General features: G+C 74.8%; 53 protein-coding genes, 1 pseudogene and 1 riboswitch (2 of these 55 only partly in view). Of the genes and pseudogenes, 28 read left to right on the forward strand and 26 right to left on the reverse strand.

Going from position 1 to position 56,451, the window contains the following annotated elements; all coding sequences use genetic code 11:
* Positions 1-399 carry the 3' portion of a nucleoside hydrolase gene (locus tag Q5694_RS09175; protein WP_333932018.1) on the forward strand. Its footprint begins 576 nt before the window's first position, so only the last 399 of its 975 coding nucleotides appear in the window; the start codon falls outside the window, past its left edge; the stop codon is at positions 397-399.
* Between the two features lie 70 nt (positions 400-469).
* Complete coding sequence (locus Q5694_RS09180) at positions 470-2,152, forward strand: glycoside hydrolase family 13 protein (RefSeq protein WP_333932020.1); 1,683 nt, start codon at positions 470-472, stop codon at positions 2,150-2,152.
* A gap of 172 nt (positions 2,153-2,324) precedes the next feature.
* Here the strand turns inward: Q5694_RS09180 and Q5694_RS09185 are convergent, their stop codons facing one another.
* Both Q5694_RS09185 and Q5694_RS09190 read right to left on the reverse strand, forming a co-directional pair.
* Complete coding sequence (locus tag Q5694_RS09185) at positions 2,325-2,813, reverse strand: hypothetical protein (protein ID WP_333932021.1); 489 nt, start codon at positions 2,811-2,813, stop codon at positions 2,325-2,327.
* Positions 2,814-2,877: 64 nt separating this feature from the next.
* Positions 2,878-3,252, reverse strand: coding sequence for a DUF6479 family protein (locus tag Q5694_RS09190; RefSeq protein WP_333932022.1), 375 nt, complete (start codon positions 3,250-3,252; stop codon positions 2,878-2,880).
* 345 nt (positions 3,253-3,597) lie between these two features.
* On the opposite strand from Q5694_RS09190, the gene Q5694_RS09195 reads away from it, so the two are divergent.
* Positions 3,598-4,149 (forward strand): tellurite resistance TerB family protein, encoded by a 552-nt coding sequence (locus tag Q5694_RS09195; protein ID WP_333932023.1) that lies wholly within the window; start codon positions 3,598-3,600, stop codon positions 4,147-4,149.
* 30 nt (positions 4,150-4,179) lie between these two features.
* On the opposite strand, the gene Q5694_RS09200 is transcribed toward Q5694_RS09195, so the two are convergent.
* Positions 4,180-5,052, reverse strand: a complete 873-nt coding sequence (locus Q5694_RS09200; RefSeq protein WP_333932024.1) for a serine hydrolase — start codon at positions 5,050-5,052, stop codon at positions 4,180-4,182.
* Positions 5,049-6,215 carry a LysR family transcriptional regulator gene (locus tag Q5694_RS09205; protein ID WP_333932025.1) on the reverse strand — a complete coding sequence of 389 codons (1,167 nt, stop codon included), beginning with the start codon at positions 6,213-6,215 and terminating at the stop codon, positions 5,049-5,051. Before Q5694_RS09205 ends, Q5694_RS09200 begins: the two co-directional genes overlap by 4 nt.
* Positions 6,216-6,329: 114 nt before the next feature.
* Between Q5694_RS09205 and Q5694_RS09210 the strand changes: the two genes are divergently transcribed.
* The 3 genes from Q5694_RS09210 to Q5694_RS09220 are packed head-to-tail and all read left to right on the forward strand — an operon-like array spanning position 6,330 to position 9,341.
* Positions 6,330-7,979, forward strand: coding sequence for a penicillin-binding transpeptidase domain-containing protein (locus Q5694_RS09210; protein WP_333932026.1), 1,650 nt, complete (start codon positions 6,330-6,332; stop codon positions 7,977-7,979).
* A gap of 17 nt (positions 7,980-7,996) precedes the next feature.
* On the forward strand, positions 7,997-8,953 hold the full coding sequence (bla, locus tag Q5694_RS09215) for a class A beta-lactamase (RefSeq protein ID WP_333932027.1): 957 nt from the start codon (positions 7,997-7,999) through the stop codon (positions 8,951-8,953).
* A gap of 25 nt (positions 8,954-8,978) precedes the next feature.
* Positions 8,979-9,341 (forward strand): DUF952 domain-containing protein, encoded by a 363-nt coding sequence (locus Q5694_RS09220; RefSeq protein WP_333932028.1) that lies wholly within the window; start codon positions 8,979-8,981, stop codon positions 9,339-9,341.
* A gap of 88 nt (positions 9,342-9,429) precedes the next feature.
* On the opposite strand, the gene Q5694_RS09225 is transcribed toward Q5694_RS09220, so the two are convergent.
* The 6 genes from Q5694_RS09225 to pip form a co-directional block, all read right to left on the reverse strand.
* Positions 9,430-9,963, reverse strand: a complete 534-nt coding sequence (locus Q5694_RS09225) for a hypothetical protein (RefSeq protein WP_333932029.1) — start codon at positions 9,961-9,963, stop codon at positions 9,430-9,432.
* The gene (locus tag Q5694_RS09230; RefSeq protein WP_333932030.1) at positions 9,947-10,438 is read right to left on the reverse strand and encodes an RNA polymerase sigma factor; all 492 of its coding nucleotides are present in this window, start codon (positions 10,436-10,438) and stop codon (positions 9,947-9,949) included. The genes Q5694_RS09225 and Q5694_RS09230 overlap by 17 nt, the downstream gene beginning before the upstream one ends.
* Positions 10,435-11,079, reverse strand: a complete 645-nt coding sequence (locus tag Q5694_RS09235; RefSeq protein ID WP_333932031.1) for a class F sortase — start codon at positions 11,077-11,079, stop codon at positions 10,435-10,437. Before Q5694_RS09235 ends, Q5694_RS09230 begins: the two co-directional genes overlap by 4 nt.
* Positions 11,076-11,474, reverse strand: a complete 399-nt coding sequence (locus Q5694_RS09240; RefSeq protein WP_333932032.1) for a sortase-dependent protein — start codon at positions 11,472-11,474, stop codon at positions 11,076-11,078. Before Q5694_RS09240 ends, Q5694_RS09235 begins: the two co-directional genes overlap by 4 nt.
* A gap of 217 nt (positions 11,475-11,691) precedes the next feature.
* On the reverse strand, positions 11,692-13,332 hold the full coding sequence (locus Q5694_RS09245) for an alpha/beta hydrolase (RefSeq protein ID WP_333932318.1): 1,641 nt from the start codon (positions 13,330-13,332) through the stop codon (positions 11,692-11,694).
* 175 nt (positions 13,333-13,507) lie between these two features.
* On the reverse strand, positions 13,508-14,488 hold the full coding sequence (pip, locus tag Q5694_RS09250) for a prolyl aminopeptidase (protein WP_333932033.1): 981 nt from the start codon (positions 14,486-14,488) through the stop codon (positions 13,508-13,510).
* A 71-nt stretch (positions 14,489-14,559) separates the two neighbouring features.
* Here pip and Q5694_RS09255 point away from each other — a divergent pair, with 71 nt between their 5' ends.
* Complete coding sequence (locus tag Q5694_RS09255; protein ID WP_333932035.1) at positions 14,560-15,042, forward strand: MarR family winged helix-turn-helix transcriptional regulator; 483 nt, start codon at positions 14,560-14,562, stop codon at positions 15,040-15,042.
* Between the two features lie 105 nt (positions 15,043-15,147).
* Here the strand turns inward: Q5694_RS09255 and Q5694_RS09260 are convergent.
* Positions 15,148-15,569: pseudogene (locus Q5694_RS09260) on the reverse strand (DinB family protein); the annotation flags it as partial.
* Between the two features lie 179 nt (positions 15,570-15,748).
* Complete coding sequence (locus tag Q5694_RS09265) at positions 15,749-16,099, reverse strand: winged helix-turn-helix transcriptional regulator (protein WP_333932037.1); 351 nt, start codon at positions 16,097-16,099, stop codon at positions 15,749-15,751.
* 41 nt (positions 16,100-16,140) lie between these two features.
* Between Q5694_RS09265 and Q5694_RS09270 the strand changes: the two genes are divergently transcribed.
* The gene (locus Q5694_RS09270; protein ID WP_333932038.1) at positions 16,141-17,073 is read left to right on the forward strand and encodes an NAD(P)-dependent oxidoreductase; all 933 of its coding nucleotides are present in this window, start codon (positions 16,141-16,143) and stop codon (positions 17,071-17,073) included.
* A 59-nt stretch (positions 17,074-17,132) separates the two neighbouring features.
* Entirely contained in the window at positions 17,133-17,321 is a 189-nt protein-coding gene (locus tag Q5694_RS09275) for an RICIN domain-containing protein (RefSeq protein ID WP_443040835.1), read from the forward strand.
* Between the two features lie 91 nt (positions 17,322-17,412).
* Here Q5694_RS09275 and Q5694_RS09280 read toward each other — a convergent pair whose 3' ends face one another.
* Positions 17,413-18,846: a DEAD/DEAH box helicase gene (locus Q5694_RS09280; protein WP_333932039.1), complete on the reverse strand. Its 1,434-nt coding sequence runs from the start codon at positions 18,844-18,846 to the stop codon at positions 17,413-17,415.
* Positions 18,847-18,997: 151 nt separating this feature from the next.
* Positions 18,998-19,201, reverse strand: a complete 204-nt coding sequence (locus tag Q5694_RS09285) for a cold-shock protein (RefSeq protein ID WP_003991681.1) — start codon at positions 19,199-19,201, stop codon at positions 18,998-19,000.
* 348 nt (positions 19,202-19,549) lie between these two features.
* Here Q5694_RS09285 and Q5694_RS09290 point away from each other — a divergent pair, with 348 nt between their 5' ends.
* The 3 genes from Q5694_RS09290 (at position 19,550) to Q5694_RS09300 (ending at position 23,997) form a co-directional block, all read left to right on the forward strand.
* Positions 19,550-21,760 carry an MMPL family transporter gene (locus Q5694_RS09290; RefSeq protein ID WP_333932043.1) on the forward strand — a complete coding sequence of 737 codons (2,211 nt, stop codon included), beginning with the start codon at positions 19,550-19,552 and terminating at the stop codon, positions 21,758-21,760.
* A gap of 324 nt (positions 21,761-22,084) precedes the next feature.
* Complete coding sequence (locus Q5694_RS09295) at positions 22,085-23,323, forward strand: sensor histidine kinase (RefSeq protein WP_333932044.1); 1,239 nt, start codon at positions 22,085-22,087, stop codon at positions 23,321-23,323.
* Entirely contained in the window at positions 23,320-23,997 is a 678-nt protein-coding gene (locus tag Q5694_RS09300) for a response regulator transcription factor (protein WP_333932045.1), read from the forward strand. The genes Q5694_RS09295 and Q5694_RS09300 overlap by 4 nt, the downstream gene beginning before the upstream one ends.
* Positions 23,998-24,105: 108 nt before the next feature.
* On the opposite strand, the gene Q5694_RS09305 is transcribed toward Q5694_RS09300, so the two are convergent.
* Entirely contained in the window at positions 24,106-24,798 is a 693-nt protein-coding gene (locus Q5694_RS09305; protein WP_333932046.1) for an SRPBCC family protein, read from the reverse strand.
* 81 nt (positions 24,799-24,879) lie between these two features.
* Positions 24,880-25,914 (reverse strand): medium chain dehydrogenase/reductase family protein, encoded by a 1,035-nt coding sequence (locus tag Q5694_RS09310; RefSeq protein WP_333932047.1) that lies wholly within the window; start codon positions 25,912-25,914, stop codon positions 24,880-24,882.
* Between the two features lie 100 nt (positions 25,915-26,014).
* On the opposite strand from Q5694_RS09310, the gene Q5694_RS09315 reads away from it, so the two are divergent.
* The 8 genes from Q5694_RS09315 to cobM all read left to right on the forward strand — a co-directional run bounded on the left by Q5694_RS09315 (position 26,015) and on the right by cobM (position 35,020).
* Positions 26,015-26,689: a TetR/AcrR family transcriptional regulator gene (locus Q5694_RS09315; RefSeq protein ID WP_333932048.1), complete on the forward strand. Its 675-nt coding sequence runs from the start codon at positions 26,015-26,017 to the stop codon at positions 26,687-26,689.
* A gap of 159 nt (positions 26,690-26,848) precedes the next feature.
* A complete protein-coding gene (locus tag Q5694_RS09320; protein WP_333932049.1) occupies positions 26,849-27,361 on the forward strand; it encodes a hypothetical protein in 513 nt (170 codons plus the stop codon).
* Between the two features lie 198 nt (positions 27,362-27,559).
* Positions 27,560-29,056 (forward strand): SPFH domain-containing protein, encoded by a 1,497-nt coding sequence (locus Q5694_RS09325; RefSeq protein WP_333932050.1) that lies wholly within the window; start codon positions 27,560-27,562, stop codon positions 29,054-29,056.
* Between the two features lie 712 nt (positions 29,057-29,768).
* Positions 29,769-31,151, forward strand: coding sequence for a cation:proton antiporter (locus tag Q5694_RS09330; protein ID WP_333932051.1), 1,383 nt, complete (start codon positions 29,769-29,771; stop codon positions 31,149-31,151).
* Positions 31,138-32,241, forward strand: a complete 1,104-nt coding sequence (locus Q5694_RS09335) for a PucR family transcriptional regulator (RefSeq protein ID WP_333932052.1) — start codon at positions 31,138-31,140, stop codon at positions 32,239-32,241. The genes Q5694_RS09330 and Q5694_RS09335 overlap by 14 nt, the downstream gene beginning before the upstream one ends.
* Positions 32,242-32,423: 182 nt before the next feature.
* Positions 32,424-32,867, forward strand: coding sequence for a hypothetical protein (locus Q5694_RS09340; protein WP_333932053.1), 444 nt, complete (start codon positions 32,424-32,426; stop codon positions 32,865-32,867).
* Between the two features lie 130 nt (positions 32,868-32,997).
* Entirely contained in the window at positions 32,998-34,239 is a 1,242-nt protein-coding gene (gene cbiE, locus Q5694_RS09345) for a precorrin-6y C5,15-methyltransferase (decarboxylating) subunit CbiE (protein ID WP_443040836.1), read from the forward strand.
* A 31-nt stretch (positions 34,240-34,270) separates the two neighbouring features.
* Positions 34,271-35,020, forward strand: a complete 750-nt coding sequence (gene cobM, locus Q5694_RS09350) for a precorrin-4 C(11)-methyltransferase (RefSeq protein ID WP_333932054.1) — start codon at positions 34,271-34,273, stop codon at positions 35,018-35,020.
* 795 nt (positions 35,021-35,815) lie between these two features.
* Here the strand turns inward: cobM and Q5694_RS09355 are convergent.
* Positions 35,816-36,955, reverse strand: coding sequence for a cobalt-precorrin-5B (C(1))-methyltransferase (locus Q5694_RS09355; RefSeq protein ID WP_333932056.1), 1,140 nt, complete (start codon positions 36,953-36,955; stop codon positions 35,816-35,818).
* 30 nt (positions 36,956-36,985) lie between these two features.
* Here Q5694_RS09355 and Q5694_RS09360 point away from each other — a divergent pair, with 30 nt between their 5' ends.
* Positions 36,986-37,798, forward strand: a complete 813-nt coding sequence (locus Q5694_RS09360; protein ID WP_333932057.1) for a cobalt-precorrin-6A reductase — start codon at positions 36,986-36,988, stop codon at positions 37,796-37,798.
* Here the strand turns inward: Q5694_RS09360 and Q5694_RS09365 are convergent.
* From Q5694_RS09365 to cobG, 3 genes are read right to left on the reverse strand one after another with little or no spacing between them, the layout of a single operon-like run.
* Positions 37,783-39,270, reverse strand: coding sequence for a precorrin-2 C(20)-methyltransferase (locus Q5694_RS09365; RefSeq protein WP_333932058.1), 1,488 nt, complete (start codon positions 39,268-39,270; stop codon positions 37,783-37,785). The genes Q5694_RS09360 and Q5694_RS09365 overlap by 16 nt on opposite strands.
* Positions 39,267-39,941 carry a precorrin-8X methylmutase gene (locus Q5694_RS09370; protein WP_333932059.1) on the reverse strand — a complete coding sequence of 225 codons (675 nt, stop codon included), beginning with the start codon at positions 39,939-39,941 and terminating at the stop codon, positions 39,267-39,269. The genes Q5694_RS09365 and Q5694_RS09370 overlap by 4 nt, the downstream gene beginning before the upstream one ends.
* Complete coding sequence (gene cobG / locus Q5694_RS09375) at positions 39,938-41,230, reverse strand: precorrin-3B synthase (RefSeq protein WP_333932320.1); 1,293 nt, start codon at positions 41,228-41,230, stop codon at positions 39,938-39,940. The genes Q5694_RS09370 and cobG overlap by 4 nt, the downstream gene beginning before the upstream one ends.
* A gap of 105 nt (positions 41,231-41,335) precedes the next feature.
* Positions 41,336-41,409, forward strand: a riboswitch (cobalamin riboswitch).
* A gap of 85 nt (positions 41,410-41,494) precedes the next feature.
* Here cobG and cobN point away from each other — a divergent pair.
* On the forward strand, positions 41,495-45,106 hold the full coding sequence (gene cobN / locus Q5694_RS09380) for a cobaltochelatase subunit CobN (RefSeq protein ID WP_333932060.1): 3,612 nt from the start codon (positions 41,495-41,497) through the stop codon (positions 45,104-45,106).
* A gap of 221 nt (positions 45,107-45,327) precedes the next feature.
* On the opposite strand, the gene Q5694_RS09385 is transcribed toward cobN, so the two are convergent.
* Positions 45,328-46,110 (reverse strand): sulfite exporter TauE/SafE family protein, encoded by a 783-nt coding sequence (locus Q5694_RS09385; RefSeq protein ID WP_333932061.1) that lies wholly within the window; start codon positions 46,108-46,110, stop codon positions 45,328-45,330.
* Positions 46,111-46,282: 172 nt separating this feature from the next.
* Here Q5694_RS09385 and Q5694_RS09390 point away from each other — a divergent pair, with 172 nt between their 5' ends.
* Together Q5694_RS09390 and Q5694_RS09395 are read left to right on the forward strand one after the other, a co-directional pair.
* Positions 46,283-46,417 carry a hypothetical protein gene (locus tag Q5694_RS09390; RefSeq protein ID WP_333932062.1) on the forward strand — a complete coding sequence of 45 codons (135 nt, stop codon included), beginning with the start codon at positions 46,283-46,285 and terminating at the stop codon, positions 46,415-46,417.
* 341 nt (positions 46,418-46,758) lie between these two features.
* Positions 46,759-47,313: a CGNR zinc finger domain-containing protein gene (locus Q5694_RS09395; protein ID WP_333932063.1), complete on the forward strand. Its 555-nt coding sequence runs from the start codon at positions 46,759-46,761 to the stop codon at positions 47,311-47,313.
* A gap of 104 nt (positions 47,314-47,417) precedes the next feature.
* On the opposite strand, the gene Q5694_RS09400 is transcribed toward Q5694_RS09395, so the two are convergent.
* Together Q5694_RS09400 and Q5694_RS09405 are read right to left on the reverse strand one after the other, a co-directional pair.
* Positions 47,418-47,702, reverse strand: coding sequence for a DUF4190 domain-containing protein (locus tag Q5694_RS09400; RefSeq protein WP_333932064.1), 285 nt, complete (start codon positions 47,700-47,702; stop codon positions 47,418-47,420).
* Positions 47,703-47,945: 243 nt separating this feature from the next.
* Positions 47,946-49,454, reverse strand: coding sequence for a SulP family inorganic anion transporter (locus Q5694_RS09405; RefSeq protein WP_333932065.1), 1,509 nt, complete (start codon positions 49,452-49,454; stop codon positions 47,946-47,948).
* A gap of 376 nt (positions 49,455-49,830) precedes the next feature.
* Between Q5694_RS09405 and Q5694_RS09410 the strand changes: the two genes are divergently transcribed.
* The 4 genes from Q5694_RS09410 (at position 49,831) to Q5694_RS09425 (ending at position 52,273) form a co-directional block, all read left to right on the forward strand.
* Positions 49,831-50,235, forward strand: coding sequence for a MerR family transcriptional regulator (locus Q5694_RS09410; protein WP_333932066.1), 405 nt, complete (start codon positions 49,831-49,833; stop codon positions 50,233-50,235).
* 116 nt (positions 50,236-50,351) lie between these two features.
* Entirely contained in the window at positions 50,352-51,704 is a 1,353-nt protein-coding gene (locus Q5694_RS09415) for a phosphatase PAP2 family protein (protein ID WP_443040837.1), read from the forward strand.
* Positions 51,705-51,770: 66 nt separating this feature from the next.
* Positions 51,771-52,004 carry a hypothetical protein gene (locus tag Q5694_RS09420; RefSeq protein ID WP_333932067.1) on the forward strand — a complete coding sequence of 78 codons (234 nt, stop codon included), beginning with the start codon at positions 51,771-51,773 and terminating at the stop codon, positions 52,002-52,004.
* A gap of 44 nt (positions 52,005-52,048) precedes the next feature.
* A complete protein-coding gene (locus Q5694_RS09425; protein ID WP_333932068.1) occupies positions 52,049-52,273 on the forward strand; it encodes a hypothetical protein in 225 nt (74 codons plus the stop codon).
* A gap of 17 nt (positions 52,274-52,290) precedes the next feature.
* Here the strand turns inward: Q5694_RS09425 and Q5694_RS09430 are convergent, their stop codons facing one another.
* The 3 genes from Q5694_RS09430 to Q5694_RS09440 all read right to left on the reverse strand — a co-directional run.
* On the reverse strand, positions 52,291-52,509 hold the full coding sequence (locus Q5694_RS09430; RefSeq protein ID WP_333932069.1) for a hypothetical protein: 219 nt from the start codon (positions 52,507-52,509) through the stop codon (positions 52,291-52,293).
* 98 nt (positions 52,510-52,607) lie between these two features.
* On the reverse strand, positions 52,608-53,150 hold the full coding sequence (locus Q5694_RS09435) for a hypothetical protein (protein WP_333932070.1): 543 nt from the start codon (positions 53,148-53,150) through the stop codon (positions 52,608-52,610).
* A gap of 211 nt (positions 53,151-53,361) precedes the next feature.
* Positions 53,362-56,451 carry the 3' portion of an FG-GAP-like repeat-containing protein gene (locus Q5694_RS09440; protein ID WP_333932071.1) on the reverse strand. The gene runs 693 nt beyond the window's last position, so 3,090 of the gene's 3,783 nt are visible here — the last part of the coding sequence; its start codon lies off the right edge, out of view; the stop codon is at positions 53,362-53,364.

Below are 56,451 nucleotides of genomic sequence, written 5' to 3' on the forward strand. Positions count from 1 at the left end.
CTCGACGTGTTCACCCGGGTCGTCGTCCCGGCGGCGGACGTACGTCGCCTGCGCGCGAGCGGTGAACCGGGCGCGCGGCTGGCCGGCGACCTGCTCGCCCACCGCCCGGCACATCCCGGCAGCCGCCCCGACGACCCGTCCGAGACGGCCGGCGGCCTCGGCGATGCGGGCGCGGTGTGCGCGGTGGCCGACCCGGAGGGCCTGACCACGCACCGCCTCCCGGTGGAGGTCTCCCTCGCGCCCGGTCCGACCCGCGGCATGACGGTCGTGGACCGCCGCCCCCGCCCCGGCGAGTCCGAACTGCACGAGGGCATCCGCGAACAGGCCCTGGTCGACGTGGGGCTGGACGTGGACGTGGACCGCTACGTGAAGCTGTACCTGCGGACGATCGAGCGGTGACGCGCGTCCTTTCGCCGACACGGTGGTTCCTTTTTCCGGCATTCTGGACAGATTTAATGCTGTCGCCCGTATGCCCGGCCAAGGAGACCGCGTGACCGATCGCTCCGCCCCCGACCTGTCGTCCCGCGACCCCTACTGGTGGCGGCAGGCCGTCGTCTACCAGATCTATCCCCGCAGCTTCGCCGACGCCGACGGCGACGGCCTCGGCGACCTGCGCGGCGTCACCCAACGCCTCGGTCACCTCGCCGCCCTGGGCGTGGACGCCCTGTGGCTGAGCCCGTTCTACCCGTCCGAGCTCGCCGACGGCGGCTACGACGTCGCCGACCCGCGGGACGTCGACCCGCGCCTGGGGAGCCTGGACGACTTCGACGCGCTGGTGGCCGAGGCGCACCGGCTCGGCCTGAAGGTGATCGTCGACATCGTCCCCAACCACTCCTCCCACCAGCACGTGTGGTTCCAGGAGGCCCTGCAGGCCGGGCCCGGGTCGGCGGCCCGCGACCGGTACGTCTTCCGCGACGGCCGCGGCGAGCGCGGCGAGCTGCCGCCCACCGACTGGCAGTCCGTCTTCGGCGGCAGCGCCTGGAAACGGGTGCCCGACGGGCAGTGGTACCTGCACCTGTTCGCCCCCGAACAGCCCGACCTCAACTGGGACAACCCCGAGGTCCGCGCCGACTGCCGCACCACCCTGCGCTTCTGGTCCGACCGCGGGGTCGACGGTTTCCGCATCGACGTCGCCCACGCCCTCGTCAAGGACCTCGGGGAACCGCTGCGCGACCTCGGCCGCCCCGAGCTGAGCCGCGAGGAGGCCCTCACCGCGCTGCCGCCCGGCACGCACCCCTTCTACGACCGCGACGAGGTGCACGAGATCTACCGCGACTGGCGCAAGATCTTCGACTCCTACCGGCCGCCCCGGATGGCCGTGGCCGAGGCGTGGGTGCCGGGAGCACGCCGTGCGCTGTACGCCCGCCCCGACGAACTGGGCCAGGCGTTCAACTTCGAGTACCTGCAGGCGAACTGGGACGCCGGGGAACTGAGGCGGGTCATCACCGACTCGCTCGACACCGCCCGGGCGGCCGGGGCCTCGGCCACGTGGGTGCTGTCCAACCACGACGTCGTGCGGCACGCCTCGCGCCTGATGCTGCCGCCGGACACCGACCTCAACGCCTGGCTGCTGTCCGGCGGGCACGCGCCGGCCGTCGACCGGGCGGCCGGGCTGCGCCGGGCCCGGGCGGCCACGCTGCTGATGCTGGCACTGCCCGGCTCGGCGTACCTCTACCAGGGCGAGGAGCTGGGACTGCCCGAGGTCGCCGACCTGCCCACCGAGGTGCTCCAGGACCCGATCTGGGAGCAGACGGGTCATGTCCGCAAGGGGCGGGACGGGTGCCGGGTGCCGCTGCCCTGGACGACGACCGGGCCGTCGTACGGCTTCGGGCCGGCCGGGGCGTGGCTGCCGCAGCCGGCCGTCTTCGGGGAGCTCGCCGTCGAGGCGCAGGACGGGGCCGAGGGGTCGACGCTGGAGCTGTACCGGACGGCGCTGAAGCTGCGGCGCAAGCTGCTGGAGGGGGAGGAGCTGACGTGGGCCCCGGACGCCCCGGAGGGAGTGCTGCAGTTCGACCGCTGCGAGGGGTGGCGGTGTGTGGCGAACCTGTCCGGGGCGGCGGTGCCGCTGCCGGCCGGTGAGGTGCTGCTGAGCAGCGGGCCGCTGGAGGAGGGGCGGCTGGGGCCGGACACGGTGGTGTGGCTGGGCCGCTGAGCGCGTGGGTTCGGCCGGGTTCTGCGGTGAGGCCGGTTGCGGTGCCGGCCGGGCCCTTGGCCGCGGTGCCGTGGCGGCGTGTCGCGCGATCCCCTCCGCCCCTGAGGGGCTGGAGGGGATCGCGCGGTGGCCGGGTGCGGCCGCGTCGTGGCCGGGCCGCGGACCGCGCGTGTCAGTAGCGCACCGCGCGGGCGACCGCCGTGCCGACCTCGCCGGACAGGTCGTGGGTGCTGCGGGCCGTGGCCGTCGCGGACTCGCCGGGCTGGACGTGGTCCACCGTCACGATGACCGTGTCGCTCACGCGGCCCCCGCCGTCGGTGAAGTTGACCTGCACGGCGAAGGAGCGGGCGGTGCCGTCCGAGTTGGTGACCGTGACCTCGGCGCGGGCGCGGCCGCCGGGGGTGACGGACGGGGCCGCGACCTTCACGTCGCCCTTGGCGTCGACCCCGCCCTGGATGTCGTCGAGCCGGCGTCCGGCCTCCGCCGTCGCCGACTCCACCGCCTCGGTGGCCTGCGAGGCGATCGAGCCGACCGCCGACTCGGCCTCGCGGGCGGTGTCCGCGGGGCTGTCGCCGCTGCAGCCGGTGAGCGCGGCGGCGGCCAGGCCGAGGGCCAGCACCGCCCCTCCCGTCGCCCGGCGCGTCCGGTGGCGGGCAGCCATGTCCGTCCTCCCTGGGGTGCGGGGGCGCTGCCGGGAGGCCCTGCTGCCTCCCGTTCTCACGGCATCACGTACGTCCGAGGCCGCCGCCGCCGAACGATCCGCTGGATCCGGGGGACCAGCGCCGGGGTTGCTGGTCCTTGCCGGTCCTGGTGCTCGCGCGGTGCAGCTCGTGCGGCATGAGCCGCTGCCCGTCGCGCGTGACGACCGGCACGTCGTCGGGCTCCCGCATCTCCCGCGCCTCGCGGACCGGCCCGGTGTCGGGAAGGTGCGGCTGTTCCTCGGGGGTGGGGTGGCGGGTGTCCTTGTCCATCACCCGCATCCCGACCCGCACGGCCCAGATCAGCGCGCAGGCCACGATCAGGCCGGCGACGAAGGCGATGGTCACGGCGACCGCGTGATCCGACGACGCCGCCAGCGAGTCATACGTTGCCGTATTCATGTTCCGATTATCGCCGACGGAATGCGATAAAGCGTCCGGAATGTCCCAGACCGTTGGAGGACCCCGTTCGGGTCGTCCCGGGAGGCGCGGCGGCCTCGCGGGTGGCAGATTGCGGCCAGAGGAAGTCCGGGGCGGGCCGTCGCGTCCCCGCGTGTGCCGCTCGGGAGCCCGTCCCGGCCTTCCCGCCGTCCGGCGGCGGCCCGCTCCCCTTCACCGGGAGCGGGCCGCCGCCGTTCGGGCCCATCGGTGGGTTTGCGGAACCTTTACCCGGGGGCAGGGCGTTGGAGGAGTGCGCGCGCTGAGCGGGTGCGCCAGGTGATGCTGACGAAGACCGAGGTGGCGGCAATGGCAGTGTGGGACCGGCTCAAGGACCAGGCGAAGGCCCTCCAGCAGGGACAGGCCGGGCGTGGTGCGGCGCCCGGCGGGCACGGTGGCGGGGCGCGGTCCGGGGGTGGCGGCAAGGCGCAGCTGATCGGCCTGTTCAAGTCGCAGCTCGGCTCGCTGAAGAGCGAGCTGAAGAGCGGGGCGTACCGGGACGCGAGCATGGCGATGTGCGCCCTCGTCGCGGCGGCGGACGGGCAGGTCGACCCGTCGGAGCGGCAGCAGGTCGAGTCGATGATCCTCAGCAACGAGGTGCTGCAGAACTTCCCGCCGGAGCAGCTGCGGCAGCGCTTCAACAAGCACGTGGACCAGCTGACCATGAACTTCCAGCACGGCAAGGCCGAGGCGATGCAGGAAATCGCCAAGGCCGCGAAGAAGCCCACCGAGGCCAGGGCCGTGATCCAGACCGGCATGGTCGTCGCCGGTGCGGACGGCCACTTCTCCCAGGCCGAGGCGTCGGTCCTGCGCGAGGCCTGCGCGGCACTGGGGGTGTCCCCGGCGGAGTTCCAGCTCTGACCCCCCGGCAGGCCGGGTGCGGCGGCCCGCTCACGGGGCGCGCAGGGCGTCCACGGCGAGGCGGGCCGCCGTGCCGATGACGGCGTCGGCGGCGGGCAGCAGCGCGGAGGTGCGGGCCGTGCGCGTGAAGACGGCGACGGCGTAGCGGCCTCCGTCGGGGTACTCGACGACGCCGACCTCGTTGCGCACGGTCGGCAGGCTTCCCGTCTTGCCCGCGACGTGCACGTCGTCGAAGGGGAAGCCCGAGGCGAGCCGGTGCGGCCACACCTGCAGGCCCAGCACGCGCCGGACGGCCGCCCCGTACTCGGGCGGGAACGCCTCGTCGCGCCACACCGCCGCGAGCAGCCGCGTCATGTCGCGCGGGGTGCTGCGGTTGGTGCGCGCGGGGTCCAGGGCGCGCAGCCGCGTGACGACGAGCGGGTCGGCCAGGGCCCGAGCGCCCTCGGGGCCGGCGTCCTCCTTGATGGTGGTGAACAGCTCGCCGAAGGTGTGCACGGCGTACGTGTGCGTGAGGCCGAGGCGGGCCGTGGTGCGGTTGACGGCGTCGAGGCCGACGCGGCCCAGCAGCAGGTCGGCGGCGGCGTTGTCGCTGACGGACATCATCAGGAAGGCCAGGTCGCGCAGGGACAGCCGGGCACCGTCGAGCATCGCGGCGAGCCCCGTCGGCCCGGCCGTGCGGTCCTGCGGCGGGCATTCGACCTGCTCGGTGAGGTCCAGCACACCGGCCGCGGCCTGCTCGTACAGCGTCACGAGCAGGCACAGCTTGTGGACGCTGGCGGTGCACACCGGCCGGTCCGCCCCGGCGTCGAGCTGGGCGCCGGAGTCGATGTCGCAGGCGTGCAGCCACCCGGTGACCCCGGCGTCGGCGAAGGCCGCGTTGATGCGGGCGAGGGCGTCGGTCACAGCCAGTACTCCGAGGCCGGGCGCAGGTGCAGGGGGCGGGAGGGCAGGTCGGGCAGCGCCCCGGCGGTGGTGCGCAGCGCGTGCGTGGCGGCGTCGGCGAACGCGGCCACGGCGGCGTCGCCGCGCCCGCCGGGCCAGGCGACGGAGTGCCGCAGCGCCAGGGGCGTACCGCTGAGCGGCCGCCACACGACGCCGGGGCCAGCGGTGGCGGCACCCTCCGCACCGCGGCCGGCGCGGCCGGCGCCGTGCGGTGCCACTCCCGCCGGGGTCCCGAAGCCGGCCTCCGGTCCGGAGCCGGACCCCGGTGCGGAGCCGGACCCCGGTGCGGAGCCGGACCCCGGTGCGGAGCCGGACCCCGGTGCGGAGCCGGACCCCGGTGCGGAAGCGCCCCCCGGTCCGGAGATCCCCGGTCCGGAGCCGGCCCCGGGTGCGAACGCGTTGCCGGTGTCGTGCGCGTCGCGCGGGCTGAAGGCCACCGCCTCAGCCGACAGCACCAGGCCGCGGACGAAGCTCGCGCCCTGGGCGTGCCGGACGGCGGGCGGGGTGTAGCCGTTGCGGGCGCAGGTGGTCAGCAGGTCGTCGTAGACGGCCGGGGCGCCGGCGCGAGGGAAGAGGATCAGGTCGTAGCCCGTGAGGGAGGCCAGGGGCACCTCGGGCAGTGCGGCGGCGGGCGCGCCCGCGGGCAGCAGGACGCCCAGTTCGCGGCGGAGCACCGGGCCCAGCTCCAGGCCAGCGACGTCGCAGGGATGGTGGATCAGCCCGACGTCCAGCTCGTGCGCGGCGAACCGCTGAAGCTGCTGGGCGGTGGGCAGTTCGTGCAGCTCCAGTTCCAGTCCGGAGGCGGCCGCGGCGAAGCGGGCCAGCAGCGCGGCGACGGTCTCGCCGGAGATGTCGGGCGGCAGCGCGGCCCGCAGCAGACCGGTCTCGCCGTCGCGGATCCGCCGGGCCGTGGCCATCAGTGCCTCGGAGCGGGCGAGGACCTCCCGGGCCTCGTCGAGCAGCAGCGCCCCGGCCTCGGTGATGGTGACCTGGCGGCTGGTGCGCTCGAAGAGCCGGACGCCGAGATGCCGCTCCAGACGCTGGATGCGCTGCGAGAGCGGCGGCTGGGCCATGCCCAGGCGGGCGGCGGCACGGCCGAAGTGTGACTCTTCTGCAACAGCCACAAAGCACTCCAGGTGCCGCACCAGGTCCACGAACAGCAATCATATCGATTGGATATTGATCCGACATCGATAAGGGTCTTGGACAGGATCCCCGGCCGCTGTTGGGGTCTGCGTATGGACACTCATGCCGACCACTCCTCCAGCGTCCCCACCCCCGGCGGCCCCCGGCCGCGGCGCAAGGCCCTGCGTGCCGTCACCGCCGGGGTGGTGGTGCTCGCCGTGACGGCGGGCGGTGCCTGGGCCGCGGGCATCGGGCCCTTCGCTCGGGACGCCGGTCCCGACCCGGCCGCGGGCGAGCAGGCGCGCGCGTTCCTCGCCGACTGGGCGGCCGGCCGCGTGCCGAGCGCGGCGGAACGCACGACCAGCCCGGACACCGCCCGGCGCGTGCTGGAGAGCTTCACCGGCGGCCTGGACATCGACGAACCCGCGCTCAGGGCCGGGACGGCGACCGAGGCCGAGGACGGCACGGTCACCGTCCCCTTCACCGCCCGCATGCCGGTCACCGGCCTCGGCACCTGGACCTACCGGTCCGAACTGCCGCTGCGCGAGCACAAGGACGGCGTCTGGAAGGTCGACTGGAAGCTGTCCCTGGTCCACCCGCGCCTGAGCGGCACCGAGAAGTTCCGGCTCGAACGGGAGGACTCCGAACCCCCCGAGGTCGCGGACCGGCAGGGCCGGAAACTGTCCGCCGACGCGTTCCCGTCACTGGCCCCGCTGATGACCCGGCTGGGCGGGGACGGCGGTGAGGGCACCGGTGCCCGCGGCGCGATCCGGCTGGTCGACCGGACCACCGGGAAGGTACGGCGCACGGAGGCCACCTTCGGCGCGAGGACGGTCCGGGCGGACAAGGGCCCGGTCCCCACCACCCTCGACGCCGACTGGCAGTCCGCCGCCGAGAAGGCCCTCGCCTCCCACGCCGGCGGCAGGAACGCCGCGCTCGTCGCCCTGCGCATCGACGACGGCGAAGTCCTGGCCGTGGCCAACTCCCCCGCCGGCGGCTTCAACCGCGCCCTGTCCGGCACCTACGCACCCGGCTCCACCTGGAAGATCGTCACCACCAGCGCCCTGCTGCTGACGGACGCGGTCGCACCGGACGACGTGGTCGACTGCCCCAAGTTCCTCACGGTGGGCAAGAAGTTCCAGAACGTGGAGCTCTCCGAGCACCCGGGCGCCACGTTCCGCAAGGACTTCACCGAGTCGTGCAACACCGCGTTCATCAGCCTGCGCGACCGGCTCGGCGACGGGGAGCTCGGCGACGTCGCCCGCACCTACTTCGGCGTCGGCCAGGAATGGCACGTCGGGGCGCCCACGTACGACGGGTCGGTGCCGGTGCCGAAGGACGAGACCGAGAAGGCCGCCTCGATGATCGGCCAGGGCCGGGTGCAGGCCAACCCGCTGATCATGGCGTCCGTGACGGCGACGGCCGTGTCGGGCAGGTTCCACGAGCCCTCGCTCGTCGCCGGCACCGAGGACACGACCAGGACGGAACCGCTGCCCCGGGAGGTCGTCGGCCATCTGCGGGAGATGCTGCGCGCCACCGTCACCGGCGGCACGGCGAAGATCCTGTCCGGCCTGCCCGGCGAGGTCGGCGCGAAGACCGGCACGGCCGAGGTCTCCGACGACCAGGACAACAACGGCTGGCTCGTCGCCCACCGCGGGAACGTGGCCGTGGCGTGCGTCGTGGAAGAGGGTGTCACCGGCGGCGGATCGGCCGGCCCGATCGTCCGCAGCCTGCTGGCCACGGCACCGGGCGACTCGGAATGAGTGAGGAGAATCCCCCTATGACCGCCCACCCCACGCCCTCCTCCCGCCGTGTCTTCCTGGCCGCCGCGGCCCTGCTGCCGCTCGCCGGGTGCGGCGGTGGCGGCGAGCAGGCACCGGCCCGGCCCGACCGCCCCGCCACGGCCACCGGCAAGGCACCCGGCTCCCCCTTGCCGAGCGGCTCCCCGGCACGCCGGCTGCGACTGGCGGACCTGGAACGCCGGTACGGTGCGCGCGTCGGGGTCTGGGCCCTCGCGACCGGCACCGGCGAGAGCGCCGTCCACCGGGCCGGTGAGCGCTTCGCGTTCTGCTCGACCTTCAAGGCCCTCGCCGCCGCGGCGGTCCTGCACCACCGGACCCTGCACGGCCTGGACCGGCGCATCACCTACACCCGGGCCGACCTGCGCTCCACCACGCCCGTCACCGGCCGGCACGTCGACACCGGCATGACGCTCCGCCAACTGTGCGACGCCGCCGTCCGCTTCAGCGACGGCACGGCCGGCAACCTGCTGCTGCGCGAGATCGGCGGCCCGGCCGCGCTCACCGCCTACCTGCGCCGCCTCGGCGACACGGCCAGCCGCATGGACCACTACGAGCCGGACCTGCACGACGTCCCTCCGGGCGACCCGGCCGACACCACCACCCCGCAGGCGATCGGCACCGACTTCCGGCGGCTCCTGCTCGGCACCGCCCTGCCCGCCCGTGAGCGCGCCCTGCTCACGGACTGGCTGTCCCGCAACGCCACCGAGGTCGGCGCCCGCCGCATCCGGGCCGGTCTGCCCGCCGGCTGGAGGGCGGCCGACAAGACCGGCACGGGCGACTGGGGTCGTGCCAACGACGTCGCTGTCCTGCACCCGCCGCGCGCCGAGCCGCTCGTCCTGGCCGTGCTGACCGATCGTCCCGGCCGCGACGCCGAGCCCTCCGACGCCCTGGTCGCCGAGGCGACGCGGAGGGCCCTCGCCGCCCTGGGGCACTGACACCCACCGGGGCTATAACAGGGCCATGATCTATCACGTCGTACCGCACGCCGTCTGGCACACCGACACCGGCCGGCCGTACGCGCCCGCCTCCCTCGCCGAGGAGGGCTTCGTGCACTGCTCCCCGGACGAGGCGGCGACGCTGGCCGTGGTCAACGCCTTCTACCGGGACGCGCCCCGGCCCCTGCTGGTGCTCGCCCTGGACGAGACGCGGCTGACCGCGCGGGTGGAGCGGGAGGCCGCCGCGCCCGCCCCGCCGCCCGGGATCGCCGCCGGCACCCTGTTCCCGCACGTCTACGGCCCGCTCGACCGGGCGGCGGTCGACCACGTCCTCGAGGTGCGGTGGGACGACCAGGGACGGGCGGTCGGACTGAGCACGACCAGGTGACCAGGTGACCAGGTGACCAGGTGACCAGGTGACCGGGGTGACCGGTCGTGAGGATCGCGCGCACCGGTCGGCAGGGCCCGGCGCCCCGTCACCGGCCCGGTGTCCGCTCCCCGTCCGTGGTCGGGCGGGCCGTCGGCGGGGCGGGACGGGCCGGGGTGGGGGTGACCGAGGGGGTGCGGGACGGGCCCGCCGGGGTGGAGGGCTCGCCGCGGTCGCGGGCGCCGGGGCGGGACGGCACACCGGAGGCGGTGGGTCCACGGGATTCGGCGGGGGCGTTCGAGGCGCGGGGTGCCCGGGACGGGGCCGGTGCGGGGGGCGCCGACGGGGCCGAGGGCGCCGTGCTCGGGTCGGGCGGCGCCATGGGAACGGTCGTCGGGGCCACCGGGGCGTCGGGTGCCGGGAGGCGCAGCGGGAGGGCGACCAGCGCGGCCACCGCACAGCACACCCCCGCACCCGCCGCCGTGCGCAGCAGACGCCGGCGGACCGCCCTGCGCCGGACCGCGGCGAACTGGCCGGCGGGCGCGGTGAGGTAGTCGGGCGAGGAGGGCCGCAGCAGCACCGCGAGGGGGTCGTCGGGACGGCACCCCTCGTCGCCCCGATCGCCGTCAAGCCGTGTGGTCAAGGCTCCTCCTCAGATGGACGCGGAGCAGTTCGCGGGCCGCGTGCAGATCGGCCTTGACGGTCCCTTCCTTGCGCCCGGTCAGCACGGCCACCTCCCGGATCGGCATGTCAGCGTAGTAGTGCAGCAGGATCGGCACGCGCAGGCGTTCGGGAAGCGACTGCACCAGCATCCGCACCGACGGATCGGCCTGCTCCGGGTGGGGACGTACGGCGGCCTCCGAGGTGACGCGGTGCATGGCGCGGCGTTCGCGCTCCAGCTTGCGCCAGTGGTCGCGGACGAGGTTGGCGGCGGTGACGTAGAGGAAGCCGCGGGGCTCGTCCACCTTCGTCCAGCGGGCCCACAGCCGGGTGAAGGCCTCGGAGGCGATCTCGTGGGCCGTCTCGTCGTCGTCGACGAGACGGCGGCACCAGCCGGCCAGGCGCGGGTAGAGGGCGGCGAACAGGTCGGACGCCGCCTTCTCACGGGACCGTTTCAACGCTCTCCAGGGGTGGGGGGCTCGGTGCCGCTCAGTGCCGCGAACACGATCACGTTGTCGGCGTAGCCGTCACCGGTACGCGCCCCGCCGCACGTGATCAGCCGCAGCTCGGGACGGTCCACGTTCCCGTAGACGTCGTCCGCCGGGAACGCGTGCTGGGGGACGGTCCGGACCGCCGTGACGGCGAACGCCGCCGCCGTGCCGTTCTCCAGGCGCGCCACGATCCGCTCGCCCCGGCGCAGCCGGGCCAGGTGCCGGAAGACGCCGTCGCCGTACGGGCCGACGGTGACGTGGCCCAGGAGCACCGACGGGCCGGTGCTGCCGGGGGTGGGGGAGTGCCGGTACCAGCCCGCGCGGTCGTGGGCCGTCACCGGCGGCACCTCCACGGTGCCGTCCGCCGCGAGGCCCAGCCGGATGACGGGGGTGTCGACCCCGATCGCCGGGATCTGCAGCCGGATGGGCACCGACCGGGCCGGGTCCCGCCGCCGCCCGGCGGGCACCGGCGAGGCCCCGGACCGTGACCCGCCCCCGGACGCGCTCCCGGCCCCCGTGCCCGACCCACCGGTCCCCGGTCCGCCGCACGCCGTGAGCAGCGACGCCACGGCAGCGGTCGTGAACGCGCGCCTGGAGAACGCGGTCATGCCCCGCTCGCCCGGCGGCGCCGTACGACGAGGACCGTGCCGCCGCCGAGGGCGAGCACCGCCGCGGCACCCGCGCCGACCGCCGTGCCGGTGCCGGCCGGGTCCGTGTCCGCCGCCGTCACACCGGTGTCGGGCGCACCGCTGGGCACGACGGGCACCTGCCTCTCGGCGGGCGCACGGGTCGGTGCCGGCCGCGCCGGGGCGGGGCGCGCCGGGGTGGGGCGGGCCGACTCGGCCCGGGCCGTCGGCGCGGCACTCTCGGCGGGCGCCCCGGTGGGCCGCTCCGAGGCCGGCACCGGCGAGGGACCGGCCCCGCCGTCGGCGAACGCGGGCCCCGAGGCCATGACGACGGCGGTGCCGGCGAGGGCCAGCAGGCTGAGAACAGTTCGGCGCATCGAATCGCACTCCTTCGTCGAGAACGGATCGTGCGCAGAGACGAGGCACCGGGGGGCCGGGTTGTAAAGAGACGGCAAAGTCGTCGGGGAGGGGCGGCGTGGGGGTGACGCCTCCGGAGGGCCACGGAGCGAAAGCCCCGGGCGTCCTGCCTGGTGGCGGGGCGTCCGGGGCTTCCTGGTCAGCCGGTACGGGCGGCTGAGGGCTGGTGCCGCTTGCTCAGCGCGGGGTCGTGCCGAGCAGGTCGTGCCTCTCGTTCACGCCGTTGCGCAGTTCGGTGAGGGTCGTGCCCGTGGGGGCCTTCTTCGGCGTGGCGGCCGGCGGCTGGGTCTCGTCCGCGCAGGCCGTACCGCGCGCCGGTACCGTGCCGTCGACGAGGTATCCCGTCACGGCGTCCGTGGCGCAGGCGCTGCGCCCGAACGCGGTGTGCCCCTCGGCCCGGAACGTCAGCAGCCGGCCGTTGTCGAGCTGCCGGGACAGGGCCACGGCGTCCTGGTACGGGGTGTCCGGGTCGCCGGTGGTGCCGAGGATCAGGATGGGCGCGGAGCCCTCGGCCCGGAACGGCCCGGCGTAGCGGCTGGGCTTGTCGCCGGTCCACTGGGCGCACGTGGTGGCGTGCTGGTGGTCGTAGAGCGGCGGGCCGTAGGCGAGGGCCGGACCGAGCAGCGGTGCCGCCTCGGCGTTGCGGGTGACCTGCCGCTTCAGCCGGCCGGGGCTGCTCGGGTAGTCCTTGTCGACGCACTCGACCGCGATGTTCGGGTTGAGGAAGTCGTAGCTGGCCGGGGACGGGGGCCGCAGCAGGAAGGACGTGTTGTCCCGCTGCTGGGCCTTGCGCAGGGCCGCACCGAGGGAGGGCCAGATGACCTTGCCCTCGTTGATGTTGAACAGCAGGCGGTAGACGAGGGTGTAGCCGTTGGCCTGGCCGCCGTTCGCGGTCGGCACGGGGTTCGCGTCGAGGTCCGCCTTGAGCTTCTCGAACGCGGCCCGCGGGTCGCCGTCGCCGAAGCCGCAGGTGGCCTGGTCCGTCCGGCACCAGTCGAGGAAGCGGCTCATCGCGCCGTCCAGGGCCAGGTACTGGGGGCGGTCGTAGGCGTAGGGCCGGTGCGCGTAGCGGCGCGGGTCGTAGGCGCCGTCGAGCACCAGGGCGCGGACCCGCTCGGGGTACATGGCCGCGTAGACGGTGCCGATGTAGCTCCCGAACGAGCGGCCGTAGTAAGTGAGTTGCTCCTCGCCCAGGGCCTGGCGCAGCAGGTCGACGTCGCGGGCGACGTACCCGGTCCCGATGTAGGGCCGCAGCTCGCCCGCCCTGTCCTGGCAGGCCCGGTCGAACGCGGCGCCCTGGCGCACGGCCTCCTCGTAGGCGCCCGGCCCCGGCACGCCCTTGGCGGCCCGGACGGCGGCGGTGTACGTCGCGTCGTCCCAGCACTCCACCTGCGAACTGCGGGCGACGCCCCGTACGTCGTACCCGAAGACGTCGAAGGAGTCCTTCAACCGGGCGGGCAGGTCGGCGTAGTTGTTGCGGACGAAGTCGACGCCCGAGTTGCCCGGTCCTCCCGGCTGGAGGAACAGGGTGCCCTTCTTCAGGCCCTGGTCGGGGGCCTTCTTGCGGATCACCGCGAGGGTGAGCTTCCTGCCCTGCGGATCACGGTAGTCCAACGGCACTTCGGCGTTCGCGCACTCGAAGCCGCCCTGGCAGTCGGACCAGGTCAGGTTCGGTACGGCGGGCTGCGCCGGTGCCGGGTCGGGCTGGGCCGTCGCCTGGACCCCGCTCCCGGCGACGACGAAGGCGGCCGCGGTGGCCAGGGCGATCCTGATGCGGGGGACGCGTCTGCGCCCCCCGGTGCCGGAGCGGCCCGTCATGTGGTCGTGTGTGGTCACTCTTCCTGTTCCCCCTCGGACGGACGTGCCTGCGGGCACGTCCTGATGCCGACGTGTTTCCGCCGCATGTCTAGCCCAATCCGGGAGGGCGCGCGACCGTATCCGGCAACTCCTTGCACGTTATCCGCCCGGTACCTGACGGTAGTTGATGCGTCGTTCACTCGCGGAGGGACGAACTCCGGCCGCCGAAGCGGTCGGTGGCGGCCAGCACGGCGCGGGTCGTGCCACCGCCGGACAGGCCGTGTCCCTCGTCGCCGATCAGGACCAGTTCGGCGTCCGGCCACTCCTGCGCCAGCCGCCAGGCGACGTCGACGGGCCCGCTGATGTCCAGCCGGCCGTGGATCAGCACGCCCGGGATGCCGGCGAGCCTCCCCGCGTCGCGCAGCAGTACCCCGTCGTCCAGGAAGGCGGCGTGCCGCCAGTAGTGCGTGACGAGGCGGGCGAAGCGCATCCGGAAGCGCGGGTCCTCGAAGCGGGGGTCGGGGCGGTGCCCCGGGTGGGTGGAGACGTGCACGTCCTCCCACCGGCACCACTCCCGCGCGGCCCGTTCCCGTACGGCCGGATCGGGGTCGGCGAGCATCCGGGCGTAGGCGTCCACCAGGCTGCCGTCGCGCTCGGCCTCGGGCACGGCGTCCCGGAACCGGGCCCATTCGGCGGGGAAGATCCGCCCCATGTCCCGTGTCACCCACTCCACTTCGCGGCGAGTGGTGTTCGTGACGCTGAACAGCACCATCTCGGAGACGGCCCCGGGGTGCCGCTGGGCGTAGGCCAGGGCCAGGGTCACGCCCCAGGAACCGCCGAGGACGAGCCACGTGTCGATGCCGAGGTGCCGGCGCAGGCGCTCGACGTCGGCGATGAGGTGGGGCGTGGTGTTGACGGCGAGCGAGGTCGCCGGGTCGGCGGCGTCAGGGGTGCTGAGCCCGCAGCCGCGCTGGTCGAACAGCACGATCCGGTACGTCCGCGGGTCGAACAGCCGGCGCCAGAACGGTCCCGCCCCCGACCCCGGCCCGCCGTGCAGCACGAGGGCGGGCTTGCCCGCCGGGTTGCCACAGGTCTCCCAGTGGACGAGGTTGCCGTCGCCGACGTCGAGCATGCCCTGTTCGTACGGCTCGACGGGAGGATGGAGTTCCCCGGCCATGCCCCTCGCCCTCCCGTCCCGCGCGCACCGCCGCGATCCGCGATATCTGACAGTGCTGTTAGATTAACAGCATGACCGGTCGCCCCGACCCCTGCGCCGTCGGCACGCTGCTGCGTCACGTCCTGGAACTGCTGGACGGTGACGTGGCCCGGGTCTACGAGGAGCAGGGCGTCCCCGAGTACCGTCCGCGCTTCTCCCCGGCGGTCCGGGCCCTCCTGGCCGAAGGGCCGCTTCCGGTACGGGACTTGGCGCAGGCGATGGGCGTCACGCACTCGGCGGCGAGCCAGACCGCGGCCCAGATGGCCCGCGCGGGCCTGGTCACCCACACCCCCGACCCCTCGGACGCCCGCCGGAGACTGGTGGGCCTCACCGCGAAGGCGCGGGCGCTGCTGCCGCGGATCGAGGCGGAGTGGGAGGCGACGAGGGCGGCGATGGCGGAACTGGACGCGGAACTGTCCGTACCGCTGGCACAGGTGCTGACGGAGGCGGTGGAAGCGGTGGCCCGCCGCCCGTTCCGGGAGCGCATCGCCTCGGCGCAGGACCGGCGCGGCTGAGCGGGAGCGTGCCCGGCGCACTCGGCGGCTCGGGCAGCGGCCGGCTGCGGCTCCCCGCGCCGTCGTCCTGCGGGACGGTTCCCTCCGGCGTCCGCCCCGCGGGACTCAGACGCCGGTCCGGCCGTCGACGAGCTCGCGCACGACGTCGAGGTGCCGTTGTGACGGGAGGTCTCCTCGATGAGGTGGAGCAGCACCCACCGCAGGCCGACGTGGCGGCCGTCGCCGAGGGGACGTTTCGCCGTCGCGTCCAGGTCGTGCTCGGACACCAGCCGGCGGTGGCGGTCGCTCTGCTCCTCGTACTCCGTCAGGAGCCGGGGCAGCGGGGCGTCGAGGGCCGTTCGCATCTCCGGGTCGGGATCGTCGCCGGTCGCCTCGGCGAGCGGTCCCTCGGGGTCCTCGCCCAGGAACACCACCCGGAACCGGTAGTACTCGACCCGGCGCAGGTGACTGATCAGCCCGCACAGGGTCATCAGCGGTGAGCCCGGGAGCGGGGCCTTGCGGGCGTCTTCGGCGGACACGCCCTCACAGGCTCCACTGCCGCGGCACCCGACCGCGCTGCCGGGAACGACGGGGCCGGACGCACCGGGCGGTGGCGTCTCATACCCACTTTTTTGTGCGTACTTGGCAGGGCGCGGCCGTCCCGGGAGTCTGGTGAACGGCGGCCGGCGACGGTGGTGGCACGAGGAGGGACGGAGGTGGGTACCGCTCAGGACACCGCCCGGCCGGAGTCGGTGAGCCGCTCCAGGCGGCGGTGGCCCCAGTCGGCCAACGGGGCCAGCGCGTCGGAGAGTTCACGGCCGAACCCGGTCAGGGAGTAGACCGTCTTCGGCGGCAGCACGTCGTACACCTCCCGGTGCACCAGCCCGTCCGCCTCCATCTCCCGCAGCGCCTCGGTCAGCACCTTCTCGGTGAGGCCGGGCAGCTTCCGGCGCAGTTCCGCCGGACGGTGCGCGCCCGACTCCAGCAGCCAGAGCAGGGCCGTCTTCCACTTCCCGTCGATCACGGCGATCGCGGCGGTCACCCCGCACACGTCCGTGTCCTGGCGTCGGCGCGTCATCCGGACCCCGTTCCCGTTCCGTCGTTTCCGAGGAGTTCCCCGTGTCCACGTACAGCACGTCCGCCTCCCCCGCGCATTCCGGCTCCCGGCCCGCCGCCTCCGACCGGAGCACGGTCACCGTCCTCGGCCTGGGGCCGATGGGCCGCGCCCTGGCCGGGGCGTTCCTTGCGGCCGGCCTGCGCACCACCGTCTGGAACCGGACCCCGGGCCGCGAGAAGGACCTCGTCGAGCGGGGCGCGCGGGGTGCCGCGTCGGTGGCGGAGGCGGTGTCGGCCAGTGCCGTGACCGTCGTCTGCGTGGTGAACTACGACGCCGCCGACGCCGTCCTGCGCCAGGGCGAGGCCGCCGCAGCGCTCCGGGACCGCACGGTCGTGAACCTGACGGCCGACACCCCGGCCCGGGCCCGCGACACCGCCGCCTGGGCCGCCGCCCACGGCATCCGCTACCTCGACGGCGCGATCATGACGCCCACCGACACCATCGGCACGGCCGACGCGGTCCTGCTGTACAGCGGACCGGCGGACCTGTTCGAGGAAACGGCCTCCGTGCGGCGGGCGTTGGGCGGCAGCCACACGCATCTCGGTGAGGACGTGGGCCGGGCCGCCGCCTACGACATCGCCCTGCTGGACATCTTCTGGACGGCGATGGCGGGCTACGCGCACGCGCTGGCGGTGGCCCGGGCCGAGGGCGTCACCGCGAGCGAACTGGCGCCGTTCGCCCAGGGCATCGGCGCGATCCTGCCCCCGCTGTTCGCACAGACCGCCGCGGACGCCGACGCCGGCACCTACAGCGGGGAGGACAACCCGCTGACCTCGGCCGCGTCGTCGATGACCCACATCGTGCACGTCTCCGAGGCGCACGGCATCGACGCGGGCGTCATGCGCGCGGCCGAGGGCATGGCCCGCCGCACCATCGGCCTCGGCCACGGCGAGGACGGCTTCCTCCGCATCGCGGAGGTCATCGGACGCCGGTGAGCAGGGGTAGGGGTGCTCGTGCACGCCCTCCGGGCGGGCGGGTGCTCGTGCGGGGGCTGGTGGCAGGCTCCGGCCGGCGGATCACGTCGACCACCGGCGACGGCACCTGGACCGTCGTCGACGCCGCGACCGGCCAGCTGCCCGACGTCTCGGGCCAGTCCACGGCCGACGGCGCACCGGTCGGCGTGTGGCAGCCCGACTCGGGCTCCGACCAGCGTCGGCGGGTGACGGACGTGACGGGCGGCTGACCCGAGGCCGGGCCGGGCCCTGGTGTGCGGCCGGGTGCCGCTTCCCTGAGCGGCCCGGGCTCCCGGGCCGCTCACCGCCCGGGGCCCGGTCTCAGCGGCGCCGGCGGCGGGACGCCCCGCTGCGCCGGGCGCCCTGGGCGGAGCCGGTGCGGGCGGGGCGGTCCGCCGCGGGCGGCGGGGTGAGGACGACCGGCACGCCGGACGGCTCCCGCGCGCCGGTGATGCGGCTCAGCTCGCCCTCGTCCGCGCGGACCCGGGTGACCTGCGGGGTGATGCCCGCGTCGGCCATCAGCCGGTTCATCTCGCGCCGCTGGTGCGGCAGGACCAGCGTCACGACGGTGCCGGACTCGCCGGCCCGGGCCGTACGCCCGCCGCGGTGCAGGTAGTCCTTGTGGTCGCCGGGCGGATCCACGTTGACCACGAGGTCCAGGTTGTCGACGTGGATGCCGCGCGCCGCCACGTTGGTCGCCACCAGGACCGTGACGTGTCCGTCCTTGAAGCGCTCCAGGGTCTTGGTGCGCTGGGACTGGGTCTTGCCGCCGTGCAGCGCCGAGGCGCGCACGCCGACCGCCAGCAGCTTCTTCGCCAGCCGGTCGGCGGCGTGCTTGGTGTCCAGGAACATGATCACCCGGCCGTCACGGGCGGCGATCCGGGTCGTCGTGGCGTGCTTGTCGTCGTCCTCCACGTGCAGCAGGTGGTGCTCCATCGTGCTGACCGCGCCCGCGGACGGGTCGACCGAGTGCACCACCGGGTCGTGCAGGTACGTGCAAACCAGTTTGTCGACGTTGCGGTCCAGCGTGGCCGAGAACAGCATCCGCTGCCCCCCGGGGAGCACCTGGTCGAGCAGTGCGGTGACCTGTGGCATGAAGCCCATGTCGGTCATCTGGTCGGCCTCGTCCAGCACGGTCACGCCGACCTGGTCCAGCCGGCAGTCACCCCGGTCCAGGAGGTCCTTGAGGCGGCCGGGTGTCGCGACGACGACCTCGGCGCCGGAACGCAGGGCGTGCGCCTGCCGGCCGATCGACAGCCCGCCGACCACCGTGGCGAGCCGGATGCGCAGCGCGCGGGCGAACGGGGTGAGGGCGTCGGTGACCTGCTGGGCCAGTTCCCGCGTGGGCACCAGCACCAGCGCCAGCGGCTGCCGGGGCTCGGCGCGCCTGCCGTCGATCCGGGCCAGCAGGGCGAGGCCGAAGGCGAGGGTCTTGCCCGAGCCGGTGCGGCCGCGGCCGAGGACGTCCCGGCCGGCCAGCGAGTTCGGCAGGGTCGCCGCCTGGATCGGGAACGGCGCCGTCATGCCCTCGGCGGCCAGCGCGGTGAGCAGCGGCGCGGGCAGGTCGAGATCGGCGAACGCCTCGACGGCCGGGAGCGCGGGGGTGACGGTGACGGGCGCGGCGAACTCGCGGCCGCCGGCCGGGCGGCGGCCGCCGCCGGAGCGCGGCGCGGGGGCGCGGCCCGCGTTCTTGCGGGTGCGGTTCCCGTGGTCGCGGGCGCGGGTGGGGTTGTTCCTGCGAGCGGTGCGGTCCATGGGGGGAGCCTTCCTCGATGCGGCACGTATCGGGGAATGCACGACGGCCCCGGAGGACCGCGGATTCGCAAGAGCGAGCCGGAACGGACGGAAACGAACCGGGGCCCGCACCGCAGGGGTGCGGGCCCCGGTCAGGGCATGCGCGTCAGCGTCAGGCGGGAACGATGTTCTCGGCCTGCGGGCCCTTCTGGCCCTGCGTGACGTCGAAGGTCACCTTCTGGCCTTCCTGGAGCTCACGGAAGCCCGAGGTGGCGATGTTCGAGTAGTGGGCGAAGACGTCGGGGCCGCCGCCCTCCTGCTCGATGAAGCCGAAGCCCTTTTCCGAGTTGAACCACTTCACGGTGCCGGTAGCCATATGAATCTCCCTTGAGGGGCAGTACTCAGGGCCCGCACCTTGCGGGCCCGTAGTCGCCGAAATGATCACCCTGTGGAGAGATCCGAAAATCCTCGGAAACAAAAAGAGTGCTCGTCGACGAAGGTCGAAAGAGCACTCGAAGTCTCTGGGAACCAAAACTGCAACGTCATCGACGGTAGCACAGGCGTCGGCGCACGGCCCGGGTTTGTCGTACCCGAGGCTGATTCTCACCCCCGTCCCTACTGCGTTTCGAGTACCGCGGATTGTCGGCAGCCGCACGACGACGGGACGGCAGCGGAACGGACACGCTGGGCGGACGATCGACACCGGATGTGGAGACCTTCTGCCGTGGCTGAATTCCTGTATCGCGTGGGCCGTCTGGCCTTCCGGCGACGCTGGTCCGTCGTCCTGGTCTGGGCGGCCGTCCTGGCCGCCGTGGGGCTGGGCGCCCTGAAGGCGCCGGGACCCGCCGACGAGGAGTTCTCGATGCCCGGCATCGAGTCCCAGGAGGCGTTCGACCTGATGGAGGAGCGCTTCCCGGGCACCACCGCCGACAGCGCGACCGCGCGGGTGGTGTTCATCGCACCGGACGGGGAGAAGGTGACCGCCGCCGCGCACCGGCAGGCCGTCGAGAAGGCCGTGCGGGACCTCGGCGACGGCACCCAGGTCGCGAGCGCCGCCGACCCGTTCCGGGCGAAGACGGTCAGCCGGGACGGCTCGACCGCCTTCGCGACCGTCACCTACGAGGTCGGGGTGAGCGATCTCACCGACGCCAGCCGCACCCGGCTGGAGGAGGCCGTCGAGCGGGCCCGGGACTCGGGGCTGACCGTGGAGGCCGGCGGCAACGCTCTGGCGAGCGAGGGCGGGCCGGGCGGCTCGGCGGAGGTGATCGGCGTCGCCATCGCCGCCGTCGTGCTCCTCGTCACCTTCGGCTCCCTGGCCGCCGCCGGGCTGCCGCTGCTGACCGCCGTCGCGGGTGTCGGCGTCAGCATGGCCACGATCCTCGCCCTGTCCGGCGCCCTCGGCCTGTCCACCACGACCGGCACCCTGGCGATGATGCTGGGCCTGGCCGTCGGCATCGACTACGCCCTGTTCGTCGTCTCCCGCTACCGCGAGGAACGCGCCCGGGGACGCACCCCGCGGGAGGCCACCGCCATCGCCGTCGGGACGGCCGGGTCCGCCGTCGTGTTCGCCGGTCTGACCGTCGTCATCGCCCTGGCCGGGCTGGCCGTGGTCGGCATCCCGATGCTCACCCGGATGGGACTGGCCGCAGCAGGTGCGGTGGTCGTCGGCGTGCTGGTCGCCCTGACCCTGGTCCCCGCGTTCCTGGGCCTGTGGCCCGACGCCGTGCTGAGCCGGCGGGCCCGCCGCAGCGGCCGGATCGAGCAGGGCGGCCGGGCCGACGGCGGCGCCCGCTGGGCCTCCTTCGTCCTGCGCCGGCCGATACCCGTGCTGCTCCTCGGCGTCGTGGGCCTCGGCGCGCTCGCCCTGCCCGCGGCCGACCTGCAGCTCGGCATGCCCGGCGACGAGGCCAAGCCCACCTCGGCCACCGAGCGCCGGGCCTACGACGCGCTCGCCGAGGGCTTCGGGCCGGGCTTCAACGGGCCGCTGACCGTCGTCGTGGACGGCCGGGGCGCCGCCGACCCCAAGGGCGCCGCCGCCCGGGTCGCCCGGGAGATCGGCGCCACCGAGGGCGTCGTGACGGTCTCGCCGGCCCGGTTCGACGAGACGGGGGAGACCGCCGTCTTCTCGGTCGTGCCCGCCACCGCACCGACCGACGAGAAGACCGAGAATCTGGTGACGGCGATCCGGGACGAGCGCCCCGGCATCGAGTCCGCCACCGGCGCGAGCTACGAGATCACCGGCACCACCGCCATGAACATCGACATCGCGGCGAAGGTGCAGGCGGCGCTGGTGCCGTACCTGGTGGTCGTGGTCGGGCTGGCGATCGTGCTGCTGATGGTGGTCTTCCGGTCCCTGCTCGTCCCGCTGAAGGCGGCGGTGGGCTTCCTGCTGTCGGTGCTGGCCTCCCTCGGCGCGGTCGTCGTGGTCTTCCAGCAGGGGCACGGTGCGGAACTCCTCGGCGTGGAGCAGACCGGCCCGATCATGAGCCTGATGCCGATCTTCCTGGTGGGCATCGTCTTCGGCCTGGCGATGGACTACGAGGTGTTCCTCGTCTCGCGGATGCGGGAGGCCCACGTGCACGGCGCGTCGCCCGCCCGGGCCGTCACGACCGGCTTCCGGCACAGCGCCCGGGTGGTGGTGGCTGCGGCCCTCATCATGATCGCGGTGTTCGCCGGGTTCGTCGGCGAGAGCGACTCCATGATCAAGATGATCGGCTTCGGGCTCGCCTCGGCCGTCCTGTTCGACGCGTTCGTGGTCCGCATGGCGATCGTGCCGGCCGTTCTGGCCCTGCTCGGCGACAAGGCGTGGTGGCTGCCGGCGTGGCTGGACCGGATGCTGCCCCGCGTGGACGTCGAGGGCGAGGCGCTCGGCCGGGCCGCGGACACCGGCCCGGCCCCGGACAGCGCGCCGGACCCGGAACCGGCCCGCACCTGAGGCCCTCCCTCGGGCCCTTCCCCGGGACCTCCCGGGGCCTTCCCCGGGCCCTTCCGGGTCCTTCCCGGCCCCTTCCGGGTCCTGCCCCGGCCCCTTCCGGGTCCTTCTCGGGGTCCTTCCGGGTCCTTCCCCGGCCCTTCCCGGGGCTCTTCCGGGCCCTCCCCGGGGCCCTTCCGGGCCCTTCCCGGGGCTCTTCCGGGCCGTTCCCGGGGGCACGTCTCGGAGCCCCCGGGCCGCCCGTGGTGAAGGGCACGGGCGGCCCCGCGGGCGGCTCCGCCCGCAGTCGCGCACGATGGTCGTCGGTCCACCCACCCGGAGAACCCCATGATCCTCACCCCGGAACGGCGCTACGCGGATCGCCTCGGCGAGTTCACCGGCCGCCACGCCTTCCTCGTCGACCTGACGACGGTGCTCGCGCTGCTGGGCTGCGCCGCGTTCGGCGGTTCGCTCACCCTGCCGGGCACCGACCCGCCGGACCGGGACGAGGCCGCCACCGTCCTGATGGTCGTCTCCTGCCTCACCCTGCTAAGGCACCGCGCCTACCCGCGCACCGGCGTCGTCGTCACCACGCTGTGCACGGTCGTCGGGGTCACCTTCGGCTACCTGGTCACCCCGCTGCTGCTGGCGCCGGTCATGGCGGCGCTCTACTGGCTGGCCGCCTCCACCGACCCGCGGACCACGCGCGCGTACGGCGTCACCACCATCGTCGCGGTGATCGTCGCCGCGGTGTTCACCGACTCCATGAACCACCTGTCGCTGCTGCTGCGGACCATCGGCCCGTTCTTCTGGCTGATGCTGCCCCTGGCCGCCGGGCGGGGCACCCAGGTGCGGCGGGCCTACCTCGCGGCCGTGCACGCCCGGGCCGAGCACGCCGAGCGCACCCGGGAGGAGGAGGCCCGGCTGCGGGTCACCGAGGAGCGGGTGCGCATCGCCCGGGAGCTGCACGACGTCGTCGCCCACCACATGGCCCTGGCCAACGCCCAGGCCGGCACGGCCGCGCACCTGGCCCTCACCCACCCCGAGCAGACCCGGAAGATCCTCACCGACCTGACCGGTACGACGTCCTCCGCGCTGCGGGAGCTGAAGGCCGCCCTCGGCCTGCTGCGGGACGACGGCGAGACGTCCGGGCCGGCGGGGCTGGAGCCGTCGCCGGGCCTGTCCCGGCTGCCCGAGCTGGTCTCCGCGTACGAGTCGGCGGGGCTGCGCGTCACCGTCACCACCGACGGCGAGCCGCAGCCGCTGTCCCCGGGCGTGGACCTGACGGCGTACCGGATCGTGCAGGAGGCTCTCACCAACGTCAGCAAGCACGCCGCGGACGACGCCGCCCACGTCTGCCTCGCCTACACCGGCTCCCGCCTGCTGATCACCGTCACCAACGAGGGCGCCGGGAAGCCGGAGGCCGGCACGGGACGCGGCTTCGGCCTGGTGGGGATGCGCGAACGCGCCCAGTCCTTCGGCGGCGAGCTGTGCGCCGGACCCCGCCCCCAGGGCGGCTTCGAGGTGACCACCGCGCTGCCGCTGTCACCCGCCGCCCCCCTCGTGGAAGGAACCACCACCGCATGAGCATCAGGGTGCTGCTCGCCGACGACCAGGCCCTGCTGCGGGCCACCTTCCGGATCCTCATCGACTCCTGCGCCGACATGGAGGTGGTCGCCGAGGCCTCCGACGGGGCCGAGGCGGTCGAGCTGACCCGGACCCACCGCCCGGACATCGTCCTGATGGACATCCGCATGCCCGGCACCGACGGCCTGACGGCGACCTCCGTGCTGTGCGCGGACCCGGAACTGTCGGCGACCCGCGTCCTCATCCTGACCACCTTCGAGACCGAGGACTACGTCGCCCAGGCCCTGCGCGCCGGGGCCAGTGGCTTCCTCGGCAAGGACGTCACCGCCGACACCCTGCTGAGCGGCCTGCGCACGGTCGCCTCCGGCGAGGCCCTCCTGTCGCCCGGCGCGACCCGTTCCCTGATCACGCGCTTCCTCACCGCCCCCGCCCCCGGCACCCAGCTGGCGCCCCCCGAGCGCCTCGCCGACCTGACCACGCGCGAACGGGAGGTGATGGCCCTGGCCGCGGAGGGACGGTCCAACGCCGAGATCGCCGACGACCTGACCGTCAGCCCGCTGACCGTACGCACCCACATCCACCGCGCCATGACGAAACTCGGCGCCCGCGACCGCGCCCAGCTGGTCGTCATCGCCTACCAGACGGGCCTGGTCCGGGCGGCACCCCCGGCGTGAGACCCCCGGCCTCCGCTCACGCAGGAAAAACGGGCGGGCGGCCGGCCGCGGCCACCACGCACCGGTCACGGCCGGCGAAGCGGAACGGCGACCCGGCGCGAGGCCGGTTCACGTCCCGGTACCGGGCGCAGAAGAGGTAGGGGTCCGGAGCCGGCCGGCCGGTGGGCGGCCGTCGGTGCGGGCCTCGGCGGTCGTCCTGAGGTCGTGCAGCCACGCGTCGAGTCCCGCATCGAGGGCCCGCGTCGCGGTCGGGACGTCCGCTTCGGCCTGCGCGCCGGTCCAGGTCTCCGCGGTGTGGACGCGCACACCGCCGCGCACCTCGCGGAACGTCCACAGGTGCACGCCCTCGTCGATGTGCGGGCCCTCTCCTGTCGCCGGTCCGCTCCACAGCAGGCAGTCGTGGTGGCGCAGTCGGCGCACGGTGGAGGTGATGCCCAGGGTGGTGGCCGGTGCCGCGGGGGTGGCGGGTGCCGGTGTCGTCCAGTGGAACCGGGAGCCCTCGCGCAGCCGTCCCGGGTCCAGGCGTTCGGCGGAGAGGACCGGCGGCTGCCAGGCCGGCCAGCGCTCCACGTCGGTCTGCAGCTCCCAGAGCGTGCTCAGCGGCGCGTCGACGACGACCTCGGACTCGTAGCGGACGAGGGCGTGCCGGTCGACGCCCTGCCCGGCGCACCGGGATGGGGGCGGGCGGGTGTCGTGGGCCGCGCGGGCGGGCGGGACGGTCGTGGCGAGGACGCCGGCCAGGGTGAGGGCGAGCGCGGCGGCGCGCAGCGGCCGGGCGGTGACGGGCTTGGCGGCGGGCATGGTGCCGGGGGTCCTCTCGTCGTGGCGTTCGCGCGCGTCGTTCGCGCCGGTCGTTCGCGCGGGCCTGGGGGGCGGTGCGCGCTACGGGATGAGGACGACCTTTCCGGCGACCGTGCCGGACTCGGCCAGCCGCAGGGCCTCGGCGGCCTGCTCCAGGGGCAGCCGCGCGGCGACACGGGCACTGACCTCGCCGCGTCCCAGGGCGGCGAGGACCTGGGTGAGGTCGGCGTGCAGCCGGGCGCGGAAGCGGCCGCGGGACAGGGCCCGCCCGGCCCAGACGTTGTAGAAGTACGCGCGACGGCGGTTCGGCAGCGCGTTCCACAGCCACACCCGGCCCAGCAGCTTCAGCACGGGCCACTGCTTGAGCCCCTCGGCGTCGCGGGTGGAAGCGGTGCCGTAGGAGACGAGCGTGCCGCCGGGGGCGAGGAGCCGCCAGGAGTCGACGATGCCGCGGCCGCCGACGTGGTCGAAGACGGCGTCGGCCCCGTGGGGTGCCAGGGCGCGGATCCGGGCGGCGAGGTCGTCGGCGCGGTAGTCGACGGGCACGACGCCCTGGGCGCGCAGGGCCTCGTGGTGGCGGGCGGACGCCGTGCCGATCACGCGGGCCCCCGCCGCCAGGGCGAGCTGGACCAGCACGGAGCCGACGCCGCCGTTCGCCCCGAGCACCACGACGGTGTGCCCGGGACGTACGCGGGCCTTGCGGTGCAGCATCTGCCACGCCGTGACGCCGTTGAGGACCAGGGTCTCGGCCTCCGCCGCCCCGACCCCGTCGGGCACCGGCACCGCGTCGGCCGCGTCGACCACGACGTGGCTCGCCCAGCCGCCGACCTTGACCAGGGCGGCGACCCGGGTGCCGGCCAGCGCCGGATCGACGCCCTCGCCGGTGGTCGAGACGGTGCCGACGAGGTCGTAGCCCGGCACGAACGGGAACGGTGGCTGGTCGTAGTAGCGGCCGCGCCGCATCTGCTGCTCGGCGAAGGAGACGCCGGTGGCCTCCGTGCGGATCACCACCTGCCCGGGGCCGGGAACGGGCACGGGGCCGCGCCGCGTGGTCAGTCCCTCCGGTTCGACCTTGCCCGGCAGGACGATCTCGACGAGTTCCCCGGTGCGGTTCATGACGGCCTCCGTACGGCTCAGCTACTGGTTCTTCTGTTAGTTATAGGTTGTAACCCACCGCCGGAGTGAGTGTCAATAACGTCAGTGATAACCTCTAACCATGACGGAGGCAGAGAAGGGCGCGACGCCCCGCGAGCGGTACCGCGCCCAGGTCCGGGCGGAGATCAAGCAGCGCGCGTGGGAGCAGATCGCCACGGCGGGGGCGTCCGCGCTCTCCCTGAACGCGATCGCCAAGCAGATGGGCATGAGCGGCCCGGCGCTGTACCGCTACTTCGGGGGCCGGGACGAGCTGATCACCGAACTCGTCCGGGACGCGTACCGCAGCCTCGCGGACACGATGGGCGCGGCCGCCGCCGACGGGCGCGCCGACGTGACCGTCCTCGCGCACGCCCTGCGCGAGTGGGCCCTGGCGGACCCGCAGCGCTACTTCCTCGTCTACGGCACGCCGATCCCCGGCTACCACGCGCCCGACGACATCACGGCGATCGCGTCGGAGGTGATGGCCACCCTGCTGGACGCCTGCGCGAAGCTGCCGGCGGGCGGCCCGCAGACCGCCATCGCCGCCCACCTCGCCGGCCACCGCGACTGGGCCCGCGACCACCCCGCCCCGCCCGCGGTCCTCCACCGCGCCCTGACCTTCTGGACCCGCCTGCACGGCGTCCTGTCCCTCGAACTGGCGGGCCACTTCACCGGCATGGGCTTCGCCCCGGCCCGGCTCTACGAGGCCGAACTCGCCGCCCTCACGAACGGGACCCCGTCCGGCGGCACCGCCTGACCCGGCCGGGGCAGGACGTCGGGGCGGTGAGCCCGGCGGCAGGAAAGGCGGCGGGAACGTTGCCGGGATCGGGCAATGTCCGCCGCCGTCCCGGCGTGTGAGCATGCGTTCACCACGGGGGAGCGGGGCAGGGACCGCACGGGGAGGCGGTGAGAACGCATGGCCTGGTTTCTGGGTCTCGGTATCACGGGGGTCGTCCTCCTCGTGCTGTCCCTGCTCCTGGACGGCGTGCTCGAGGGAGTCCTCAGCGCCGTCGACGCCTTCGACGCACTGGACGGGCTGCTGTCGCTGCCGGTCGTCGCCGCCTTCGTCTCGATGTTCGGCTTCTCCGGGGCGATCGCGCTGGAGACGACCGGGTGGGGCGTGGCCGGTGCGATCGGAGCCGGCGTACCGGCCGGTGCCGTCACGGGCTGGTTCGCCTACCGCCTCGGGCGGGCGCTGACGGACGACCGGTCCGGCGCGGCACCGCGCGACGAGGACCTGGTCGGCCTCGCCGGGTCGGTCGTGACCTCCATCCCGGCCGGGGGATACGGCGAGGTGCTGGTCCGGCTGTCCGGCCTGCCGGTGAAACTCGCGGCCAGAAGCGAGGTGCCGGTGGCCCGCGGCGCCGAGGTCTGGGTCGAGCAGGCCCTGTCGTCCACGGCGGTGTCCGTGCGCGTCGTCGAGCGGTAGACCGGGCCGGTCGACCGCGCCGCGGGCCGGCGCTCCCGGTCCTCACGCCGGGCGGGCTGTCCGGCGCGACCGCCCCGAGGTGCGGGCCGCGCCGCCCTGCCGTGACGCGCCGCGGCCCGCCGGGAGCGCACCCGTGGGCCCCACCGCCCACCGCCCATCACCATCACCGTCCTCACGGGCGGGCCGAAGGGACTTGGAATGAGTTCTGTCGTCATAGCCGCAGCGGGGGTCGTCGTCCTCCTCGTCCTCGTCGCCCTGGTCGTCGTCGGCCGGTACAAGGTCGCCGGTCCCAGCGAGGCGTTCATCGTCACCGGGCGGCGCGGCAAGAAGGCCACCGATCCGGAGACCGGACGGGTCTTCACCGACAACAGCGGCCAGAAGGTCGTGGTCGGCGGCGGGGTCTTCGTCGTGCCGTTCGTGCAGCAGAAGTTCACCCTCGACCCGTCCTCCCGGCACATCCCCGTCGCCGTGCGCGGCGCGGTCACGCTGCGCGGGGTGAAGGCCAACCTGGAAGGCGTCGCCATCGTCAAGGTCGGCGGCAGCGAGGACTCCATCCGGGCCGCCGCCCAGCGGTTCCTGATGCAGCAGGACGGCATCGTCGGCTTCACCCAGGAAGTGCTGTCCGGCGCCCTGCGCGCGATCGTGGGCCGGATGGCGGTGGAGGACATCATCCGCGACCGGGCCGCCTTCGCCGGGCAGGTCGCCGAGGAGGCCGAGGCCAGCCTGTCGGGGCAGGGCCTGGTGCTGGACGCCTTCCAGATCCAGGACATCACCACCGAGGGCTCCTACCTGGAGGACCTCGGCCGGCCCGAGGCGGCCCGGGCCAGGCAGGAGGCCGACATCGCCGAGGCGGTCGCCCGGCGCGCCGCCGAACAGGCCCGGCTGAAGGCCGAGGAGGAGATCGCCGTCGCGCAGCGGACGTTCTCCCTCAAGCAGGCCGAGATCAAGGCCGAGACCGACGAGGCCGCGGCCCGCGCCGCCGCAGCCGGCCCCCTCGCCGAGGCCGCCCGGCAGCAGGAGATCCTCGCCGAGCAGGAGAAGGTCGCCGAGCGGCAGGCCGCGCTGACCGACCGGCAGCTCGACACCCAGGTCCGCAAGCCCGCCGACGCCCAGCGCTACGCCGCCGAGCAGGAGGCCGAGGCCCGGCGGGTGGCCCGGGTCAAGCAGGCCGAGGCCGAGCGGCTGGCCCAGATCGCCGCGGCCCAGGCGGAGGCCGAGCGCGCCCGGCTCACCGGTGAGGGCGAGAAGCAGCGCCGCAGCGCGCTGGCCGAGGCCCAGGCGGTCGAGGGTCTCAAGCAGGGCGAGGCCGAGAGGTCCCGGCGCGCGGCGATCGCGGAGGCCGTCCGGCTGGAGGGCGAGGCCGAGGCGGCGGCGACCGGCGCGAAGGGCGCGGCGGAGGCCGAGGCGATGCGCAAGAAGGCCGACGCCTTCGCGCAGTACGGTGACGCGGCCGTCCTGCAGATGCTGGTGGAGGTGCTGCCGCAGGTGGTGGCCAAGGCGTCCGAACCGCTCAGCGCCGTGGACAAGATGACCGTCATCTCCACGGACGGCGCGAGCCGGTTGTCGCGCACGGTCGCCGACAACGTGGCGCAAGGCATGGAGCTGCTCGGCTCCACGACGGGCGTCGACCTCGCCGAACTGCTCCAGGGCGTCACCCGGAGGGTCAACGGCAGCGCCGAGGCGGTCTCCGGCTGACCCGCGGCCGGCGGCCGGGTGTGGGCCGGGGTGCCGTACCGGCGGCCGCGGAGCCGGGCAGGGCAGGCGCCTCTTCCTCCCGCCCGGCACCGGCGTCCGTCCGGCCCGCCCCGCCCACCTGGCAGAACACGTGAACGATCACCGTGCGTTGACGTGCGCTAGGATTCCGTCACGAGCCTCGTGCTCCGTCGAGCGCCGCCGCGCACAGTCGCCCGGGCGCTCGTCCGTTCGTCGGGACGTGGTCGCCCGGTCCCGGGCAGGCTGATGAGGGGGCGTGACATGGGTCGTGTGATGCGCGTACGCGTCCACAACGCCGCCCGTGACGGCGTTCCTGATACCGACCGGGCCGTGTGACGGTCCTCTCCGGCTCCCGGCGCGCACCCCGGCGATGACGGCCGTGGCCGAGCGCCCGGCCCACTGAACGGCACGGCCCGGCGCCGCTCCTCCGGCTCCACGGGCCGGCCCACGGCCGGGACCCCGCCGGCCGTCACATCCGTCGCCCGGCTCACCGCCACCGCTCACCCGCCGCCCACCGGCCCGCCGTTCCCGACCGCGGCCGCGGCCGCCGGCCGTACCACCGGCCTCGCAGCCGCAGCCGCAGCCGCAACCGCAGCCGCACCGCGGTGGGGTGCGAGACGGCCCGGCCCCGCGCCCGGCCGTCGCCGCCCGCCCCGGCACAGACGCCGCAGACCATCACGGAGGTCAGACGCCCGTGCACGACACCACCGCCATGCTCATCGAACTCGGGGCCATCATCCTCGCCCTGGGCCTGCTCGGACGCCTCGCCGGACGCGTGGGCTTCTCTCCCATACCCCTGTACCTGCTGGCCGGGCTCGCCTTCGGCCAGGGCGGCATCCTGCCGTTGCGGGCCAGCGAGGAGTTCGTCGCCACCGGCGCCGAGATCGGCGTCATCCTCCTGCTGCTCCTGCTCGGCCTGGAGTACAGCGCCTCCGAGCTCGTCACGACCCTGAAGACGCAGTACCCGTCCGGAGCCGTCGACTTCGTCCTCAACGCCGCCCCGGGCGCCGCCATGGCGCTCCTGCTGGGCTGGGGACCGGTGGCCGCCGTCGCCCTGGCGGGCGTCACCTGGATCTCCTCCTCCGGCGTCATCGCCAAGGTGCTCGGCGACCTGCGCCGGCTCGGCAACCGCGAGACACCGGTCGTCCTCGGCGTGCTCGTCCTGGAGGACCTGGCCATGGCGGTCTACCTGCCGATCCTCACCGCCCTGCTCGCCGGGGTGAGCCTGGCGGGCGGCGCGGTCACCCTGCTGATCTCGCTGGGCACCGTGGGCGCCGTCCTCTACGTGGCGCTGCGTCACGGCCGCCTGGTCAGCCGCGCGGTCTCCTCCGACAACGCCGAGATGCTGCTGCTGGCCGTCCTCGGTCTGACCCTCCTCGTGGCCGGCATCGCGCAGCAGTTGCAGGTCTCCGCCGCCGTCGGCGCGTTCCTGGTGGGCATCGCCCTGTCCGGCGAGGTCGCCGAGGGCGCCAGCAGTCTCCTCACCCCGCTGCGGGACCTGTTCGCCGCGGTGTTCTTCGTCTTCTTCGGCCTGCACACCGACCCCGGCGACATCCCGCCCGTGCTGGCGCCGGCCCTCGCGCTCGCCGTCGTCACCACCCTGACGAAGGTCGCCACCGGCTACTGGGCCGCCCGCCGCGCGGGCGTCTCGGCGCGGGGCCGCTGGCGGGCGGGCGGCACCCTCGTCGCCCGCGGGGAGTTCTCCATCGTCATCGCCGGGCTCGCCGTCGGCGCCGAACCGCGCGTCGGCCCCCTGGCCACCGCCTACGTCCTGATCCTGGTGATCCTCGGACCGCTCACCGCCCGCTGGACGGAACCCGTCGCCCTGCGCCTGACCCGCCGACGCCCGGCCCCCGGAGCCGGCGTCCCGGACGCCACCGCCGGACCCGCCCGGCAGGCCGCACCCGCGGAGACGGCCGGGGAGGGCGCGGAGACCGGCCCGGCCCGCACCACCGACGTGAAGGCCCCAGCCGCCGGACCGGGCGAGCAGGGCCGGGCCGCAGCCGCCGGGCCCGGCGAACAGGGCGCCACCACCCCTCCCGCGCCCGTCCAGGAGGTCGCGCATGCGCACCGCTGACGCCGGGCGGCAGGAACTCGCCGCGACCGCCGAGGTGTTCCTCGACGGTTTCGAGGAGATCCTGACCGACGCCTGCGCCACCGGGCGGCGCCTGACCCGCGACGAGATCGAGTCGCGCCGGACGCTCGGCGCCCGGGCGGCCGAGGCCGGACACGGCTGGCGGGCCCTGGTGCGCGCCCACCTCGCCGTCGGCCGCGCCCGCCGTCCCGCGGGCGCCGACCCGGACAGCGTCCTGGCCGTCGTCGAACAGGCGGTGGACGCCTTCGCCGACGGCTACGAACGCGCGCAGCGCCTCGTCGTACGCAGGGAGGAGGCCGCCCGGCGCGAGTTCATCGACGACCTGCTGCACGGGCGCGGCGACCCGGGCCAACTGGCCGCGCGCTCGGAGCGGTTCGGGCTGCGCCTGTCCCGCGCCCACGCCGTCGCCGTGGCCGAGGCGCCGGAGCCCTGCGACGAGACCGACCCCGTCGCCCGGCAGGTCGCGGGCGAGCTGTTCGCACGGTTCGAGAACCGCCGCATCCTGTTCACCACCAAGGACGGGCGGATGGTGTGCATCGCCCCCGGCGACCGGGAGGACGTCCTCACCCACTTCGCCCGGCTCGTGCACGCCGTCACCGGCGCCGGGCAGGTCGCCCTGGGCCGGCCGCGCAAGGGCGCGGTCGGCATCGGCCACAGTTACGAAGAAGCCCTCAACGCTCTGGACGTCGCCCAGCGCATGGGCTTCGACGACCCGCTGCTGCGCGCCGCCGACCTGCTGGTCTTCCCCGTCCTGGCCCGGGACCGGCAGGCCCTGATGGACCTGGTCCAGCACACGCTCGGGCCGCTGGAGCAGGCCCGCGGCGGCGCACGTCCGCTGCTCGACACCCTCACCGCGTACTTCGACTCCGGGTGCGTGGCCGCCGCGGCCGCCCGGCAGCTGTCGCTGAGCGTGCGCGCGCTGACGTACCGGCTGGAGCGCGTCCACAGCCTGACCGGCAGCGACCCCACCGACCCCGACCACCGCTACACCCTGCAGACGGCCGTCCTCGGGGCCCGGCTGCTCGACTGGCCGGCCAGGGAGCTGTACACCGGCGCGGTTCCCGAGGCATGACGGCGGGGCGGACACCGGGCGCGGGAGGCCGTGCCGCCGAAGGCACCCGGCTGGCCGGTTCGGCCGTTCCGCCCGGCACGGCGTGCTGGCACCCTGGCGAGCACCCGGGGTCCGGCCGCCCGCGCCGGCCGGACGGGCCGGGGGACAATTCCCGTCCAGGAGCACCGGAAGGGAGTACCGGCATGATCGAGTGGAAGCCGCTGGGGGCCGGAGCCAGACCCGTGCCGCAGCCCGTGGCCACCCCGCTGGTCTGGGTCGGGGCGGGCGTCGGCGCCCTGCTGCTGGTGGCCGTCCTGAACACGGTGGCCGGGCCGGGCCGTCCGGAACTCGCCCTGGCCGCGCTGTCCCTGCTCGCCGCGGTGCTGGGCCTGTGCGCCCGCTTCACGGCCGCCCCGGGCACGGCCGTCCTGTGCTGGCTGTTCCTCAACGGGTTCGCCATCCCGCCCGCCGGGGTCCTCACCTGGACCGGGCACCGGGACACCCCCTGGCTGGTCTGCCTGCTCACCGCGGCCCTCGTCGGCACGGGCCTGGCCCGTCTCGTGCACGCCCGGGCCGCCTACCGCCGCCTGGCCCCCGCTCGCCCCGGGCCGGGCGGCCGCGGCACGGACGGCCCGTACGACACCTGAGACCGCCCGGGGCACGCGGCGGGCGGCGGGTTCCGCACGGGGCCGTACAGGGCGCACCCGAGCGCGGGAGCGCAGGCCACCGCCCCGTAAAGTGCCCGGAGTCGTCCCCCGAGCCCCGAGGAACCGAGCCGTGACCCGCGAACGCCCCGCCGACCCCGCCGCGCCGGCCACCGTGACCGTCGTCGGAATCGGCGCCGACGGCTGGGCGGGGCTCCCGGACGGCTCCCGTGCCGTCCTCCTCGACGCCGAGGTCCTCCTCGGCGGCCCCCGCCAGCTCGACCTGCTGCCGCCCGAGTGCGCCGGCGAACGCGTCGCCTGGCCCTCGCCGCTGCGCCCGGCCGTCCCCGGCCTGCTCGCCGCGCACGCCGGCCGCAGGATCGCCGTACTGGCCAGCGGTGACCCCATGTTCCACGGCATCGGACGCACCCTCACCGAGGTGCACGGGCCCGTCCGTGTGCTGCCGCACCCGTCCTCGGTCTCCCACGCCTGCGCCCGGCTCGGCTGGCCCGTCGAGGACACCGAGGTCGTCACCCTGGTGGGCCGCCCGGCGGCCCGGCTCGCCGCCGCCCTGCACGAGGGGCGGCGGATCCTCGTCCTGAGCGCCGGCGCGGACACCCCCGCCGAGGTCGCCGCCCTGCTGCGGGACCGCGGCTTCGGGCCCAGCCGCCTGCGGGTGCTGGAGCAGCTCGGCGGACCGGGGGAGCAGACGAGCGGCACCGTCACCGCCGACGGCTTCTCCCGCCCGCCCGGCGACCCCCTCAACATCGTCGCCGTGGAGTGCCGCCGTGCCCCGGACGCCCCGCGCCTGGGCGCCGTGCCGGGCCTGCCGGACGAGGCGTACGAGCACGACGGGCAGCTCACCAAGCGGCACGTGCGGGCCGTCACCCTCGGCGTCCTCGCCCCCGCCCCCGGCGAGCTGCTGTGGGACGTCGGCGGCGGGTCGGGCTCCATCGCCGTCGAGTGGATGCGCACCCACCCCTCCTGCCGGGCGGTCAGCGTGGAGCGCGACCCGGTGCGGGCCGCGCGCATCGGGCGCAACGCCGAGCGCCTCGGCGTGCCCGGTCTGCGGGTCGTCACCGGTGCCGCCCCGGACGCACTGGCCGAACTGCCGCCCCCCGACGCGGTGTTCATCGGCGGCGGGCTCACCGCGCCCGGGCTCCTCGACACCTGCTGGGCGGCCCTGCCCGCCGGCGGGCGGCTCGTCGCCAACACCGTGACGCTGGAGTCGGAGGCGCTGCTCGCGGACGCCTGCCGGCGCCACGGCGGCGAGCTGGTGCGGCTCGCCGTGTCCCACGCGGTGCCCGTGGGCGGCTTCACCGGGTGGCGGCAGGCGATGCCGGTGACCCAGTGGGCCGTGCGCAAGGACGCGTAGGAACCCTCCGACCCCATCCAGGAGCAGACAGATGACCGTGTACTTCATCGGTGCCGGGCCCGGCGCCGCCGACCTGATCACGGTGCGCGGCGCCCGGACGCTCGCCGCCTGCCGGGTCTGCCTGTACGCGGGCAGCCTGGTGCCGCGCGAACTGCTGGCCGAGTGCCCGCCCGGCGCGCGGCTGGTGGACACCGCGCGGCTCGACCTGGACCAGATCACCGCCGAGCTGGTGCGCGCCCACGAGGAGGGCCACGACGTGGCCCGGCTGCACTCCGGGGACCCGTCGGTGTTCAGCGCGGTCGCCGAGCAGATGCGGCGGCTGGACGCGGCGGGAGTCCCCTACGAGGTGGTGCCCGGCGTGCCGGCCTTCGCCGCCGCCGCGGCGGCACTGAAGCGGGAGCTGACGGTGCCGACCGTCGGCCAGACCGTCATCCTCACCAGGATCGCGCAGCAGGCCACCGCCATGCCCGAGGGCGAGGACCTGGCCACCCTCGGCCGCAGCGGCGCGCTCATCGTGCTGCACCTGGCCGTCCGGTACGTGGACCGCGTCGTGGAGGAACTGCTCCCGCACTACGGCGCCGACTGCCCCGCCGCCGTCGTCGCCTACGCCTCCCGCCCCGAGGAGCTGGTCCTGCGCGGCACGCTCGACGGGATCGCGGAGCAGGTGAAGGAGGCCGGGGTGCTGCGCACGGCCGTCATCATGGTGGGCCGCACCCTGGGCGCGGAGCACTTCCGCGACAGCCACCTGTACTCACCGGACCGCGACCGCCACACCTGCTGAGACACCCGTCGCCGGTTTCCCGCGGGGTTCGGGACCGGCTGAAGCGGGGGCGGGACCGGCCGGATGGACGGCCGCGCGCGGGGCTCAGGGCCGCCGGAGGGACGGCCGCGGGCAGGGTGCGCCGGCTGGAGGGACGGCCGCGGGCCGGGTTGGGCCTGCCGGAGGGACCGGCCATGGCAGGGGTGCACCCTGCAGGAGCGCCCGGGTTCAGGGCCGTCGGAGGGACGGCCGCGGGCAGGGTGCGCCGGCTGGAGGGACGGCCGCGGGCCGGGTGGGGGCCTGCCGGAGGGACCGGCCACGGCAGGGGTGCACCGGCAGAGGCGCCCGGGTTCAGGGCCGTCGGAGGGACGGCCGTGGGCAGGGTGCACTGGCCGGATGGACGGCCGCGGGCCGGGTTGGGCCTGCCGGAGGGACCGGCCATGGCAGGGGTGCACCCTGCAGGGGCGCCCGGGTTCAGGGCCGTCGGAGGGACGGCCGCGGGCAGGGTGCGCCGGCTGGAGGGACGGCCGCGGGCCGGGTGCACTGGCCGGATGGACGGCCGCGGGCCGGGTTGGGCCTGCCGGAGGGACCGGCCACGGCAGGGGTGCACCGGCAGAAGCGCCCGGGTTCAGGGCCGTCGGAGGGACGGCCGCGGGCAGGGTGCACCGGCTGGAGGGACGGCCGCGGGCAGGGTGCACCGGCTGGAGGGACGGCCGCGGGCAGGGTGCGCCGGCTGGAGGGACGGCCGCGGGCCGGGTTGGGGCCTGCCGGAGGGACCGGCCACGGCAGGGGTGCGCCGGCAGGAGCGCCCGGGGTTCAGGCCCGGCCGGAGGACGGGCCCGCCACCTCGCTGCGTCCGACCACCGTTCCGGCCCGGTCGATGCAGATGACGTCGACCGCCACCGGGGCGCCGCGCAGGACGGCCAGGGCCTCGTCGCGGGCCGTCGTCGCGACCAGGTCGCCCAGCGGGACCCCGGCCGCCTGGCACAACTGCAGCGCGGCGAGACCCGTGTTGGCGCCGGCGATCTCCGCGGCCAGCGCCTCGTCGGCGCCGCCCCGGCGGGCCAGCTCCGCCAGGAAGCCCTTGTCGACCTGGGAGCGGGCCGAGTGCAGGTCCAGGTGGCCCGCCGCCAGCTTGGACAGCTTCGCGAAGCCGCCGCAGATGGTCAGCCGGTCCACGGGGTGGCGGCGCACGTACTTCAGTACCGCGCCCGCGAAGTCGCCCATGTCCAGCAGCGCGTCCAGGGGCAGCCCGTACTCGGCGACGACCGTCTTCTCCGACGTCGAGCCCGTGCAGCCCGCCACATGGGTGCGCCCCGCCGCCCGGGCCACGTCCACCCCGCGCCGGATGGAGTCGATCCACGCCGAGCAGGAGTACGGCACGACGATGCCGGTCGTGCCCAGGATGGACAGCCCGCCCAGGATGCCCAGCCGGGGGTTCCACGTGGAGCGGGCGATCTCCTCGCCGTGGTCGACGGAGAGGGTGATCTCCACGTCCCCCGTGCCGCCGTGCAGCCGGGCGACCTCCGCGACGTGGTCGCGCATCATCCGGCGCGGCACCGGGTTCACGGCCGGTTCGCCGACCGGCAGCGGCAGGCCCGGGCGGGTGACCGTGCCCACCCCGGGGCCCGCCCGGAAGACCACCCCCGACCCCGCGGGCAGCAGCCGCACGGTCGCCCGCACCAGCGCGCCGTGCGTGACGTCCGGGTCGTCACCGGCGTCCTTCACGACGCCCGCCATCGCCGACGCGCCGGTCAGCTCCTCCACCGCGAGCGCGAACGCCGGGGTCTGCCCCCTGGGCAGGGTGATCGTCACCGGGTCGGGAAACCCGCCGGTGAGCAGGGCGGTGTACGCGGCCGTCGTCGCCGCGGTCGCGCAGGCACCGGTCGTCCAGCCGGGCCGCAGGCCGGTGTGCTTGAGTTGGGCGCTGCGACCGCCCTCGGCCTGGCTGGTCATGGCTGGCTCTTCGGAAGGGACCGGACTGTCGTGCACGTACTCATCCTCGGCGGAACCACGGAGGCCCGCCGCCTCGCCGAGCTGCTGGCGGCCGGGGCGCCGCCCGGCACGCGGGTGACGACCTCCCTGGCCGGGCGGGTCGCCGCGCCCCGGCTGCCGCCCGGCCGGGTACGGGTGGGCGGGTTCGGCGGGGCCGACGGGCTCGCCGCCTGGCTGCGCGAGCATGAGGTGGACGCGCTCATCGACGCCACGCACCCTTTCGCCGGGACGATCAGTTTCAACGCGGCGCGGGCCGCCGCCACCGCCCATGTTCCCCTGCTCGCGCTCCGGCGTCCCGGCTGGGTCCCCGTGCCGGGCGACGACTGGCACGAGGCCGCCTCCCTGGAAGAGGCCGCGGCGCTGCTGCCCGCGCTGGGCCGGCGGGTGTTCCTCACCACCGGCCGGATGGGTCTGGCCGCCTTCGCCGGCGTGGACGGCCTGTGGTTCCTCGTACGGTCCGTCGACCCGCCCGGGCCGCCGCACCCGCCCCGCATGGAGGTGCTGCTCGACCGGGGCCCGTTCACCCTCGACGGCGAACGCGAACTGCTGCGCCGGCACCGGATCGACGTGGTGGTGACGAAGGACAGCGGGGGCGCGGCCACGGCCCCGAAGCTGACCGCGGCGCGGGAGGCGGGCGTCCCCGTGGTGGTGGTCCGCAGACCTCCGGTCCCCCAGGACGTCCCCGTCGTCCCGGACGCCGCCGGGGCCGCCGACTGGCTCACCCGGCTGACGCCGCGCCTCCCGACGCCCGGCGGCGTGGATGCGTGCCGGGCCTCCGGGCGCCGGTGTCAGTCCTCCGGATAGCGCCGGGGCGTCCAGGTGATCTCCTCGCCGTCGCCCCGGCGGACCACCCGGGTCTGGGTGGAGCCAACCAGCAGGATCGTGCGCATGTCGACCTCCTCCGGGTCGAGTTCGCCGAGCCGGACGACGCGGACCCGCTCACCGGGGCCGCCGACGTCCCGGGCCACGACCACCGGCGTCTGCGGGTCCCGGTACTCCAGCAGCAGGTCACGCGCCTTGCCCACCTGCCAGGTGCGGCTGCGCGAGCCCGGGTTGTACAGCGCCAGCACCAGGTCGGCCGAGGCCGCCGCGCGCAGCCGCTCGGCGATCACCTCCCACGGCTTGAGCCGGTCGGACAGGGAGATGGTGGCGTAGTCGTGGCCGAGCGGCGCCCCGGCCCGGGCCGCGGCGGCGTTCGCCGCGGTCACCCCGGGCAGCACCCGCACCGGCACGTCCGCGTACTGCTTCTCGGACGCGACCTCCAGCACCGCCGTCGCCATCGCGAAGACCCCCGGGTCGCCACCGGAGACCACGGCCACCCGCCGCCCCCGCTGCGCGAGCTGCAGCGCGAACTCGGCGCGCTCGGACTCGACCCGGTTGTCCGAGCCGTGCCGCCGCTGCCCGGGCCGCACCGGCACCCGGTCGAGGTAGGTGGTGTACCCGACGAGGTCGTCGGCGGCGGCGAGCGCACCCCGCGACTCCGGTGTCAGCCACAACGGCCCGGCGGGCCCGGTGCCCACCACGACGACCTCGCCCCGCTCCCGCGCGACGGGCTCGGCGTCGACCTGGCTCGGCAGCACCGCGACCGAGAAGTACGGCACCGACTCCGGGTCCACGTCCGCCAGTTCGGCCAGCCGCTCCCCGCCCATGGTGGCCCGCTCGACGTACCGCGTCTGCTCCAGCCGCCCCGAACTCTCCAGCGCGCGCCGCACCTTGGGGAAGGTGCGGCCCAGCTTCATCACGACCGCCACGTCCGTCGCGGCGAGCCGGGCGGTCAGCTCCTCCTCGGGCAGCGTGCCCGGCAGGATCGTCAGCACCTCCTCGCCCTCGGCCAGCGGCGTGCCCAGCCGGGCCGCGGCGGCGGACACCGAGGTGACACCGGGGATCACCTCGGTGTCGTAGCGGCCGACGAGCCGCTTGTGCATGTGCATGTAGGAGCCGTAGAACAGCGGGTCGCCCTCCGCGAGGACCGCGACCGTGCGCCCGGCGTCGAGATGCGCCGCGAGCCGCTCGGACGCCTCGGCGTAGAAGTCGTCCATGGCGCCCCGGTAGCCGCCCGGGTGGTCGGTGGTCTCGGTGGTGACCGGGTAGACCAGCTTCTCCTCGATGTGGTCGGCGCGGATGTGCTTCGCCGCGATCGAGCGGGCGATGGACCGCCCGTGCCGGGCGCTGTGATACGCGATCACGTCCGCCGCGGCGATGACCTCGACGGCCCGTACGGTCATCAGGGACGGGTCACCGGGGCCGAGCCCCACCCCGTACAGCTTCCCGCTCACTCTTCCTCACTCGCGATCGCGTTGAGCGCGGCGGCGGCGATGGCGCTGCCTCCGCGACGGCCCCGGACGACCAGGTGCTCCAGGCCGGACGGGTGCGCGGCCAGGGCGTCCTTGGACTCGGCGGCCCCGATGAACCCGACCGGGACACCGATGACCGCGGCGGGCCGGGGCGCACCCGCGTCGATCATCTCCAGCAGCCGGAACAGCGCGGTGGGCGCGTTGCCGACGGCGACGACCGACCCCTCCAGCCGGTCCCGCCACAGCTCCATCGCGGCGGCGCTGCGCGTGGTGCCGAGCTTCGCGGCGAGTTCGGGGACCGACGGGTCGGACAGGGTGCACAGCACGTCGTTGCCGGCGGGCAGCCGCTTGCGGGTCACGCCGCTGGCCACCATCTGCACGTCGCAGAAGATCGGCGCCCCGGCGCGCAGCGCCTCCCGGGCCCGGGCCACGACCGCCGGCGAGTAGGAGAGGTCCCGCACCAGGTCGACCATGCCGCAGGCGTGGATCATCCGGACCGCGACCTGGCTGACGTCGGCGGGCAGTCCCGCCAGGTCCGACTCCGCGCGGATGGTGGCGAAGGACCGGCGGTAGATGGCCGCCCCGTCCTTCTCGTAGTCGTACGTGGTCACGGTGGTGTTCTCGCTGCTCTCGGTCGTCGGCATACGGCTCATGGGGTGATCGCCGCCAGGGCGGTGGCGAGGTCGGACGGATCGTCCAGGGGGGCGGTGCGCGGCTGTCGGCCGGGGGCGACGGAGGACAGCTCGTAACCGCCGCCGGGTACGGCCACCACGTCGATCCGGCCGCCCCGTGGGTGCCCGCACCGCCGTTCGCAGCCCGACCAGTACAGAGGGAGGGGCGACCGGCCGGCGGCGGCCAGCGTGCGGGCGGCGTCGGCCCGTACGTCGGCCCGGGACTTGGCACACCCGGGCCGGCCGATGCACGCCCCGACGCTCAGCCAGGGCGAGCCGGGGTCGGTCACCAGGCCGGTGCCCGCCAGGCGGGACAGCGCGGCGGCCGCGTCGCCGGCACCGGCGGGCACGACCACCCCGCGCCACGGCGTGAGCCGCAGCTCGCCGTCGGCCACCTCCGTCAACTCCCGCCACTGCACGTCCGTGAGACGGCCGAGGGGGACGTGCACGGACAAGGCGGACCCGACGACCCCCGGCGACGGCGGCCCCGCGCCCCGGGCGACGGCCGGGAGGACCCCGTCCCGAAAGCCGACCCCCGCCCCGGCCAGCCGGTCACGCACCGCACGAAGCAACACGGGCCGCCCACAGGGGAGTTCGTCCACCCGCCACACCCGGGCCCCGCTCTCGCGCACGACGTCGACGAACGCCTCCGCCGCGAGCAGCGCGGCGCGCGCCGCGTCGTCCCCGGACACGTACAGCACCTCGTCGCCCGAACCCGGCGCGAGCACCGCCTCGTCGCCGGGCACCGCCCGCACGGTCACGTCGGCGCCGAGCCCGGCCACGTCCCCGCGCCCGTCGTCCAGCGCGAACAGGAATCGGCCCGACAGCGCGGTCGCGGACGTGCTCGCGCACAGCGCCGCGTCCAGCTCCGTCAGCCAGGGCCGCACGTCCCGCAACCCCCGTCCGTCCAGCCCCGACAGCGGTGAGGCGACGACGTTGCGCACGCGCTCGTGCGCGTACGACGGCAGCAGCCCGGCCGCGTCCAGCAGTCCGGCCAGTTCCGCGCCGCACGCCTCCCGCAGGCCGCGCAGCTGCACGTTGCCGCGCGAGGTCAGGTGCAGCTCCCCGTCGCCCAGCCGCCCGGCCGCCTCCGCCAGGGCCCCGGCCTGCGTGACGGTGAGCACACCGCCGGGGACCCGGACCCGGGCCAGTGCCCCGTCGTCCGCCCCGTGCAGCCGCAGCGTGCCCGGGCATGCGTCACCGCGGACCCGTGAGGCCGCTGTGGCCTGGGGCGATGGAGGTGGGGCAGCCGTGGACATGGCGGCGAGCATACCGACCATCACACCGGCTGTACGCTCTGCCCTTTTCCCCTGCCCCTTACTATGCTCGTCGGCGGATCATCAGGTCCGTCACCACCGCCACCACGGCGACCAGGGGAGGAAGCCCGGTGTGAATCCGGCGCGGTCCCGCCACTGTGAACCCGGCCACAAGCCGGGCAAGTCAGGAACTCCCTTCCCCCGGCTCCCTCCTCCGCAGGAGCCAGGGCCCCACACCACCACCCGGGGCGCGGACACCCCGAGGAAGGCCGACGCCGCATGATCCTCCTGCTGTCGACGTCCGACACCGACCTGCTCAGCGCCCGAGCGGCGAACGGCCCGGTGCCCTACCGCTTCGCCAACCCCTCCCGGCTGCCCCTGGAGGACCTGCCCGGCCTCCTCGACGGCGTCGACCTCGTCGTCGTCCGCCTCCTCGGCGGCGTCCGCGCCTGGCAGGACGGCCTCGACCTGCTCCTCGCCGACGGCCGCCCGGTGGTCGTCCTCACCGGTGAACAGGCCCCGGACGCCCAGCTGATGGCCGCCTCCACGGTCCCCGTCGGCATCGCCGCCGAGGCGCACGCCTACCTCGCCCACGGCGGCCCCGCCAACCTGGAGCAGCTCGCCCGCTTCCTCTCGGACACGGTCCTGCTCACCGGGCACGGCTTCGAGGCCCCGGCGGCCGCGCCGACCTGGGGCCCGCTGGAGCGCGAGGCCCGCGCGTCCGACGGCCCGACGGTCGCCGTGCTCTACTACCGCGCCCACCACATGAGCGGCAACACTGCGTTCGTCGGCGCCCTGTGCGACGCGATCGAGGACGCGGGCGGCCGTGCCCTGCCGCTGTACGTGGCGTCCCTGCGGGCCCCCGAGCCGGAACTGGTCGACGCACTGCGCCCGGCCGACGCCGTCGTCACCACCGTCCTCGCCGCCGGCGGCACCAAGCCGGCCGCCGCCTCCGCGGGCGGGGACGACGAGTCCTGGGACGCGGGCGCGCTCGCCGCCCTGGACGTGCCGATCCTGCAGGCCCTGTGCCTGACGGGCTCGCGCGCCTCCTGGGAGGACAACGACGAGGGCGTCTCCCCGCTCGACGCGGCCACCCAGATCGCCGTCCCCGAGTTCGACGGCCGCCTCATCACGGTCCCGTTCTCGTTCAAGGAGATCGACGCCGACGGCCTGCCCGCCTACGTGCCCGACCCGGAGCGCGCGGCCCGCGTCGCCGGCATCGCCGTACGCCACGCCCGGCTCAGGCACATCCCGGCCGCGGACAAGCGCCTGGCGCTGGTGCTGTCCGCCTACCCGACCAAGCACTCCCGCATCGGCAACGCGGTGGGCCTGGACACCCCCGCCAGCGCCGTCGCACTGCTGCGCCGGCTGAAGGCGGAGGGCTACGACTTCGGCGGCGCCGACATCCCCGGCCTGGTCTCCGGCGACGGCGACGAGCTGATCCGCGCGCTCATCGAGGCCGGCGGCCACGACCAGGAGTGGCTCACCGAGGAGCAGCTCGCCCGCAACCCCGTGCGCATCCCGGCCGCCGACTACCGCCGCTGGTTCGCCACGCTGCCGAAGGAGCTGCGCACGGCGGTCGAGGAGCACTGGGGCCCGGCCCCCGGTGAGATGTTCGTCGACCGCAGCCGCAACCCGGAGGGCGACATCGTCCTGGCCGCGCTGCGCTACGGGAACCTGCTGATCCTCATTCAGCCGCCGCGCGGCTTCGGCGAGAACCCCATCGCCGTCTACCACGACCCGGACCTGCCGCCGTCGCACCACTACCTCGCCGCCTACCGCTGGATCGCGGCCCGCGCCGAGGACGGCGGCTTCGGCGCCGACGCGATGATCCACCTCGGCAAGCACGGCAACCTGGAGTGGCTGCCCGGCAAGAACGCCGGCCTGTCCGCCGCCTGCGGCCCCGACGCGGCCCTCGGCGACCTCCCGCTGATCTACCCCTTCCTGGTCAACGACCCGGGCGAGGGCACCCAGGCCAAGCGCCGCGTGCACGCCACCCTCGTCGACCACCTGGTGCCGCCCATGGCCCGGGCCGACTCCTACGGCGACATCGCGCGCCTGGAGCAACTCCTCGACGAGTACGCCCAGATCTCCGCCATGGACCCGGCCAAGCTCCCCGCGATCCGCGCCCAGATCTGGACCCTCATCCAGGCCGCCCGCCTCGACCACGACCTCGGCCTGGAGGACCGCCCGGACGACGACGGCTTCGACGACTTCCTGCTGCACGTCGACGGCTGGCTCTGCGAGGTCAAGGACGCCCAGATCCGCGACGGCCTGCACGTCCTGGGCACCCCGCCGGCCGGCGCCGACCGCGTCAACCTCGTCCTGGCCATCCTGCGCGCGCGCCAGATCTGGGGCGGCACCACCGCCCTGCCCGGTCTGCGCGAGGCCCTCGGCCTGGACGAGTCCGCCGCGACCCGTACCACCGCCGACGAGGCCGAGGAGCAGGCCCGCGCCCTGGTCCAGGCGATGGAGGACGCGGACTGGGACCCGGCCGCCGTACCCGCGGTGGTGGAGGCGGGAGTCGGCGCCGAGCGCGCCGAACAGGTCGCGGCCGTCCTGCGCTTCGCGGCCCACGAGGTCGTCCCGCGCCTGTCGGCCACCACCGGCGAGATCGACCACGCCGTGCACGCGCTGAACGGCGGTTTCGTCCCCGCGGGTCCGTCCGGCTCCCCGCTGCGCGGCCTGGTCAACGTCCTGCCGACCGGCCGCAACTTCTACTCGGTCGACCCCAAGGCCGTGCCCTCCCGCCTGGCCTGGGAGACCGGCCAGGCCCTCGCGGACTCCCTGCTGGAGCGCTACCGCACGGACAACGGCGAGTGGCCCACGTCCGTCGGCCTGTCCCTGTGGGGCACCAGCGCCATGCGCACCGCCGGCGACGACGTGGCCGAGGCCCTCGCGCTGCTCGGCGTGCGCCCGGTCTGGGACGACGCCTCCCGCCGCGTCACGGGCCTGGAGCCCGTCCCGTACGAGGAGCTGGGCCGCCCGCGCATCGACGTCACGCTGCGCATCTCCGGCTTCTTCCGCGACGCGTTCCCGCACACCGTCGGCCTGCTGGACGACGCGGTCCGCCTGGCCGCCTCGCTGGACGAACCGGCCGAGGCCAACCACGTGCGCGCCCACGTCCAGGCCGACCTGGCCTCCCACGGCGACGAACGCCGCGCCACGACCCGCATCTTCGGCTCCCGCCCCGGCACCTACGGCGCCGGCCTGCTGCAGCTGATCGACTCCCGGGACTGGCGCACCGACGCCGACCTCGCCGAGGTGTACACCGTGTGGGGCGGCTACGCCTACGGCCGTGAACTGGACGGACGCCCGGCCCGGGAGGAGATGGAGACGGCGTACAAGAGGATCGCGGTCGCGGCGAAGAACACCGACACCCGCGAGCACGACATCGCCGACTCCGACGACTACTTCCAGTACCACGGCGGCATGGTCGCCACCGTCCGCGCGCTGCGCGGCACGGCGCCCGAGGCGTACATCGGCGACTCCACGCGGCCGGAGACGGTCCGCACCCGCACCCTCGTCGAGGAGACCTCGCGCGTCTTCCGCGCACGGGTCGTCAACCCGAAGTGGATCGAGGCGATGCGCCGCCACGGCTACAAGGGCGCCTTCGAACTCGCCGCCACGGTCGACTACCTCTTCGGCTACGACGCCACGACCGGCGTGGTCGCCGACTGGATGTACGACAAGCTCACCGAGGCGTACGTCCTGGACCCGGCCAACCGCGAGTTCCTCCAGCAGGCCAACCCGTGGGCGCTGCACGGCATCGCCGAGCGGCTGCTGGAGGCGGAGTCGCGCGGCATGTGGGAGAAGCCGGACCCGGCGGTGCTGGAAGCGCTGCGGCAGGTGTACCTGGAGACCGAGGGCGACCTGGAGGGCGAGGACTGAACCGCCCCGGGCGCCGGACCCGCCGTTCCCGCGGGGCGCCAGGCCGCATCACCGGCCTGACCGCCCGGGCGGCGGGGTGCCGGGCTGCTCGGCCGTGCCGGGTCGCCCGGGCTGCCGTGTGCCGGGTTGCCTTGGCCGCGCTGCCGTCCGTGCTGCCGGGTTCGTGTGCCCGGGCGGCGGGGTGCCGGGCTGCTCGGGCGGGCTGTGCGTCTGCGCGCACGTCAGCGCAGGGCGTGTATGGCGTAGAGCGCGCCGACCGACGCGGCCAGCGTGCCGAGCAGGAGCCTCAGGGACCGCTCGGGCAGACGGGGCTGGAGGCGGGCGCCGAGGTAGCCGCCGGTCAGGCCGCCCAGTCCGCAGGCGGACCCGAGCAGCCAGTCGGGCGCGATGTCCTCGCCGCCGGTCAGCGACAGCAGGGCGTAGGTGCCCGCGCCGACCAGCGAGGTCACGAAGGTGGCGGCGAGTGCCGCCGGGGCGACCCGGGCCACGGGCATGCCGCGGCCGACCAGCAACGGCCCGAGCACGGAACCGCCGCCGATGCCGTACACGCCGCCCACCACGCCGACCGCCACGGCCAGCGCGCTCACCGATCGGGCGGACGGCTCCGCCGGCCCGCGCCGCCGGGCCGGGCGCAGCGTGCGCGCGACGAGCCACAGCCCGAGGGGGAGCAGCAGGACGGCGACCAGGAGCCGGAAGACGACCGGGCCGGGCAGCGCGAAGACGCGGACGACCGCGCCGAGGACGACGCCCGGCACGGTCCCCGCGACCAGCCGCCGGGTGAGCGGGCCGCCGAGCACCCCGTCACGGCGGTAGCGCAGCAGCGCGCCGGGGCCGGCCACGACGTTGTAGAGCAGGTTGGTCGGCGTGACCGACGGGCTCGGCACGGCGAGCACGCTGAGCTGCACGGGCAGCAGGAACACCGCCCCGGAAACCCCGACGGGCGCGGTGACCAGCGAGATCACCACGCCGGCGGCGAACCCGAGCGCCCCGGTTCCCCACTCCACCGCGCCTCCTCCACCGACCGGGCGGCCCGGGCCGTTCGGGCTCGGGCGTCCGGCCAGTATCGGCCGCGGTGCGCCGCGGCCCGCCGCCGGCCGGGCCGGAGCGCCGGAGGGCGACCGCGTCGACGGTGACCGGGCCCTGGTGCCCCGGTGCCTTAGAGGAGGGGCGGGCGCGGTGGGCGGCGGCGCCCGGCTCGCCCGGGCGCACGAGCACCGCACCCTGCCGGGGGCCGGCCACCACGTGCCGCAGAGGCATCCGCCGTTCCCGCCCGGGACGTCGTGGGACACGGACCACCTGCTCGACAGGTGACGTCCCGGCGTCCACGGCCCGCGCGGCGCGGACGGACACCCACTCGGCGACACCTCGAAGGGAGTCCACGGTCATGCACCGGCCCGGCACCGGACCCGGTACCACGAGCACCGGCACGGCCGACACCGCCGCAGCGGCCCGCCGTGCCCGGTTCGGCTCGCCGCCCGGGCGCAGCCGGCCCGAGGGCCCGGGCGGCGAAAGGCCCGCCGCCTCCCCCACGACCCGGCCGGACACGGCTTCGACCCGAGGGCTCCCGGCGGGTCCTCGCCCGCCTCGCGGCCGACCCGGGTCCTCGGCCCCTCGCCTTGCCACCGGCGAAGCTCACCGGCCAGGATGGTGATGTGAACCTCGACCATGTCTTCGTGTGCGGGAACCCGGCCCTCGACTTCGCGGCCACGCTCCGGGCGCGCCGGACGGTGCGTTTCGAGATGTTCGCGACGCCGGACCGGCTGAACGCCTGGTACGTGGAGTCCGGCGTCGTCGACGCGGTGTCCCCGTGCCGCGAGGCGGACGTCGAGGAGGCGAAGTCCGTGAGGGAGGCGGTCTACCGGCTGGTCACGGCCCGCCGGCTCGGCGAGGAGTACGAGAAGACGGCGCTGACCGTCCTGAACAACGCGGCGCGCAGACCGCCGGCGGTCCCGCAGCTCACCCCGGCGGGCCGGTGGACGCAGGCGACGCCCGAGGAGGCCCTGTCCACGGTGGCCCGGCTCGCCGTCGAGCTGCTGAGCGGCGAGGACGTGCCGCTGCTGAAGGAGTGCGGCAATCCCGAGTGCACTCGGGTCTACATCGACCGCTCACGCGGGATGCGCCGGCAGTGGTGCGGGATGGACTCCTGCGGCAACAAGATCAAGGCTGCGGCCTACCGCGCGCGCAAGAGGACAGCCGCGGCCCACTGACGGACCCGTCCGGTCCGTCCGTGACCGCGGCTGCCGGGTGGTGCGGGGGGCGGCCGGTGTCCGGCCTGCGCCGCCCGCGAACGCCGCGCCCGCCGAGCGTCGCGTCAGCCGCCCACGTACCAGCTGAACCCGCCGTTGTTGGCGGCGACGGCGAGCAGGATCAGCCACAGGACGACGTCGACGACACCGAGGATGATGCCGGCCTTCGCCATGCCGGCGCCGTTCCTGGCCGACGCCTGGCGGCGGGCGACGGCACCGAAGACGATGGCCAGCGGGCCCAGGATGATGTTCAGGAAGAACAGGCCGATGATGCCGCAGCACAGGCTCGCGATCGCCAGGCCGTTGGTGCGCGATCCGGACGCGGCAGAGGAACCGCCGTAAGTCGCCATTGGATACTCCCAGTTGTCGGTTGCACGGACCGAACGGGCCGCACTCTCCTCACTCTTGACGCAGTTCGAATGCCCGGGTGTGGCGGTCCCATGTCCATGGATCCTCGACTGTGGAGCTCCTGCGCGGTGGTGGCGCCCACCGTGTACGGCTCGCGGCGGGCCGGACGCGGCTCGCGGCCGTACACGTCACCCTGCGAGCGCGCCGGACGGCTGCCGCCCCGGTCCTCCGGAGTCCGACCGCCCTCAACGGCCCCCCGTGAGTTCCCCGCTCAGCGTGCGGTGCATCCGGGCGCTGGCCTCGTTCAGGCCGACGATCTCGACCGTCTTGCCGCGCCGGGCGTACTTGGTCTCGACCGCGTCCAGCGCCGCCACCGACGACGCGTCCCAGATGTGCGCGGCGGACAGGTCGATGACCACCCGGTCGGGATCGGCGGCGTAGCGGAAGCGGCCGACGAGGTCGTCGGAGGAGGCGAAGAACAGCTCCCCGGTCACCCGGTACACGACGGATCCGCCGTCGGGCGCGGTGACCGCCGTGACGTCGGCGAAACGGGCGACGCGCCGCGCGAAGACCACCATCGCGGTGACCGAGCCGACGACGACCCCGACGGCGAGATTGTGCGTGGCGACCACGCACACCACGGTGACGACCATGACGGCGATCTCCCCGGCCGGCATCCGCCTCAGCGTCCTCGGCGCCACCGAGTGCCAGTCGAACGTCCCCACCGACACCATCACCATCACGGCGACGAGCGCGGCCATGGGGATGTCGGAGACCACCGGCCCGAAGACGACGCACAGCACCATCAGGAACGCCCCGGCCAGGAACGTCGACAGTCGCGTCCGGGCGCCGGACACCCGCACGTTGATCATCGTCTGGCCGATCATGGCGCACCCGCCCATGCCGCCGAACAGACCGGTGACGATGTTGGCCACACCCTGCCCGACGGACTCGCGGGTCCTGGAGGAACGCGTGTCGGTGATGTCGTCGACCAGCTTGGCCGTCATCAGCGACTCCATCAGCCCGACCAGGGCCATGGCGAGCGCGTAGGGCGCGACGGTCCACAGCGTGTCCAGGGTGAACGGCACGTCCGGCAGCCCGGGCACCGGGAGCGAGGACGGCAGCTCGCCCCGGTCGCCCACGGTGGGCACGGCGATGCCCGCGGCGACCGTGATCACGGTGAGGACGACGATCGACACCAGCGGCGCCGGCACCACGCGGGTGACCTTCGGGAACAACACCGTCAGCGCCAGCCCGGCCGCGATCAGCGGATAGACCGGCCAGGGCACGTCCGTCATCTCCGGCACCTGCGCCATGAAGATCAGGATGGCGAGGGAGTTGACGAACCCGACCATCACGCTGCGCGGCACGAACCGCATCAGCCTGGCGATGCCCAGCGCGCCGAGCACGATCTGCAGGGCCCCGGCCAGGACGACCGCGGCGACGAGATGGCCGAAGCCGTGCTCCCGGTTGAGCGGGGCGATCACCAGGGCGACGGCGCCGGTGGCCGCCGAGATCATCGCGGGCCGGCCGCCGACGATCGCTATGGTCACGGCCATGGTGAACGAGGCGAACAGCCCGACGGCCGGATCGACCCCGGCGATGACCGAGAAGGAGATCGCCTCCGGGATCAGCGCCAGGGCGACCACCAGCCCGGCCAGCACCTCGGTGCGCAGCACCTTCGGGTCGGACAGCCAGGACGGACGCCGTGCACCGCGCAGCAGGGCGGTCGGGGAAAGGGCGGAGAAGGACAAGACGGGGGACACCTGTCGTGCTCGGGGCGCACCCGGCAGCAACGGGTGAGCGGAGGAGGGGAGGAGGGGGGAGGAGGGGAGACGGCGGACGGCGGCGACGTGCGGGTCTTCGCCGGCGGCGGGGGCATCGTCGGCCCCGAGGCAACTCCCGGCCGCGGGACGGCGTCCCGCACCATGAGGACGTGGGGACCTGAGTCCCGGAACACGGGAGTACCCGAGTACGCCACGGGAACGGACACGGCAGCCAGCCAGCCAGCCAGCCAGCCAGCCAGCCGGCGGTCCGGGCCCGGGCAACTCTACCCTGACGTTAGGGTAGAGATCGAAGCGGGACTGCCGGGCCCGGGGCGGGCCCGGTGAGAGACGAGGAAGGCACGGCGTGAGCAGCGAGCACATGCAGATCGGCGAGGTCGCCGCCCGGACCGAGCTGTCGCTGCGCACCATCCGGCACTACGAGGAGACCGGCCTGGTCATCCCCTCCGCCCGCTCCCAGGGCGGCTTCCGCCTCTACACCGAGTCCGACGTCGCCCGCCTCATGGTCATCCGCCGCATGAAGCCGCTCGGCTTCACCCTCGACGAGATGCGCGCCCTGCTGGAGGCCACCGACCGCCTGGACTCCGGCGGGGACCTCCGCCCGGAGGAACGCGAGGACCTCCTCGACCGGGTCCGCGGCTTCGAACAGGCCGCTCGGCGCAGGGTGGAGGACCTGCGCGTCCAGGCGTCCAGGGCGGAGGAGTTCGCCGCGACCCTGGCGGAGCGCCTGGCCGTCTCCACACGGTCCTGACGCCGTCCTCACCCCGCCGATAGCATGTTCGAGCCCGCGATGGAGCCCCCATCGCCTCCCCATCACTCGGCGGTCCGCACGGACCGGCCGTCGGACCGACAGCAGGAGCAGCGCGCGTGGTTTCGCGAATAGGCGGCACGGCCTCGCCGGTCGTGTGGCGCCACGGGCGCGCGGTGCTCTGGGGCACGGCGGCCGTGGTGGCGCTCGGATTCCTCACCGCACTGGAGATCGCCGCCCGCCGCTACGGCGAACCCGGACCGCTCACCACCCAGGCGCAGGCCCTGGTCTTCGCTCCCAAGCCGGGCCCGCTGTACGGCGGCCTGGTGCTGATGATGGTGGTGCTCACCTGGCGGCAGCGCTTCCTCGCGGCCGGCGCGGCACTCGGCCTCGACGCCGTCCTGCTGCTGGTGCGCTGGGCGGCCGGTGCCGAGGCGCCCGACGGCCACTCCGTGGGCACCGGCGCGCTGTGGGTGATGCTGGCCACGGCCGTCGTCGCCGTCACCCGCCGCACCGGCGAGGAACGCGTCCTGCTCCTGAAGGGCGTGGGGCTGGGCCTGCTGCTGGTCGCGGCCCGCAAGACCGGCGACACCTGGTTGTTCATCACCGCCAAGACCCGCCCGGCCGTGCTCGACCAGTACGTCGCGACCGCCGACCACGCCCTGGGCAACCCGTCCTGGCTGGCGGGCCGGATCGTCGAGGCCACCCATCCGGTCAGCACGCACGTGCTCCAGCTGGTCTACGCCCAGCTCGCGGTCGCGGCCGTCGTCGTCGCCGCCTACCAGTTGCGCCACGTGACCACCGAGCGCCGCTTCCCGAGCCACCACCTGGTGCGCACCTTCCTGCTGATCGGCCTCCTCGGACCGGCCGTCTACATGCTCTTCCCGGTCGTCGGGCCCGTCTTCGCCTACGGCCCGGGCGCCTCCGGCACGGGCGGCGTCGAATGGGCCGTGGCCGACCTGTGGCCCCACACGTCACCGCGGATCACGGCCCCGCACCCCATGACGTACGACGGGATCACCCCGCGCAACTGCATGCCCAGCCTGCACACGGCCTGGGCGGTGGCGATCTTCGTCCACACCCGCAGGGCCCCGCGGCCGCTGCGCTACGCCGGCACGTTCTGGCTGGTCACCACGCTCGCCGCGACACTCGGCTTCGGCTACCACTACGGCGTCGACCTCATCGCCGGCGTGGTCTTCGCGCTCACGGTCGAGGCGGCGCTGCGTGCGACGCGGCACGGCTGGGACCGGCGCGGTGTCCGGCTGGTCGCCTACGGCTCGGCCGTCTTCGTCGCGCTGCTGCTGTCGTACCGCTACCTGCCGATGCAGCTGGCCGGGTACCCGGAGCTGTCCGGCCCCCTCCTCGTCCTGGCGATGGTCTCGGTCGTCCACGGCTACCTCCGCACCACCAGGCAGTGGGAACCGGCCCCCGCCCCGACCCCGCGCCCGGAACCCCAGCCGGAACCGGCCTGACACGCCCCGCACCCCGGCCCGGCTCCCGCTGGCCCCGAAAATCGAACACATGATTGAATCCGAAGCATGCGAACGTTTCCCGACGACCTCGTCCGGGTGCAGCGGGAGTGGAGCGCCACCTACCGTCAGCTCGCCGACCGCCCCGGCCGCACGGAACTGCGCCGGCGCCTGCACCGCCTCTCGGTCCGGGCGTTCTTCCACCCCTACTGGCGACAGCGACGCCCCACCGCCACCGCATGGTGGGAACTGCGCGAACTGGCCCACCGGGCCGCGGACACGTCCGGCCGGGTCGCCCGATGACGCGCCGGCATGCGGGTGACCACACCCAGGACGATCCTGAAGACATGGCCGGACCGATCCGGGTGATCGTGCACCCCCCGTCACCCTCCGGGGGCCGGCGCGTGCGCGTGGACGGCGAGATCCTCGGCCTCGCCCACAACCTGGCGGACGTGGCGGAGTTCCTCCGCCGGGCGGGCCTGGACATCGAGCCGTCGGACGTGGCACGGGCCCCGTGGATCGACTGGAGGGGCACGGGCCCGGACGTCTGGGGCCCGGACCCGACAGCCTGAGACCGGCCGACCAGCCTCTACGGACGACGAGGGCGGTCGGAGTCCCAGGGCAAGAACCCATTGACGGCATAGCCGATGATCTTCGCCCGCTGCTCCTGGACGTCGATCCGCCGAGCCTGCTCGATGAGCAGCCCGTCGGCGTTCTCCGTCGCGCGATTGCCCCGCCGCAGCAACACGACGACGAGCACGACGACTATCCCCGCGAGCCCGCCGAACAGCATGCCGATCTCCAGCACGCGACTTCCCCCCATCGGTCCGGCACCGCCCCGCACGAGGACGTACGGGCATCCTTCCCCACGGACGCGACGGCCACTCGCCGAAACGGGCGCGCCGTCTAAGGGGAGTCGTCGACACCGAGATCGGCACGCATGGCATCCTTCTGTGCCCCCACGCAGGGCCAGACCTGCTGATGCAGTTCATCCTCGAGAGCCTGCAGCCCGGCCGCAGACCCGGACAGGGCGGGTGCCTGCTGCTTGATCTTCCCGTACGCGGCGTTCAGCCGGTCCTTGGCCACACCACAGGCGCGCAGCACGGGTCGCGGCGCGATCATCTGCGCCTCCGAGTAGCGGTCCCGGTAGGCCGCCCGACTGGCTTCCAACTCCGCCAGCGCGGCGTCGGCATCGCCGTCGTGCCGAAGGGCGTGCAGATAGCTGTTCATGGTGGTCAGGAACTGCCGGGAGGCGGTGTTCAGCTCGACGTAACACCGCCGCCGCAACTCGAGGCTCTCTCGCTGCCGTACTTGTGCCTGCTCGGCCCGCAACAGCGCCTCGGCGTGCTGCCGTTCCTCGCGCCGCTGCTCGGCGGCGGCCTCCAGCTCCAGCCGCTTGGTGCGGTCGGCACGGTTCTGCGTCAGCAGCGCGGCCCCCAGGGTGCCCACGACACCCACCACGGCAACGACCAGTCCGGCCCAACCCCCGCCCACACTCCCTGTCTTCCACAGGCGGCAGCCGCAGCAAACCCCGACCGGCGGGACCACCACGATCAGGGCCGTGCCGGCACCGGTACGGGCGGTGTGCTCCCCCACCGGGGACGAGGAAGGCCCCGACCGCGACCGGTCGGGGCCTTCCTCGTCCTCTCACGGCGTCGGATCAGAAGAGTGCCTTGTAGCCTTGCCACCCCGTGGCGATCTTGACCCGGCCGGAGAACGAGCCGTTGCCCTTGCCGCTGTTGCGCCACAGGTTGCCGGAGGTGTCCCGGGAGACGAGGTCCGCCTTCCCGTCACGGGTGACGTCCCCGACGCCGACGACGACGTCGTACGCCGCACCCCAGTCGTCGAACACCTTCGTCCGGGACGCGAACTTCCCTGTGTCCGTGCCGTTGTAGCGCCACAGCTCGTTCGAGGCATCCTGCGCCACCAGATCCCCGTGGCCGTCACCGTTCAGATCACCGGCCCCGACGACCTTCTTGTAGCCCCGCCAGTCGTCGTACAGCTTCACCCGCGTCGCCAGCTTCCCGTCGCCGGTGCCCTTGTGCAGGTACACCGCCCCGGTGGAGGAGTTGCGGGTGACCAGATCCGCCCGCCCGTCACCGGTGACGTCCCCCGGCGAGGTCAGCACGTTGTACTGGTTCCAGCCCGTGCCCAGCGAGACGTACGACGTCGACGGCGTGACCGCCTTCCCGCAGCCCGGCCGGTACGCCCGCAGGGAGCCGTCGGCCATCCGCACCAGCACGTCGTTGCACCGGTCGGCGTTCATGTCCCCGAACGGGACCGCCCTGACCGATGCCGGCCAGCCGGAGCCGCCGGTCCTGCCCGAGAAGACACCCGTACCGGAACCATGCTGGAAGGTGAGCGAGCCGCTGGAGTTCAGCGTCAGCAGGTCCCCGACGCCGTCCGGCACCGAACCGGTGCCCGCGTGGTCCCTGGGCGCCGCCGCGACAACGCGTGCGGAGGACTCGGCCGTCGTGCTCTCCCAGCCGCTCTTGCGTGCGGTGACGGCCACGGTCACCTTCTTGCCGCGCAGCGAGGCGGGCACCAGGTACGTGGAGGCGGTGGCCCCCGAGATCACCTGGCCGTCGGCCTTCCACCGGTAGGTGTACGAGTCCGGGGCCGGCGTCCAGGAGCCGGGCGCGGCAGTGAGCTCGGAGCCGGCCCGGGCGGTGCCGTTGACGGCCGGGGCCGCGGTGTTCTTCAGCGGGGCCGGGCTGACCGTGAAGGAGCCACGCGGGTACTCCCAGCCGTTGTGCGTGAGGACGCTGAGGTTCCAGTCGCCCACGGTGAGTCCGGTCAGGTCCACAACGGCCGTCAGGGACTTCCGGTCGGAGGCCACCGAGATGGTGGTGGACTCGACGGACTTGCCGGACTTGCTGATCCGTACCTTGTCGTCCTCGTGCAGGGCGGTGCCCGTCACGGTCACCGTGGTCTTGGTGCCGCTGACGCCGCCGGCCGGGGTGACCGTGCCGACGGTGATCTTCTCGGCGCCGCAGAGTGAGGACGTGCAGACGAGTTCCGCCTTGTAGGCGGTCTGCGAGGCCTTCTCGGGCAGCCCGACGACCAGGATGCTCGGGGTGACCTCCGTCGTGTACGGCTCGTTCACGGAGCACTTGTAGCCGGTCGGGACGGACAGCGTGCAGGTGTTGTCCAGGCTGGCGTCGTACAGCGCGGGTACGGCCGTCTGGGTGCCGCCCGCGGTGTCGCTGACCACGAAGTCGAAGCGGTCGCTGTACGCGGTGGGCAGCGCCGCGCAGACCGCGGTGTGCTGCTCGTCCAGGGTGCCGGTGACCGGCCCGTACCCGTAGCTGACGTTCGAGGCCTCGGCGCACTCGGCGGCCGGTCCGGCGGGGGTCGCGATGCGCAGCGCGTCGAACCGGTAGGACCCGGCGGCCGACCGGTTCGTCGGGACGGTGACGAGAACCTGGTAGCTGGTGGAGCCGGTGACCGCGCACGCCTTGTTGCGGTACGAGCAGACGGCGTCGCCCTCCGCGTCGTACACCAGGATGTTGGCGGTGCCCAGCGGGTCGCGGACATCGAGGTGCAGGGTGTCGCCGGCGTCGGCGGTGGTCACCTGACGGCAGAGCAGCAGGCCGGGTGCGGCCGGAGTGCCGCCCCTGGACGGGCCGTCCACCGCGGTCGCCGGGTTCGCCGCGCAGCCCTGGGCGGTGGCGGTGACGTCACGCCGGGCGAGGGTGTACTCGGCGGCGGTGTCGCGGCCGGTGACCAGCACGGTGTGCGCGACGCCCCGGGCGAGGGCACAGGTGGTCCAGGTCGACAGGGACGCCGAGACGTTGCACACCTGCTTGCCGTCGGCGTCCAGCACCGTGAACTCGGCGGTGGACCCACCGGAGACGGCGCGCAGTTGCAGATTCTCCGTCGCACTGTGGTCGTCCGCCGGGATGGTCAGGCAGTGCGAGAAGACCCCGTCGCCGGTGCGGAACCGGGCCGCGGCGCCGTCGGCGGTGAAGTCACCCGCAGGCAGGGCCGGGCAGCCGCTCGCCGCGTCCGTGCGGTGCAGGGCGATGCGGTAGGAGCCGGTCGCCGTGTCGCTGTCGTCGGCGGACACCAGGGCGCGGAAAGGGGCGGAGCCGGTCAGCGCGCAGGTGCCCTCGCCGAGCGTCTCCCAGCCGCACCGCTGGACACCGTCGGCGTCGACGACCACGACCTCCGGCTGCGGAGCGGGCCCGCTCAGGGGCGTCAGCGCGGCCATCCGGGCGCCCTCGGGCAGCGGCAGCGTCAGGCAGTCGGTCTCGCCCGCCGTGGCGAACCCGCCCTCGTGGGTGCCGAGTTCCGCGGGCTCGCAGCCGGCGGTCGAGGCGCGGTCGAGGATGAGGGTGGCGTGGTCGGTGAAGACGGTGTAGTCCCCGGCGGGGAGGGCGCAGCCGGCGCACACGGCCTTCCCCGTCCGGTCGTACACGGCGAGGCCGCTACGGGACCCGCCGGTCACCTCGTACACGCGGTACCGGCCCCCCTCCCGGGCGGTGAAGACCTTGCAGCCGGTGGCGGGTTCCACGGTGGTGGGCGCGGAGCCGTACGCGTTCACGGGGACGCGCGCACAGCCGGCCGGGTCGGACAGCCGGCGGATCTCCAGGGTGTACGGGGCGGGGAAGCCGCGCTCGGCCTTGCTGACGTGCCCCAGCACCCGGTACGGCCCGTCGCCGGGCAGCACGCACCCCTCGCTGTCGTCCTCGTTGAAGTGCGGGCAGATGTGAGCACCCGACTCGTCGGTGATCCAGTTCGTGAACTC

Source organism: Streptomyces sp. AHA2 (assembly GCF_036857595.1).
GTDB lineage: Bacteria > Actinomycetota > Actinomycetes > Streptomycetales > Streptomycetaceae > Streptomyces.

Coding starts and splice junctions, on each gene's coding strand:
- Q5694_RS09180 (WP_333932020.1), top strand. CDS start 470: ATGCCCGGCCAAGGAGACCGCGTGACCGATCGCTCCGCCCCCGACCTG.
- Q5694_RS09185 (WP_333932021.1), bottom strand. CDS start 2,813: ATGGCTGCCCGCCACCGGACGCGCCGGGCGACGGGAGGGGCGGTGCTG.
- Q5694_RS09190 (WP_333932022.1), bottom strand. CDS start 3,252: ATGAATACGGCAACGTATGACTCGCTGGCGGCGTCGTCGGATCACGCG.
- Q5694_RS09195 (WP_333932023.1), top strand. CDS start 3,598: ATGGCAGTGTGGGACCGGCTCAAGGACCAGGCGAAGGCCCTCCAGCAG.
- Q5694_RS09210 (WP_333932026.1), top strand. CDS start 6,330: ATGGACACTCATGCCGACCACTCCTCCAGCGTCCCCACCCCCGGCGGC.
- bla (WP_333932027.1), top strand. CDS start 7,997: ATGACCGCCCACCCCACGCCCTCCTCCCGCCGTGTCTTCCTGGCCGCC.
- Q5694_RS09220 (WP_333932028.1), top strand. CDS start 8,979: ATGATCTATCACGTCGTACCGCACGCCGTCTGGCACACCGACACCGGC.
- Q5694_RS09235 (WP_333932031.1), bottom strand. CDS start 11,079: ATGACCGCGTTCTCCAGGCGCGCGTTCACGACCGCTGCCGTGGCGTCG.
- Q5694_RS09240 (WP_333932032.1), bottom strand. CDS start 11,474: ATGCGCCGAACTGTTCTCAGCCTGCTGGCCCTCGCCGGCACCGCCGTC.
- Q5694_RS09245 (WP_333932318.1), bottom strand. CDS start 13,332: ATGACGGGCCGCTCCGGCACCGGGGGGCGCAGACGCGTCCCCCGCATC.
- pip (WP_333932033.1), bottom strand. CDS start 14,488: ATGGCCGGGGAACTCCATCCTCCCGTCGAGCCGTACGAACAGGGCATG.
- Q5694_RS09255 (WP_333932035.1), top strand. CDS start 14,560: ATGACCGGTCGCCCCGACCCCTGCGCCGTCGGCACGCTGCTGCGTCAC.
- Q5694_RS09265 (WP_333932037.1), bottom strand. CDS start 16,099: ATGACGCGCCGACGCCAGGACACGGACGTGTGCGGGGTGACCGCCGCG.
- Q5694_RS09280 (WP_333932039.1), bottom strand. CDS start 18,846: ATGGACCGCACCGCTCGCAGGAACAACCCCACCCGCGCCCGCGACCAC.
- Q5694_RS09285 (WP_003991681.1), bottom strand. CDS start 19,201: ATGGCTACCGGCACCGTGAAGTGGTTCAACTCGGAAAAGGGCTTCGGC.
- Q5694_RS09295 (WP_333932044.1), top strand. CDS start 22,085: ATGATCCTCACCCCGGAACGGCGCTACGCGGATCGCCTCGGCGAGTTC.
- Q5694_RS09300 (WP_333932045.1), top strand. CDS start 23,320: ATGAGCATCAGGGTGCTGCTCGCCGACGACCAGGCCCTGCTGCGGGCC.
- Q5694_RS09305 (WP_333932046.1), bottom strand. CDS start 24,798: ATGCCCGCCGCCAAGCCCGTCACCGCCCGGCCGCTGCGCGCCGCCGCG.
- Q5694_RS09310 (WP_333932047.1), bottom strand. CDS start 25,914: ATGAACCGCACCGGGGAACTCGTCGAGATCGTCCTGCCGGGCAAGGTC.
- Q5694_RS09315 (WP_333932048.1), top strand. CDS start 26,015: ATGACGGAGGCAGAGAAGGGCGCGACGCCCCGCGAGCGGTACCGCGCC.
- Q5694_RS09320 (WP_333932049.1), top strand. CDS start 26,849: ATGGCCTGGTTTCTGGGTCTCGGTATCACGGGGGTCGTCCTCCTCGTG.
- Q5694_RS09325 (WP_333932050.1), top strand. CDS start 27,560: ATGAGTTCTGTCGTCATAGCCGCAGCGGGGGTCGTCGTCCTCCTCGTC.
- Q5694_RS09335 (WP_333932052.1), top strand. CDS start 31,138: ATGCGCACCGCTGACGCCGGGCGGCAGGAACTCGCCGCGACCGCCGAG.
- Q5694_RS09340 (WP_333932053.1), top strand. CDS start 32,424: ATGATCGAGTGGAAGCCGCTGGGGGCCGGAGCCAGACCCGTGCCGCAG.
- cobM (WP_333932054.1), top strand. CDS start 34,271: ATGACCGTGTACTTCATCGGTGCCGGGCCCGGCGCCGCCGACCTGATC.
- Q5694_RS09355 (WP_333932056.1), bottom strand. CDS start 36,955: ATGACCAGCCAGGCCGAGGGCGGTCGCAGCGCCCAACTCAAGCACACC.
- Q5694_RS09370 (WP_333932059.1), bottom strand. CDS start 39,941: ATGAGCCGTATGCCGACGACCGAGAGCAGCGAGAACACCACCGTGACC.
- cobG (WP_333932320.1), bottom strand. CDS start 41,230: ATGCTCGCCGCCATGTCCACGGCTGCCCCACCTCCATCGCCCCAGGCC.
- cobN (WP_333932060.1), top strand. CDS start 41,495: ATGATCCTCCTGCTGTCGACGTCCGACACCGACCTGCTCAGCGCCCGA.
- Q5694_RS09400 (WP_333932064.1), bottom strand. CDS start 47,702: ATGGCGACTTACGGCGGTTCCTCTGCCGCGTCCGGATCGCGCACCAAC.
- Q5694_RS09420 (WP_333932067.1), top strand. CDS start 51,771: ATGCGAACGTTTCCCGACGACCTCGTCCGGGTGCAGCGGGAGTGGAGC.
- Q5694_RS09425 (WP_333932068.1), top strand. CDS start 52,049: ATGGCCGGACCGATCCGGGTGATCGTGCACCCCCCGTCACCCTCCGGG.